This is a genomic window from Pseudarthrobacter sp. PvP004 (assembly GCF_017876035.1).
Taxonomy (GTDB): Bacteria; Actinomycetota; Actinomycetes; order Actinomycetales; family Micrococcaceae; genus Arthrobacter; species Arthrobacter aurescens_A.
This window is the reverse complement of the sequence record NZ_JAGINL010000001.1, coordinates 1031190-1087459: the sequence shown is the minus strand read 5'-3', so window position 1 is coordinate 1087459 and position 56270 is coordinate 1031190. Positions and strand designations below refer to the sequence as shown.

Sequence of the window (56270 nt, the reverse complement as noted above, 5' to 3'; positions counted from 1 at the left end):
GCGGTAATGCGTCACCTTCACCAAGTCCGAAACATCCTTCACAAACGGATTCGCCGCCAGATACTGGGGCTCCGAGGCGACATCCGTACGGACGGCAATCTGAGAGTTGTTGGTGTCGTAGGCCAGCGCGTTCTTTTTGTTCAGCGCCGTAGTGAGGAACTGGAAGGCAAGCTCGGGATTCTTGCTCTTCGCCCCCACGGCCAGTGTCCATCCGCCGGACATGCTCACACCCCCGGGCGCCTGCCCCTTCTGCGTGGGGAACATGGCTACAGCCATGTCCTGCTCATAACCTGCCCACTCATACGCGCCACCTTTTTGCCAGAACGACGGCGTATAGGACCCTTCCACGGTGGCTGCCAGTTTTCCTTGGGGGAACCATTCGCCAAAGACCTTCTTCCAGACGTTCGCGTCCAAGGCTTCGGCTGGACTGACGGCCAGCTTTTCGTCATAGAGGGTCTTCAGGAACGCCAGTGAGTCGGTGAAACCCAGCGAGCCGACCACCCACTTCTTCTCCTTCTCGTCATACAAGGTGCTGTCCGTACCGTAAAGCAGCTCGTAGAAACTCTGCATCACCGTGCCCTCGCCGGTCCCCTTGCCTGCGTACATGTTGAAAGGGATGACGCTGGGGTCGGACGCTTTGATGGCCCGGGCGGTGGTGAGGATATCGTCCCAGGTCTTCGGCTGCCACGGCACGGGCACCCCGGCCTTCTGGAATACGGCCTTGTTGTACCAAATGGCCCGGGTGTCGGTGCCCAGCGGGACCGCATAGATGCCGCCGTCATCCGCTCGGCCCGCCGCCTTGGCCGCTTCGTTGAACGCAGACCAGTCCTCCCACTTCTCAAGGTAACTGTCCAACCTGAGGAGGTAACCGGCGTCGACGTCTGAACGCACCTTGAAAGTGTCCTCATAGAAGACGTCCGGCGCCGTGTCAGCGGAACGCTGGGCCAGCGAGAGCTTGGTCCCGTAATCGTCGTCGTTGGCCTGGATGGGCTGGAGGTCCACCGTCACCCCGGAGTTCGCGGCTTCAAATTCCTTCTTGGCGTCCTGCATGACGGCATCAAGCGCCGTGAAGGAATCGGTTTTCTGATAAACGATCTTCAGGGTGTTGCTCTCCGCAGCCTCAGGCGTGGGCGAACAGGACGTCGCCGCCACAAGGACGGCGGCGAAAAAAGCAATGGCGGCGGAAAACTTCACTGGGACATACTTCATTGGCACATTTTTCACTGGGCGGCGCATGGTGCTCCATTCAGTCGAACGTGGCTACAGCCCCCATACTTCACCGTGAACGGACATGCGACGTGGCCGAGCCTTATGGTTATTCAGTTATCCTGCGTCGAACTAGCCTTCCAACAGGAGCCTTTGTGCGCGCGGTGCCAGCATGTGCTCCAAAACCAAGCAAGCAGCACCGATGGCGCCAACGTCTTCGCCCACACCGGTCCCCACAACCTCAAGGCCGTGGATCATGCGGGCGGCGTTGTTCTTGTCCAGCAAATCCGGAACGCGATCCAGGAAGTACGGGGACATGCGCCCCCAGAATGGACCGCCGAAGACGACCCGCTCCACGTCCAGGGTGTTGGTCACGATGGAAACGGCACGTGCCACCAGTGTGGCGGACTTATCCAGAATGGCAATGGCCTTGGAATCACCCGCATCGGCTTTGTCGCACAACTCGGCATAGCGTTCCTGGACCTCAGGACCGTCCGCCCCTTCCCGGTGCCCTTCAAGCACACCGGCGGCTACGGCCTCGGCCACCAGCACCTGCGGGATGCAGGAAGACTTGACGCAGCCATGCAATCCGCAATCACACTGCGGGCCGTTGGGGTCCACCACAATGTGGCCGATTTCGCCGGCATTGCCCGAAGTCCCCCGGACTACTTCGTCATTGAGCACAATGCCGCAGCCGATGCCGGTTCCCATGTACATGAACACGAAGCTGCCGGCCCCGCTGGCGCCACCAGCCCACGTTTCGGCCACCGCCGCGCTCGTGACGTCTTTATCCACCAGCGTTTCCATGCCGGTGGCCTCGGCCAGGGCCTCGCGGATGCGCACGCGGTTCCATCGCGTCAGGAGCGGCGGCTCCACCACGGAGCCTTCGTCGAGGTCGATCGGGCCGGGGACAGCAACGCCGAGTCCGGCGATCTTTGAAGAATCGACGCCTGACTCTTCGATGAGGACATTGATCTGTTCGGCGATGCTGGTGATCACGCCGGCCGGGTCACCGCCCGGAGTAGCCATGCGCGAATGCCTGACGACGTCGCCCAGCAGGTCAAGAACAACAAAAGTGATGACGGCCGGATCCAGATGCACGCCCACCGCGTACATGCCTGCGGGGTTCAGGCGCAGGATGGTCCTGGGCTTGCCCGGACCCGAGCCTTCCTTGCCGGCCTCCACAATCAGCTGCTGATCCAGGAGGCGGCGGGAAATATTGGAAATCGTCTGCGGGGAAAGACCCACAATCTGAGCCAACTCAACTCGGCTGAGTCCGCCCGACGACCGCCGGATCGCCTCCAGAATGACGGTCAGATTGAAGTCCCCCATGCGGGGAAGGTTAGTTCCGCGCCTTGGTGTCGGCTGCCGGATCTCAGTCACTGATGCCCCTCGTCATTGGGATTAACGTAGTTAAAGTCGGTCTTTGTCTGAATCGTACGATACCTCCGCCGCTACGGATACGAGCACACGCTGACACCGGCATCAGGGCTTGGTAACGATGACACTGAATTGTATGCGACCACCATTCGGGCAGCCGCTTGATGACGCCGCCTAGGCCTTCCGGCTGCGCGTTACCGTAAATTTCGGGTTCCGGCCTTCCTCCACCGTCGGCCCGATAAGCCGTTCAAGCGCGGGCCGATACTGCAGGTGGCTGTTGTAGACGGTCCACAGCTCTCCTCCAGGGGCAAGGACACGGGCGGCGGCCTGGAACATCTTCAGCGCAGCGCCGGCGTGCACACTTGCACCCAGATGGAACGGCGGGTTAAGAAGGATGAGGTCGGCGCTGTCCGGCTCCAGCGTGGACATGGCATCATCGTGGATCACTTCCACCCGCTCCCCCAGCCCGTTTGCGGCCCCCGTGGCCCTGGCTGAAGCAACGGCCGCCGCGGACTGGTCGGTGGCGATCACCCGGGCATCCGTGTGGCGAAGTGCATACATCGTGGCGAGAATCCCTGTTCCGCAGCCGAGGTCCACGGCGTACCGGGATGCTGGCATGCGGTCCAAAAACGTCAGCAAGTAGCGTGTGCCTATGTCCAGGCGGGCCCCGGAGAAAGCAGCCCCATGCGCGCACACAGTGATTCCCAGTTCCGGCACGGACTCCACCACCGGGAACGGGCGCTCGTCAGGCGTTGTCTTGGGGTCCCGTGCCATCAGGACCCGGGACTTTTGCCGGGCAAGTTGCGGCTGCACTGATGAGAAGAACCGTCCCAGGACCTCGTTCATGCCAAGAGACATGTGCTTAACGCGACCTCCGGCGAGCAGGACCGCATGCGGCGGCGCAAACCTGGCTACGGCGTCGGCGATTTCCTCCAACTCAGCCAGAGATTTAGGCAACTGCAAAAGCACCACACCGGCGCCGTCCAGCAAATCCCGGTCCAGTTCATGCTCGGTGAAACGTCCGTCCAAGCCGGCAGATACGGCATTGCGTTTCAGCGCGAGCCTACCGGTGAAAAGGTCCTGGCTAACCCTGACATGCCCGACGCCGAGCCCAGCCAAGGCGCCCAGGGTCAGGGCGCCGTAGCGGTCACCAATGACCACCACCTTGGCGTCGGGGCCAACCAGATCCGCCGCTGTCTCCAGAAGCAGCCTGTCTGTGGCATCGAAGGCCTGCAGATTGTCCGCTTCGACGTCAGGAAGCCTGCTCAACGTACCCAAGAGCGCTCCAACATCCATTGCCGTCACGATGCGGTTCTCGCTTTCATGCTCAACTGTCTCGACTTTAAGGTGGCTTGGGAGGAACCTAGTGCTTGCACGACGCAAACACCTGTCAATCCTTCGGTTGGCGACGAACACCGAGGCGGCAGGCACAGGTCACGGCGACCCCTGGAGCCAGGCACCGGGATCCACTCATCATCGGGCTCCCCTTCCTCTGTGAGAAACCATGAGTGTCAATGTTGTCACGAACCTTGAAGTAAAGTCCCACAACTCCCCCGACGAAACGAGGCGCCCCGACAAAACCGTCCTGGACCTCGTCACCGTGGGAGACTACACGATCGGCCGTATGACCTTTGAACCGGGCTGGACCTGGGCCGACTGCATCAAACCAGTGGTTGGCACCGACTCCTGCGAATTGAGCCATGTAGGATTCTGCGTCTCCGGAAGCCTGGAGGTAGAAACCAATGACGGCGGCAAGATCAGCATTTCAGCCGGCGATTCCTACACCATTCCCCCGGGCCACAACGCCCACGTGGTAGGCGATCAACCGTTCCAAGGAGTCGAGTTCGTCAGCGGCGCTGAATTCGCACGTCCTCCTGAGAAGGCCTGACTGACCAACAACGGACAAACAGAAAGACCCCGCTCAATGAGCGGGGTCTTTCTTCCGGAGTGGAGCTGAGGGGACTCGAACCCCTGACCCCCTGCATGCCATGCAGGTGCGCTACCAGCTGCGCCACAGCCCCGAATTTGTTGACTACAAGCGGTTTGATTTCTCTTCCCGTCGAAGCAACTCGTCAATACTAACCACAATCCCACGAGATGCGAAATCGTCGGAACATGAGCTGCATCACAACGTCCTGCGACGATCCGCAGCCGAGGTGCGTTGGATTACTCCACCGCACCTCCCCCCAAAACCGGCTGCGCTGAAGCCACCCAACAAAGAGGCGCGACTCCCCCTGAAGTCTAGAATTTGTTTCGGGCAAAACCAAACCGTTCAGTCGGTTTCAGCCCGGCTAGGTCTTCAGGCTGCCGATGATAGCGTGGTGGAGTCTCGACGGCGGCACGATCCTCCGTCCCTGCCTGACTCGAGAGGCCCCCCACCACCCATGCAGCAACGTGCGAAAGACACCCGGCTTTCCGTCATAGAAGGTGCTGCCCGGGTCTTCGCGGAAATAGGCTACGGAAACGCCAGCCTGACTGACATCACCAAACGAGCAGGCGTGACAAAAGGTGCGCTCTACTTCCATTTCACGTCAAAACGGGACCTGGCCCTGGCCGTCATCGAGGAGCAGCACGCAATCGTCCTGGCGGCGGGATCGGACATAGCTGCCTCAAGCGCCCCCGCTCTGGACAAGCTCATAGGACTCTGCAGGATGTTCGGGCAGCAGTTGCTGGATGAACCCGTGGTCCAAGGAGGCATCCGGCTCACCTTTGAAGCCTCCGCTTTCGACGCAGACGTCTCAGGTCCCTACCACGACTGGATCACCACGGCCGAGCAACTGCTGCGGCAAGCCGCAACCGACGGCACCGTTCGTTCCGACCTGGACGCGGCGGCCTTCGCCAGGTATCTGGTTGCGTCCTTCACGGGCGTTCAAATGGTCTCGGACGTTCTGACATCACGTGAAGACGTGCTGCTGAGGATCGAACAGATGTGGGAGTTCATGCTGCCGGCGTTACGCCCGGACTCAATCAACTAGCCAGAGCCTGCGGGGTGCGCCGGGGTTTGTTCCTGCACGAAAAAGGTCCTGCCGGCTCCATGGAATTCATGAAGCAGACAGGACCTTGATGGTGGAGCTGAGGGGACTCGAACCCCTGACCCCCTGCATGCCATGCAGGTGCGCTACCAGCTGCGCCACAGCCCCGTATTCTTGCTGCTTCGCGTTCAGCTTTTCGATCATCCGCGCCGAAGCAACTCAAATATCTTAGAACAGCATTTCCGAAAATTCCAAATCGGACATATTTCGGTTTCCGGCAGTTCCTAGCGCTCGGTATCCTCTGCGGAAACAGCCTTGGCGGAAGCGTCGTCACCCAGTTCAAGGTCCACCACGGGGCAGTCCTTCCACAGGCGCTCCAAGGCATAAAAGACCCGGTCTTCAGAGTGCTGGACGTGGATAACGATGTCAGCGTAGTCCAAGAGAACCCAACGGCCTTCCGAGCGGCCCTCGCGGCGTACAGGACGAAGGTCCTGCTTCATCAGCTCTTCCTCGATACCGTCAACGATGGCGTTTACCTGACGCTCGGTGGGAGCGGAGGCAATCAGGAAGACGTCAGTGAGCGCCAAACGCTCGCTGACGTCCAGGGCGACAATGTCTTCAGCAAGCTTGTCTGCCGCGGCACGCGCAGCGTGACGGGCGAGGGTGATGGATTGTTCATGTGCAGACACGGGTACTCCTTGTTGTGGCCAGTGGCCTATGTTTGGCGTTTGCCATTGTTCAGCGAAAACTAACTGTTCAGCGGAATTAGCTGCTGGTGATCATGATGATGCCGACAATAAGTACAACGATGCCCAACGCCAGGACACCGAACTGCAGCAACCTGTTGCGTTGCGCTCGGGCCAGGCCGGCGGTGTTGGCATCCAGAGGTTCAAGGCCGTACGCCGCACTGGCGGAAACCGGAGGCCGCTGCGATTCTTCGCTTGCCTCCGCCGCCGCAACAGGACGCTTCCCGGCGGACTTCGCAACCGCTTCAGCACGGGCAAGAACCCCGGCGCGGCCACGCGACCCCGGTTTCTTGACCTGAACTTGTTCGGAGTCGAGCTTGGGCCCCGCCGAAGTGATCAACGGTACAAACGTGGTACTGGGGCGCTTCATGACGGGGCGTTCAACCCCCGGCATCTTGACGAACTCCAGTGGAGTCACCATCGCGAGGTTGTTGGCGGTGGACGGGCCTGCCGTAGCGGCCGGTGACTTGCCGTCCACCTTTGAATCCGAGGTTCCTTTGGCGGATTCCGCCTGCGTCTTCTCCGCGAGCTTCTGCTTGGCGGCGGCACGCTTGCTCAACACGGCAGCACGTTCCGCAAGGGCGATCTGCTGCGCAAGAACCTCAGGGTCTACAGCGGACGGGTCCTGCTCGGCAATGTGTTCCAGCTTGGCCGACTGGTTCTCCGCCTGCGCGGCAATCAACTGCCGGACTGCAAGTGCCTGCTCCACGGACATTTCGGATTCCGCAGGAGAATGGCCGATTCCCGCATTTTCCTTCGTGGGCACGGAAGCGACAGGGGCATTCTCACGGGAGCCCTTGTTGGCGGGCGCCGGCTTGGAACCCGCAGCCTCCTCACGAGCTGTGTCCTTGGTGGCCGCAGGAACAATGGGATTCATGGAAGTGGCGACTTCAGCCTGAAGTTGCTGGAGGCGCAGCTGGCGACGTGTGGGCGGTCCCCCGCCGGCGAGCTGCTCCTCCTTGTCGGCCAGTTCCTTGATAGTGCGCAGTGCCGCACGATCGCGGGCGCGGATTTGGGAGGATCGTTCCTGGGCTGCCGGCCCTACGGCGTCCACCGGAACATCGGCGGCGCGACGATTGCGGCCGTTAGGGCGGTCTGCGTCAGGAAGGTTTTCTACGTCGTCAGGCGCGGACGTTTCCGCCCGCTGGGCCTCGGGGTGCTCTTCCCGGGCACGACGAAGCTCACGCCTGCTGCGGATGGGTCGCTGGTCCTGGCTGCTCATTCAAAACTCATTCAGTACGTGCTTGGTCGTCTGATCCGGACAGTGCGGGTGTCAGATCCGCTGCGTTGGCAGGCGCGGCGTACAGTCCATACTTGGCGATGTACTGCACCACTCCGTCAGGTACGAGGTACCAGACGGGATTTCCGGCACCCACCCGGGTCCTGCAATCCGTGGAGGAGATGGCCATGGCAGGGACTTCCAACAGGCTGACATCGTCCCTGCCCATATCGTGCAGTTCATGTCCGGGACGCGTGACGCCGACGAAGTGGGCCAAAGACCACAACTCGTCTACGTCCTTCCATGAAAGGATCTGCGCCAAGGCATCTGCGCCCGTGATGAAGAAAAGATCGGCGTCAGGCCGCTCTGCACGGAGATCGCGGAGGGTGTCAATGGTGAACGTCGGCCCCGGACGATCAACGTCCACCCGGCTCACCGTGAACCTGGGGTTGGATGCCGTGGCGATGACCGTCATCAGGTAGCGGTGCTCAGGCCTGCTGACCAGCTTGTGCGACTTCTGCCAAGGCTGGCCGGTTGGAACGAAAACCACTTCGTCAAGGCCGAACTTGGCTGCGACTTCACTGGCAGCCACAAGGTGGCCGTGATGAATGGGATCAAATGTTCCACCCATCACGCCCAGCCGGAGCCTGCGCCCCGTCTCCCCACGCGGTGTTGCGGCGATAATGTTAGTGGCCTTGGCCGTGCGTGTGCTTGTTCGGGTGCTGGCGGTGCGGATCGGAGTGCTCTTCAACGGCCTCGTGACGGTTGCCAAGGTTGGTGTAGGAGAGGGTGACGAACAAGAGAACCAGCATGAGGGCGAACATCACGACGCCGAAGACCCACGGCTCGGCCCACAACGGAGCGAGTTCCTCGTGGCCGCCTTCCGTTTGGGCGGCAATGGACGTGGCGATCTGCTGAAACAGCATCTTCTCCCCTAGTTGGTTCTCAAAGGATTTTCGACGGCGGGACTCCCCGCCGTTCCGGACTTCTGTTCTATGTTACCGCGTTGCTAGCCGCGGATCTGGCCCTCACCCTGGACGATCCACTTGGTGGTGGTCAACTCCGTGAGGCCCATGGGACCCCGGGCGTGCAACTTCTGGGTGGAAATGCCCACTTCGGCTCCGAGGCCTAGCTCGCCTCCGTCAGTGAACCTGGTGGAGGCATTGACGATGACGGCAGCAGAATCGATGTCGGCGATGAACTTCTCGGCGTTGGCCAGGTTGTTGGTGAGGATCGCTTCCGTGTGGCCCGTGGTCCATGTACGGATGTGGTCCACTGCCTCATCCAGGCTGTCCACCATGGCGACGGCGAGATCGAGATCCATATACTCGGTGGCCCAATCGTCATCGTCAGCGGGAACGGTTTCCACGTCCTTGCCCAAAGCAGCAGCGATCCGATCATCAACGTGGAGGGTGACTCCGGCCGAACGCAGTGCTTTGGCAACGGCAGGCAGCACCGTAGCACCGGAATGCACCAGCAGTGTCTCTACGGTGTTGCAGACACTGGGCCTCTGAGTTTTGGCGTTGAGAAGGATCTCCACGGCCATCTCTTCACCCGCGGACTCATCGATGAAGATATGGACATTTCCTTCGCCGGTTTCAATGACAGGCACGGAAGAGTTGGTCACAACTGTCTGGATGAGATCGCGTCCACCGCGGGGAATGAGGACATCCACACGGCCACGGGCGCGCATCAGGACGTTTGCTCCTTCGCGGCCGTACTGATCCACTGTCTGCACGGCGTCCGCAGGCAAACCAACGGAATCCAGCGCCTCGCGGAGAATCCGCACCAGTGCCTCATTGGTGTGGGCCGCAGCGGATCCGCCACGCAGGATCACAGCGTTGCCGCTCTTGAGCGCCAGGCCGGCGATGTCCACCGTGACGTTCGGGCGTGCCTCATAAATCGCGGCCACAACGCCCATGGGAACGTTCACCTGGCGCAAGCGGAGTCCATTGGGCAGCGTCTGTCCACGGACCACGTTGCCCACGGGATCGGGCAAGCCGGCCAGGTTCTCCAAAGCTGCAACCAAGCCGTCGATGCGGGCGGCAGTCAGCGTCAAACGGTCCAGGAGCGCCGCTGAGGTGCCGTTGGCCCGGCCCACCGCAACATCCTTGGCATTGGCTTCCAATACGTGTTTCCGGTTCTCCACCAAGGCAGCTCCGATGGCACGCAGCGCGCGGTCTTTCCATGCGCGGTTTGCCTGTCCCATGCGGCGGGCAGCCTTACGGGAGCGGTCCGCTATGGCGTGAACGGCAGCCTGGACATCTTCTGGTGACACCGGGGCGCCGCCTGCCGCAGGGTTCTCCGGCGTCTGGCCGGAGGTACCGGAAACGTCGGAGATCACAGGGGCGTCAGGGGTCAGCGCTTCAGTCATGCTCCAAGTTTAGATGAGCGCGACGCCCTCAGGAGCACCAGATCGTCAACATGAACAACTTCGCGGTCGTAACCGCGGCCCATGGCCTGGCCCAGCTCCTGGGTGGTGCGTCCCAGCATTCGCGGGAGTTCCTCGGAAGAGTAGTTCACCAAACCGCGCGCCACCACCGTTCCGTCGTGGGCAACCATCTCAATGGGGTCGCCGGCTTCGAAATCACCACTGATGTCCGAAATGCCCGCGGGAAGGAGTGACCTGTGCCGGTCGCGCACTGCTTTCACTGCGCCGTCGTCGAGCATTAAACGGCCATGGACGGTCGCCAGGTGCGCCAGCCAGAGGAGACGAACCGGCTTGCGATTGCCGTTCACGGCGAACCACGTTCCCACGTCCTGGCCCGCCAAGGCCGCGGCGGCATTGGCCGTTGACGTGACCAAAGCGTGGATACCCGAGCCGGCAGCAATGGACGCCGCTTCCACTTTGGTCATCATGCCGCCCGTTCCGACGCCGGCCTTGCCTGCCTTGCCAATGGTCACGTCTTCCAGGTCCTGCGGACCGCGGACCAAAGGAATTCGTTGGGCGCCTTGGGACGGCGGGCCGTCGTAGAGGGCATCGACGTCGGACAGCAGCACGAGCGCGTCGGCACGAACCAAGTGTGCCACCAAGGCAGCGAGGCGATCATTGTCGCCAAAGCGGATCTCGTGCGTGGCCACGGTGTCGTTCTCGTTGACTACGGGCACCACGCCGAGATTAAGCAGCCTGTCCAACGCCCGGAAGGCGTTGGTGTGTTGCGTCCGGCGCATGAGGTCATCGGCGGTCAGCAGCACTTGGCTGACTGTCACGCCGTGTGCATTGAAAGCCTGCGTGTAGCGGGCCATCAGCAATCCCTGCCCAACGCTCGCCGCTGCCTGCTGGGTGGCCAGGTCCTTGGGTCGCTTGGCCAGACCCAAGGGGGCAAGCCCGGCAGCGATGGCGCCCGAGGACACCAGGATGATCTCCGTACCAGCATTGCGCTTTTCAGCGAGGGCATTGACCAGCCCGGTGAGGGACTTCTCGGAGATGCCACCCTTGATGCTGGTCAGCGAGGATGACCCCACTTTGACCACAATCCGCTTGGCGGTGGCCAGAGCTTGACGCTCGAGTCCCTCAGCGGTGTCCAGGGCGTCGACGGTCTTAGTCGTCATCACCGGAATCCAGGTGGCTTTCCTTCACTGCCTGGGCTCGGCGACCACTGACAGACTCAGTCCAGATGCCTGCCTTGCGTTCAGCTTCAAGCTCGGCACGCGCGGCGGCCTTGGCTTCGCGTCGTTCGATCTGCTCGTCGCGCTTCTGTGAACGCGTGGGGCGGTCGCCAATGTCCGCAACGCGGATGTCGGTCCCGCGAGGCGTCGCGAGGAGTTCGGCGCCGGCCATCATGGTGGGCTCCCAGTCGAACACCACGCCATCGTCTTCACCGATGACCACGGTGTCGCCGGGCTTGGCGCCAACCTTGAACAGTTCAGTTTCCACACCAAGCTTGGCAAGGCGGTCGGCAAGGTAGCCGATGGCTTCCTCGTTGGTGAAGTCAGTCTGCTTGACCCAGCGCACGGGCTTTTCGCCCAAGACGCGGAACAGCGGCTCGAGGTTCTTCTCCTCGCGGCGGATCTTGAAGCCGGACTCGTTGACGGCGCGCGGACGCAGGACGGGAGGTGCCACCGTGGGAGGCGCGGCCTGAACGGCGTTACGTGCTGCCTGGACGATCTCAGCCATGGCAAAGCCGAGCTGACGCAAACCTTCGTGGCTTGTTGCCGATACTTCAAATACACGGTATCCGCGGGCTTCGAGGTCCGGACGGACGAACTCGGCCATATCCTTGCCGTCGGGAAGATCCACCTTGTTGAGGACTACCAACTTGGGGCGTTCATTCAACGGCACTACTTCACCGTCAACGCCGGCGTAGCTCATGTCCACGGCGTACTTCTCCAGTTCCGCCTCAATGATGGCGAGGTCGGAGAGAGGATCGCGGTCTGATTCAAGGGTTCCGCAATCAAGGACGTGAACCAGCGCAGCGCAGCGCTCTACGTGCCGCAGGAAGTTGTGGCCCAGGCCCTTGCCTTCGCTGGCGCCTTCGATCAGGCCGGGGACATCGGCAATGGTGAAGCGGACGTCGCCGGCCTGCACCACGCCAAGGTTGGGAATGAGCGTGGTGAAGGGGTAGTCGGCAATCTTGGGCCGGGCAGCAGACATGGCTGCGATGAGGCTGGACTTACCGGCGGACGGGAAACCAACCAATGCGATGTCTGCGATGGACTTCAGTTCCAGGACGATGTCACTGGATTCACCTTCGATGCCCAGCAGGGCAAAGCCCGGAGCCCGACGCTTCTGCGATGAAAGGGATGCGTTGCCGAGGCCGCCCTGGCCGCCTGCGGCTGCAATGTACTCAGTACCCTCGCCAACGAGGTCAGCCAGGACTTCGCCGTCCTTGGTCTTGACCACGGTGCCATCAGGCACGGGAAGAATCAGGGTCTCGCCGTTCTTGCCGCCGCGCCAGTCGCCCATGCCAGGGCCGCCGTTGGTGGCGTGGCGGTGGGGAGCGTGATGGTAATCAAGCAGCGTGGTGGTCTGGGCGGACACGCGAAGGATGACATCGCCGCCGTTGCCGCCGTTGCCGCCATCGGGGCCGCCGAGCGGCTTGAACTTTTCCCGCTTTACGGAGACACAGCCGTGGCCGCCGGTTCCGCCGGATACGTGCAGGACTACCCGGTCTACAAAGCTCGCCACGTGGATCTCCTCAGTTGCTGTCTTACAGCGTTTGTTGCTGTTGCCAGCGCTGTTGCAAAAACCAGTGCGCCTGAGGCGCCCTAGTCGATTGTAATGCGGTTAAAAGAACGGTGGAGCGGGCCGCTTGGCCCGCTCCACCGGTTCAGAACTTGTTGTTACTCTGCAGCTGCAGCAGCAACGATGTTCACTACGCGACGGCCGCGGCGAGTGCCAAACTCAACCGCACCGGCCTGAAGAGCGAACAGGGTGTCGTCGCCACCGCGACCTACGCCTGCACCGGGGTGGAAGTGGGTTCCACGCTGGCGAACGATGATTTCGCCGGCGGAAACTACCTGACCACCGAAGCGCTTGACGCCCAGGTACTGTGCGTTGGAGTCACGCCCGTTGCGAGTGGAACTCGCGCCTTTTTTGTGTGCCATGTGAAATGCCTGCCTCTAAATTTCTGGGGAAACTGAAAAACCTGAACAGCGGGTAACGGAAGTTACGCGATGCTGGTGATCTTGATCTTGGTCAGTTCCTGACGGTGACCCTGACGCTTCCGGTAGCCGGTCTTGTTCTTGAACTTCTGGATGACGATCTTCGGACCACGGAGGTCCTCGAGGATCTCAGCCGTGACCTTGACGTTGGCCAGTTCCGCAGCTGCGGAGGTGACCTTCTCGCCGTCAACCAGGAGCAATGCGGGCAGCTCAAGCGTGCTACCGGCTCCACCGGGGACGCGGTTCAGCGTTACGTAGTCTCCAACGGAAACTTTTTCTTGGCGGCCGCCTGCGCGGACAATCGCGTACACCACTTGGGTACTCACTTCTCTCGACGTTTATTACAAAATTTGCGTGCGGAACCTTCAACCGGAATCAGGCCTGGTTCGCGCTGTGCCTCAACGCCGTGGACTTCTGATCGAAGTCCGCGAGTCATCCCATGAACAATTCCAAGGGGCATAACCCAAGTGTTGGCGTAAGCACCGAAGATCAAGATTACGCTAGTTTGACCTTCAGCTGCAAATGAGGCCGGGTCCGGAGGCTACCTCGTGACTTGCGTCACGAGTTGTAACGGACTCTCCCGGCACCGTGCCCATACAGCCTACAGGTTTTCGGCGAGATTAACGCGATTCAGGCAGCGACGCGCTGACGTGTCTCCGCAGTTGCCCGCAAATGCATCCGAGGTAGCGGGCTAGCCGCGGCCGATGGAAGGCTGCGCAAACAACCGCGGAGCATCAAAAAACGCGGTCTCATAACGGCAGGACTGGATGAAAGCGTCCATCATGGCGGCCCGCTCCATCTCCGAACCCGCAATGGCCGCAGCATCCGTGAAATTGATCGCTTTCCGGGTTGCGGCAGCGAAGTCCTCGTCGGCGTAGGTCTTCAGCCACTCGGCATAGGCGTGATCTGCGGGGGCTCCGGCGTCTACATACGATGCATGAAGCTGCCGACCCACCTCCGCGTACAACCAGTAACAGGGCAGGATCGCCGCGAGCACCACCGCGTAGCTGCCGGAAGCCGACGTTGCCAGTAGATGATCCACATAGGACTTGGTGACCGGGCCGGTGGCCGTGGGGGCCTCCCTGGTGCTCAGCCAGTTCCTGTGCAGCTCCGATTCAACTTCCAGGCACTGCTGTGATGCCTTGGCCCAGAACAACTGCTCTTCCTCCGTGGGGGCCAGGGCCCCCGCACGCGCCAACACCCTGGAGTACCCATTGAGGTAGATCGCATCTTGGGCGAGGTAGTAGTTGAAGTCACGTTCCGGGAGTTCGCCCGATTGAAGTCCTTGAATGAACGGAAGCCCGTAAATGGATTCGAGCTCTGGACCGGCTTCCTTCCACAAGGTCGCAGCGAAGGCGCCCGGCTTGGATGCCTGCTGGAGGTGGTGGAAGTGATGCACGGGCCCGTTCCCCTGCCCCACCTCGAGGGCCTCAGAGGTTGTCAAAGCCCCCAGTAACCAAGACTTCGCTTCCTGCAGTGAAACTTCCCAGTCACCCGTGCGTGCCTGGACTGTAGCCAAGGCGGACGACAAGGAGCACCCGGTTCCGTGGCTGTTCCGCGTTTCGACCCGGGGACCTGTTATCTCGATCACGTCCCGTGACAGCATCCCACTGGTGTTCACCAGTGCATCAGGACATACCGGACCAGGCAGGTGGCCACCCTTGACCAGGACCGTGTTTCCGTACTCCGCTGCCAGCCGTTTGCCTTGGTCCAGCGCCGATTCCCATTCTGTTGCCTCCGGCTCCCCCAGCAACATGGCAAGTTCCGGAAGGTTCGGGGTGATCAGGTCGGCCAGAGGCAGCAGCGAACGCAAAGCCTTCTCCGCTGACTCGCGCAGGAGCCGGTCGCCACTGGTGGCCACCATCACCGGGTCCAGGACCACGACGGCGGGACGCACCTCTTCGATCCAGCCGCGGACCTCGTCTATGACGGCCGCATCGCCGAGCATTCCGATCTTGACGGCATCAATGGTGATGTCGCTGCTGATGGCGTCCAGTTGCTGTCGGAGGAACTGCGCGGGAGGGACATGGACGGCGATGACCCCCATGGTGTTTTGTGCGGTGAGAGCCGTGATGGCAGCCATTCCGTAACCGCCGAGTGCTGCGATGCTCTTCAGGTCCGCCTGAATTCCCGCGCCGCCGGAAGGGTCCGAGCCGGCAATACTCAGTACGCGTGGGGTTGCCCGGCCCGGGTTCGGAGCGTCGAGTGGGTACACAGCTGAATATGGTGATGCAGTCATGAGGACATCCCTTCGCCGGTGCTAACCGGACAGGTTCAACGGGTCTGGATCTCAGCCTGGCCCAACGCCCGGCACCCCGTGTCAGTCCCCAAGCCTAGCCGGGAAGCGACGTGGCGCGGGAACCGGACCACGTCGCGACCGGGATGTGACCACGGATGCATGGAATGCGTGGCCTGCGCGGACAAGAAAGGCCCTGCACAGCCCGCCGTTGGCAGATTGTGCAGGGCCCTCTCAGCTGGTGCTGTCCGGATTTAGAGCTCGGAGGCAGGAACTCCAACTCCGAGGATGATGGGCTCGTCGGTTGATGCCTTCTTGGCTTGTTCCGCGGGCACCTTGGCCTCATGGGCCGAGCCTCGGGGGGCCGAGGCCGTCACCTCATGGTGCTCGACGCTGGTTTCATTGGCCGCGCCTTGGGCCCGGCTGGCACTCCGGTTGCGGCGGCCACGACGACTACTCGAAGCCTGAACAGCCTCGGGAGCTTTTTCGGCACGGGCCGGCACATCAGCCTTCGGGGCATCAGCAGGCTCCGGCACGACCACCGGCGCGGCTTCTTCCGCAGGTGCCGGAGCAGCGCCGAGGTGCGAGAACGCCTCGGCCAGGAGGTCCAGGCTCATGGCAGGCTTGGCGGCCTGCGGTTCCTCGTGGTGCTCAACGAACGGCAGTGCTACTTCTTCGCCGCCGAAACGCAGGACCGGAGTAGACCTTGCTTCCTGGACTGCTGCTTCCCTTTTTTCTGCTTCGCGGGCAGTTGCTCCGGCTTCGCCGCTGGCGGCGGTACCGGATGCGGGGCTAACGGCCGGCTCGTGGCCCGCCGCCCTTGCCTGCTCCTCTGCGCGGTGAACTTCGTCGTCGTGCAGGTGGGCGGCGTGCGCTGCAGCGGCAATCGTCGCCAGGGCAGCCCGGGTTGCCTCAGCCTTGGCTTGCCGGGCGGGATCCTGCGCTTCGACCGGAGCCGAAGGTGCAGCCGGGGCGGACGTCGTCGTATGGACCTGCGCGGGGGCTTCGGCGATGGCCTGTCCCCCACCCTTGCCGCGGCGGCGCTTGCGTTCCGTCCGCGCTGCAGGCTGCTGTGCCTCGGCGTGCGGGCGGTGGTGCTCGGCGGCAACCACGTTGGCGCGGCGGTGTTCAACGGGCTCGTCGTGGGTGACAACGCCCCTGCCGGCGCAATGCTCGCACTGCTCACCGAAGACCTCAAGGAGGCCGGTACCCATACGCTTGCGTGTCATCTGGACCAAGCCCAGCGACGTCACTTCGGCCACCTGGTGCTTGGTACGGTCGCGGCCAAGGCACTCGACCATGCGTCGCAGGACGAGATCGCGGTTGGATTCCAGGACCATGTCGATGAAGTCGATGACGATAATGCCGCCGATGTCGCGCAGACGGAGCTGGCGAACCACTTCCTCAGCCGCTTCAAGGTTGTTCTTGGTCACCGTTTCTTCGAGGTTTCCGCCGCTGCCGGTGAACTTACCGGTGTTGACGTCCACCACGGTCATGGCCTCGGTGCGGTCGATGACCAACGAACCACCGGACGGCAGGAAGACCTTACGCTCCAGCGCCTTGTGGATCTGCTCGTCGATGCGCCAGGCAGCGAAAATGTCCTGGTCCTTGGTCCACTTTTCAAGGCGGCCCACCAGATCAGGGGCAACGTACGTGACGTAGGCCTCGATGGTGTCCCAGGCGTCGTCACCGGAGACGATCAGCTTGGAGAAGTCCTCATTGAAGACGTCACGGACCACCTTGATGGTGAGGTCGGGTTCGCCGTAAAGCAGTTCAGGGGCCAGGACCTTGGTGGACGAGGCCTGTCCTTCGATGCCTTCCCACTGGGCGCGCAGACGGTTGATGTCGTGCGTCAGCTCTTCCTCCGACGCCCCCTCAGCGGCTGTGCGGACAATGACACCGGCGTTTTCCGGCAAGCGGTCCTTCAGGATGCGCTTGAGGCGGTTGCGTTCGACGTCGGGAAGCTTGCGGGAGATGCCGGTCATGGAACCACCGGGTACGTAGACCAAGTAGCGGCCCGGCAAGGAGATCTGGCTGGTGAGCCGGGCCCCCTTGTGCCCCACGGGGTCTTTGGTCACCTGCACCAGGACGGAGTCGCCGGACTTCAGGGCGTTCTCGATCCGGCGTGGCTGGCCTTCAAGATTGACTGCGTCCCAGTTGACTTCACCGGCGTACAGGACCGCGTTGCGGCCACGTCCGATGTCCACGAAGGCAGCTTCCATGGAAGGCAGAACATTCTGGACCTTGCCCAGGTAAACGTTGCCGATCAGGGAATCCTGCTGGGTCTTGGAGACGAAGTGCTCAGCCAGAACACCGTCTTCCAGGACGCCGATCTGAATTCTGTCGTCGCGCTGGCGGACGATCATCTGGCGGTCCACCGACTCGCGGCGGGCAAGGAACTCGGCCTCGGTGATGACTTGGCGGTGGCGTCCGGTTTCGCGGGATTCGCGGCGACGCTGCTTTTTGGCCTCAAGCCTGGTGGAACCTTTGACGCCGGTAACGCGGTTGGACGGGGCTGTTTCCGTGATGGGGCGCGGTGCGCGGACACGGGTGACGGTGTTGGGCGGATCATCGTCCGAGCCGCCGGTCAGTTCAAGATCCTGGTCTCCGCGGCGGCGGCGGCGCCGGCGACGCGACGTGACGCCTTCTTCAAGGGCTTCGGCTGCCGGAGCTTCTTCGTCTTCGGACTCGGTGCCGTCCTCGGCCTCGTTCTCATCGCGTTCGGTTCCGCGGCGTCCACGACGGCCACGGCTCCTGCGACGACGACGGCTACCGGCGTCCTCCAGCTCGCCCTCAGCGGCGGCTTCGCTTTCTTCTTCTTCGGGCTCCTCGGCCTTCTCCTCCACCGGTGCAACGCGGGGAACAGTGGTGAGGTCCGGGGCCTGGAAGATCATGGAAGTGATGGAAACCGGCTCCATGAACAGCGAGGTGGACGCAGCAGGAGCGGCGTCTTGGGCAGCTGCCTCTTCGGACGCTGCCTCTTCGGATGCGGACTCCTCGGATGCTACATCGGCGGCAGGTGCCTCCGGCTGGGAGCCCTTTTCCGGCGTCGTGCTTTCCTCTACGGCTTCCGCAGCTGCGGGCGCCTCGACTGCCTCAGCCTTGGGCTTGGTAGTACGACGACGGCGGACCGGCTTTTCGGGGGCAGGCTCAGCAATCGCTTCGGGCGCGGCTTCTGCGGCGGCTTCGGGCGCGGCAGTGGTGTCGTCCCCCAAACCGGGCAAAGGCTCTGCAGGCTCTGCCTTCTTGCGGGAACGGGTGCGGCGCACCGGCGCCTTGGTGGCCTCAGGGGCCGCTTCCGGCGCGGGCGTGTCAGCCGCAGGCGCCTCTACGTCAGCAGCGACCTTCGGCGCCGCCTTGCGCCGGGTCCTGGTGGCTTTCTTGGGCGCTTCCGCAGTTTCCGCGGGAGCTGCCTCGTCATTAACGGCTACAACCTGGTCATTATCCATATGTGGCAACACTCCTGCCCCAGCGACGCCGCCACATCCGGCGCCCAGTGGGGCAAATATTGTCAAAACCCGCAGGCGTTGACAGAAGTCGGCAGTATGCCTTCCGGTTCGCACCATCATTGGGGTGCGGCAGCCCTGGAAGGCCGGCGGCTCTATTCTGAAACCCGTTGTTCTGCTGCCACAACCAGGTGCCGTCCATTGTCATGGCGGGCCTACCGAGGATCACGTGATCCGGGCATGCCCAGCTCATACTGGCGGTCTTGGGAACAAAGTCACCGGACCGAAATTCGAATGTGGATCGACTTCCGGCCATGTTCATTCTCTCACACCCCCGCACATTCGCAGGGAAGGCCGCTGTGTCGTGGAGCTCGCGCGCAAGCTGGGGCCGGCGCCCAGCCTTCGGAGTTACAATCCTCCCAAGAGCCCTTCCCGGCTTGCCGGGCCGATCGTTGAAAAGGACCACATCCGCGATGCCAAGCACCGCCAGGGAAAACCTGGCCAAACAAGCCGCAAACCCTATGGAGGACGTGTCCACGCAGCCGGACTCCCTCCCCAGTACGGTGCGTGACAAGCCTTTCGCGTGGTTGCTGCTGATCACAGGAGTGGTTGGCTGGTTGGCGTCCGGCGCCCTCGTTCTGGAGAAACTTGAGGTGCTCAAGGACCCCAATCACGTGACAGTGTGCGATGTAAATCCGTTTATCTCGTGCGGCGAAGTGATGCAGACACCGCAAAGTTCCGTGTTCGGGTTCCCCAACATGTTCATCGGCATCGTTGCCTTCGCGGTCATCATCACTACAGCCATGGGTATCCTCGCGGGAGCCAAGTATTCACGGGGTTACTGGCTGGGCCTCCAAACCGGTGTGACCCTCGGCTTTGCCTTCGTTGTGTGGCTGTGGTCGCAGGCCCTCTACGTCATCCACGTGCTGTGCCCGTTCTGCATGGTGGTGTGGGCGGCCATGATCCCGTTGTTTGTCTGGGTGACCATCCGCAACATCACCAGCGGGGTCATCAAATCGCCTCCCGCACTGGTCAAGCTTCTGTCCGGGTCGGGCTGGATCATCGTGGCGCTGCTGTACGTGGCCGTGATCACCACGATCTTCTTCTCCTTCATGCACCTCTTCGTGCCGTCGACAGCGTAGAACCACCACTCGCGAGATAACAGTTAAGGCCAATGTTCACGAAGAACATTGGCCTTAACTGTTATCTCGGTGGGGTTTGCTTAGCCCTCGAACCAGATCTTGATTTCACGTTCGGCAGAGTCGACGGAATCCGAGCCGTGCACGAGGTTCTGCTGCACTGCCAAGCCCCAGTCGCGGCCGAAGTCGCCGCGGATGGTGCCCGGTGCCGCCGTCGTCGGATCCGTGGTTCCGGCCAGCGAGCGGAAGCCTTCGATCACGCGGTGGCCTTCGAAGACGGCCGCAATGACCGGCCCGCTGAGCATGAACTCAACCAGAGGCTCGTAGAACGGCTTGCCCACGTGTTCCTCGTAGTGCTGCTCCAGCAGCTCGCGGGTGGCGTTGACCTTCTTCAGCTCAGCCAGGGTGTAGCCCTTGGCTTCGATCCGGGCGAGGATGCTCCCACCCAGGTTGCGGGCTACGCCGTCGGGCTTGACCAGGACAAGGGTCCGTTCAATGCTCACAGATGCTCCAATGCGGTTGTTCGGTGGTTTTCCCAGCCAGTTTACGGGGTTTGCGGGCCGGCTTGGTCCCCGTGAGCCGCGTTCCATTCCGCCTGCTCGCGGTCGCGTTGGGCTACCTCGCGGTCAATCCGTATTCCTGCCCTGATCCCGTACCACCAGCAGATGGCAAACAGAATGCCCACAATGAACATGGTGGGCTCGGCGAAGCCCGTCAGGATCAGAACCAGCTGCAGCCCCCAGCCAACTGCGATGCCCCACGGCTTGGAAAGTACGGCGCACGCCAGAACAAGCACAACGCTCAGGGCAATGCCCACTCCCAGGATGATGCCGGGGTCAACTTCCCCGCGCCTCAGGCCGAAGACTGCCAGCGTGCCGAAAAACGCGACGAACGCTTCCAGCAGGAGCACGGTGGAAGCGAACATCACTTTGGTGGACCGGCGCTTTTTAGGCATGCCCGGGCGCCATTCGCGCTGCGCTTTAGTCATTTTCGCCATGCTAGGCACTTGCCTTTCCGAGCAGGATCCGGGCCTCGGCCACCACCGTGATGGAACCCGTCACCAGGACACCGCCAGCGAGGTCGTCGTTGGATTCGGCACGTTCGATAGCCCATTCCAGGGCATCGTCCAGCTTCTCGGCGATGTGAACATTGTCCTCGCCGAAACCGAGGTCGACAGCGAGCTCGGCCAATTCCGCTGCAGGAACGGCGCGGGCGGAGTTGGATTGCGTAAAGCAAAATTCCTCGGCGAGGCCCCCCAGTGATTCCTTGAGCGTCTTCAGGATTTCCTCGGCATCCTTTTCCCGCAGAACGCCAACCACAACCACCAGCTTGCTGAAACTGAAGGCCTCCTGGATCGCTTCTGACGAGACGCGAATGCCGTCGGGGTTATGCGCAGCGTCCACCACGACGGTGGGGGCAGTCCGCACAACTTCGAGTCGGCCAGGTGACGTCACGGTGCCAAAGGCTTCCTTGAGTACCTCGGCGTCGAGTTCTTTCTCTCCTCCGCCGAAGAAGGCTTCCAAGGCCGCAACGGCTACAGCCGCGTTTTCAGCCTGATGGGCGCCATGCAGCGGCAGCAGGAGGTCTTCGTAGCGGCCAGCGAGTCCCTGAATGGTCAGGACCTGACCACCCACAGCAACGCTGCGGGACTCGACACCAAATTCAACGCCCTCGAAGCGGAACGGCACGTCCACTTCGCGGGCTTTCTCCAACAGGACCTGCGCAGCCTCCACTGGCTGAGCGGCACTCACCAGGAAGCCACCTGGCTTGATGATGCCGGACTTCTCGTAAGCGATGTCCTCGGTGGTGTCGCCCAGAAGATCCGTGTGATCCAAGGAAATCGGAGTGATGACTGAGACTTGGCCGTCGCCGACGTTCGTGGCATCGGTGATGCCCCCAAGGCCAACTTCCATGACGGCGACATCAACAGGCTGATCGGCGAACACCGCGAAGCCCAGGATGGTCAGGCATTCGAAGTAGGTCAGCCGCGGCTGGTTATCGGCAACAAGCTCGCTGTCCACGATTTCCAGGTAAGGGCGGATCTCGTCCCAGATGCGCACGAACGTAGCGTCCGGCACCGGCTCGCCGTCAATGCTGATGCGCTCAGTTACCTTGGACAGGTGCGGGCTGGTGTAGCGGCCTGTACTCAGCCCGTGGGCACGAAGTCCGGCTTCGATCATGCGGGCCGTGGACGTTTTGCCGTTGGTGCCGGTGATGTGGATGATCGGATAAGCCTTGTTCGGCTCCCCCAGCACGTCCATGGCGCGGAACAACGGAGCAAGACGCGGTTCCATCTTGTTCTCCGGAGCGCGGCCCAAAAGTTCGGCGTAGACGCTTTCAACTGAGAATTCGTCAGTCATGATCATGCACCTGCCTTTGCGACCGTGACCTGCGGTTCGTCGACACTGGCCAACAGGACCTCCAGTTCCAGCGTCAACGTTTCGGTCTTGACGAGCTCCGAGTTGGCTTCCAAGGCATCCACCACATCCTGTGCGGCTTCCACGGAGGTCCGGATACGGTCGCTCACGTTGAGTCCGGCGTCCTTGCGGGCTTGCTGGATGGCGCGGACCATGTCACGGGCCAGCCCCTCGGCCGCAAGTTCGGCAGTAACCTCGGTATTCAGGACGACGAAACCGCCACCTGGGAGAACAGCGACTGCGGAACTGCCGCCGTCGGCCGTTTCTGCCACGACAGTCTCCAGCGTGTATTCCTGGGGCTCGAGCTCCAAGCCGCCTGCCACCACAACTCCGGCGTCGTTGACTGACCAGTCGCCGGACTTGGATCCCTTGATTGCTTGCTGCACGTTTTTGCCGAGGCGCGGGCCAGCGGCACGGGCGTTCACCACAAGCTTCTGCTCGATGCCGAACTCCTCTGGCGAAGCCGTGGCGGCGTCCAGCAAGCGGACCGAACGCAGGTTCAGTTCATCAGCGACGACGGCGGCAAAGCCTTCCAGCGCGTCTGCACCCGGTGCCACCACCGTCAGTTCCTGCAACGGCAGGCGGACCCGCAGGTTCGCGGCCTTGCGCAGGCTGGAGCCGGTGGAGCAGATCTGCTGGACGCGGTCCATGGCTTCGACCAGTCCGGGGTTGGACGGGAACAGCGAAGCGTCAGGCCAGTCAGCCAGGTGAACGGAACGGCCACCCGTCAGTCCGCGCCAGATCTCTTCCGTCACCAGTGGCAGCAACGAAGCTGATACACGGCACACCGCTTCGAGGGCTGTGTAGAGCGCGTCAAAAGCGTCCACATTCTCGTCGAAGAAACGCTGGCGGCTGCGGCGGACGTACCAGTTGGTGAGCATATCCAGGTAGCTGCGCAGTTCATCGCAGGCACCGGAGATGTCGTAGCTGTCCAGGCTGGTGGTCACGTTTCGGACCAGGTCCCCCGTGTTCGCCAGAAGGTACTGGTCCAAGGTGTCGGCGTAACCGTCGTAGCGCAGCTTCGCCTCGTAGCCGGAAGCTGTCCCGTCCACTGCGTTAGCGGCGTTGGTGTACAGCGTGAAGAAGCTGTACACGTTCCACAACGGCAGGATGACCTGGCGCACGCCGTCGCGGATGCCCTGTTCGGTAACCACAAGGTTGCCGCCGCGCAGGATGGGGCTGGACATGAGGAACCAGCGCATGGCGTCGGAACCGTCGCGGTCCAGGACCTCTGACACATCCGGGTAGTTGCGCAGGCTCTTGGACATTTTCTGCCCATCGGAGCCCAGCACGATGCCGTGGCTGATGACGTTGCGGAACGCCGGACGGTCGAACAGCGCCGTGGACAGGATGTGGAGCATGTAGAACCATCCACGGGTCTGGCCGATGTACTCCACGATGAAGTCCGCGGGGTTGTGGGTGTCGAACCATTCCTCGTTCTGGAACGGGTAGTGCACCTGTCCATACGGCATCGATCCGGAGTCGAACCAGACGTCCAGGACGTCCTCGACTCGGCGCATGGTGGACTTACCTGTGGGGTCGTCCGGGTTGGGACGGGTCAGTTCGTCGATGAACGGGCGGTGCAGGTCCACCTGGCCTTCGTTGTTGACCGGCAGGCGGCCGAAGTCGGCTTCCATCTCGGCGAGCGATCCGTACACGTCAGTGCGCGGGTACTCGGGGTCGTCGGACTGCCACACCGGGATCGGCGAACCCCAGTAGCGGTTACGGCTGATGGACCAGTCGCGGGCGTTGTCCAGCCACTTGCCGAACTGGCCGTCCTTGACGTTGCCCGGGATCCAGTTGATCTCCTGGTTCAGCTCGGACATACGGTCCTTGAACTTGGTGACCTCCACGTACCAGGAGGACACGGCACGGTAGATCAGCGGGTTCCGGCAACGCCAGCAGTGCGGGTAGCTGTGCTCGTAGCTGGCCTGGCGGACAAGGCGGCCATCGGCGCGCAGCACCTGGGTGATGGGCTTGTTCGCTTCGAAGACCTGCAAGCCGACGATCGAGGCGAGCTCACCGTGTGCGAACAGCGGCAGGAACTTGGCGCCTTCATCGACGGACAGGACCACGGGGATGCCGGCGTCTTCACAGACCTTCTGGTCATCCTCGCCATAGGCCGGAGCCTGGTGGACGATGCCCGTACCGTCAGTGGTGGTGACGTAGTCGGCTACCAGGAAGCGCCAGGCATTCTGCGTGCCGTACTTCTCAGTGTCGCCAAAGTCGTTCCACAGCGGTTCGTATTCAAGGCCTGCCAAGTCGGCGCCTGTGTGCGTGGATACAACAGCGGCTGCTGCGGCAGCGGCGTCGTCGTACCCCAGATCCTTGGCGTATGACCCCACAAGGTCAGCCGCGAGCAGGAAGCTGCCCGTTACCGGCGCCTCAGCGGACGCAGCCTTGACGCCGTTGGGTCCTTCGGGCAGGACGGCATAGGAGATGTCAGGCCCGACGGCGAGCGCCAGGTTGGTGGGCAACGTCCAGGGCGTGGTGGTCCAGGCGAGCGCCTGCACACCTTCCAAAGCCTTGGAGAGTTCGGACTCCCCTGCCTTGACGGGGAACGTTACCGTGACCGTCTGGTCCTGGCGGTTCTTGTAGACGTCATCGTCCATGCGAAGTTCGTGGTTGGACAGGGGTGTCTCGTCCTTCCAGCAGTACGGAAGGACGCGGTAACCGTTGTAGGTCAGGCCCTTCTCATGCAGTTGCTTGAAGGCCCAGAGGACCGATTCCATGTATTCGACGTTGAGGGTCTTGTAGTCGTTCTCGAAGTCCACCCAGCGGGCCTGGCGCGTGACGTAGGCCTTCCACTCGTTGGCGTACTTCATCACGGAGGCGCGGCAGGCGTCGTTGAATTTGTCGATGCCCATGGCTTCGATCTGGGTCTTGTCCGTCATGCCCAGCTGCTTCATGGCTTCGAGCTCAGCAGGAAGTCCGTGCGTGTCCCAGCCGAAGCGGCGCTCTACACGCTTGCCGCGCTGGGTTTGGTAGCGGCCCACGAGGTCCTTGGCGTAGCCGGTGAGCAGGTGGCCGTAGTGAGGGAGGCCGTTGGCGAAGGGAGGGCCGTCATAGAAGACGAACTCGTTGCTGCCGGCTGCCCCGCCGGGAAGGTCGCTGTCGCGCTGGTCGATGCTGGCTTGGAAGGTGCCGTCTTCATCCCAGTATTTGAGGATGCGCTCTTCGATTTCCGGGAACTTCACGGAAGCGGACACGCCAGGTGTGCCGGACGAAGACGCTGAGGCCTTGGGGTAGTGGGTCATCTCATATCCTGTGATAGCTGGTTGACTGTCAGGATGCGAGGACGGCTTCGGCGGTGATCTGCATCACCACCGGTACCGCGGTACCACCTCACTTACCGGAACCTTGGCCTCCCCGGGTAAGGAAGGACTGCCGGTGCCGGCCTCTCATTACTGCTGTGACGGGCTTACCCGTCCGGTTCTACCGGGCGCTTGCCACTTTGCAGGTGGTCAGTGCCGTTCTTCCGGAAGCTCACCGGTGATGGCCGGGTCAAAGCTGGTCCTCCAAGTCTAGCGGCAGCTGAGTGCCCGGCTCTACTTGCGGTTCATCCTTTGGGTGGAGTCCGTCGCACGTGGCGGTGCATAGACTCGAGCCCATGACACACCCCGCACCTTCCATGATGGAAACCCGCCGTGCGCCGCGCCGTGCTTCAGTTGTGTGTTCGGTATTGGCGTTGCTTGCGGTGCTGCCCGTGGCCGGGGTGTCCATGTTCCGGGCGATCCCTGCGGAATGGCCCTTGGTGGTGGTGCAGTTGTTGTCCTTCACCCCGTGGATGGTGCTTCCTGCTGCGTTTGCCTTGATGCTGGCTGTGGTGGGGCGGCGGCGTTGGGTCATCATCGCGACGTCGGCCCTGCTGGCTGTCCAGTTGTTCTGGCTGTTTCCGATGGACGCCGGAAAGCCGGAGGCACTGCCTGCCGGTACACCAACCGTGGCGCTGAAGGTGATGAGCCTCAACTCTGAGTACGGGGAGGCCGACGCCGCGGCAATCGTGAAGTTGGTCCGGGACAACGGCGTCCAGCTCCTGGCCATTCAGGAACATACGCAGGGACTGGAGGATCGCCTGGAATACGAGGGCTTGGATCGGATGCTGCCGAACCGGGTCAGCGAACCACATGACGATGCCTCCGGTGGCGCCGTATATTCGGTGTTTCCGCTCGAGCCCAACGGGCTCCTGCCTGATACGCCCTTCCGGAATGATGTCACCCGCGTACTCGTCTCGAACCCGGGTTCCGGGTCCAAGGCCACGCTGAACCTCACCAACGTTCACGCCCTCCCGCCGGTGGATGAGCGGATTGACCAGTGGCGGAGCGACCTCGTCAAGATCGCCCGCCAGGCGTCAAGCCCGGGGAATCACCTGCTGATGGGTGACTACAACTCCACCTATGATCACTCCGAGTTCCGGGCGTTGCTCGCTGATGGCCCGCAAGGCACCAAGCTCGTGGACGTCGGGACAGCCTCCGGTGCACGGTTCTCTCCCACGTGGCCCATGGAGGGACCCCCGCTTCCGGGCATCGTGATCGACCATATGGTCACCTCATCCCGCATCAGCAGCAGCGGCTATGCCGTCCACCGGGTACCCGGTTCGGACCATGCGGCGATCATGGCCACGCTCGCAGTCCCGGCCGGCTGACGGGCCTTAGCCCTCTTTGCGAATCAGCTTGTGGTTGGCTGCCTGGGCCACAGGGCGGACAACAATCTGGTCAAGGTTGATGTGATGAGGCAGCGAAACGGAGTACGCCACCACGCCGGCCACGTCCTCTGCGGTCAGCGGCTTCTCCACCCCGGCGTAGACCTTGGCCGCGGCGTCTTTGTCGCCGAGCCGGTTGAGCGCGAACTCCTCTGTCTGCACCAGCCCCGGGGCAACCTCAATGACCCGGACATTGTTGCCCACCTCTTCGAGGCGAAGCGCGTTGGTCATGGCGTGCTGGGCGAACTTGGCAGCGTTGTAGCCTGCGCCGCCCTCGTAGGCGGACAGTCCGGCTGTAGAGGTGAGGTTAAGAACAGTTCCTTCGCCGTTTTCCCGCAGCATCGGCAGGAAGGCCCGGGTGATCTTCATGGTGCCCAGGACGTTGACCTGGTACATCCAATCCCAATCTTCCGTGTCAGCGTTGGCGATGGTGTCCGCACCCCGTGCACCGCCGGCGATGTTGATGAGGGTGTCAGCACCTCCGGCCTTGGTGACGGCCGCGAGCAAGGCCGAGACGTCGTCGTCGAGCGTGATGTCAGCCGGGAACGGCACCGCACCGGTTTCGGCGCCCAAGGCGCCGAGCCTGTCCGCCCGGCGAGCAACGGCGAAGACCTTCCATCCGGCGGAAACCAGCGCCTTCACTGTGGCCTCGCCGATCCCAGTGCTTGCACCGGTGACGACTGCCGTCTTGTTGTTTCCTGCATTCTGTCCGGAAGGCGTGTTGTGCGCTGCCAAAGTCATGGCACTACCTTATCCGGGGCGCAGCTCCTCCAACGGGCGGGCTGTAACGCCAGGCCATGAAACAATTGATCCATGGCTGAATCAACGCAGGGTACAGACACGCCCGCCACCGCCCCCATCAACGTTCCCGACAAGCCGGCCCTGGAGGGCCTTGAGGCTGCCCTGACGCAGCGCTGGCTGAGTGAAGGAACCTACAAGTTCAACCCGGACACCACCCGGGAGCAGGTCTACTCGATCGACACTCCCCCGCCCACGGCATCCGGCTCGCTCCACGTGGGCCACATGTTCTCCTTCACCCAGACTGACGTCCAGGCCCGCTACATGCGCATGACCGGCAAGAACGTCTTCTACCCCATGGGCTGGGACGACAATGGACTGCCCACCGAGCGCCGCGTCCAGAACTACTACGGTGTGCGTTGCGATCCCGCCATCCCCTACAAGGCCGACTACACGCCCCCGGCACAACCGGCCAAGAACCAGCGCGATTTCGACGTCGTTTCGCGCCAGAACTTCATCGAACTGTGTGAAGAACTCGCCGTTGAGGACGAAAAGGTCTTCGAGAACCTGTTCCAGACCCTTGGTCTGTCGGTGGACTGGGACCTCACTTACCGCACCATTGACGACACTTCGCGTGCGGTGTCCCAGCGCGCCTTCCTCGCGAACCTCTCGGCCGGTGACGCCTACATGGCCGAAGCACCCACACTCTGGGATGTAACGTTCCGCACCGCCGTTGCCCAGGCCGAGCTAGAGGACCGGGAAGTTGCCGGCGCCTACTACCGCTACCCCTTCTTCACCGAAGACGGCGACAAGATCTTCATCGAGACCACCCGCCCCGAACTTCTGGCTGCCTGCGCGGCCCTGGTGGCAAACCCCGACGACGAGCGGTACCAGCCGCTCTTCGGCAAAACCGTGAAGTCGCCCCTGTTCGACGTCGAGCTCGAGGTCAAAGCGCACCCCCTCGCCAAAGCGGACAAGGGCTCCGGCATCGCCATGGTCTGTACCTTCGGTGACCTGACCGACGTCACCTGGTGGCGCGAGCTGCAGCTGCCCACGCGCGCCATCATGGGCCGCGATGGCCGCATCATTGCAGACACCCCTGAATGGATCACCACGGACGCCGGCAAGGAAGCCTACGCTGCGATCGCCGGCAAGACCGCTTTCTCCGCCAAGGAAGCAGTGGTTGAACTGCTCAAAGCAGCGGACCTGCTGGACGGCGAACCCAAGAAGATCACCCACCCGGTGAACTTCTTCGAGAAGGGTGACAAGCCCCTTGAGGTTGTTACCTCCCGTCAGTGGTACATCCGTAATGGTGGCCGCGATGAGGAACGCCGCGAACGCCTGATCGGCCGTGGCCAGGAAATTACCTTCCACCCGGCCTTCATGCGTTCACGTTACGAGAACTGGATCGCCGGCCTGAACGGTGACTGGCTCGTATCCCGCCAGCGCTTCTTCGGCGTGCCCATCCCCGTCTGGTACCCGCTGGACGCCCAGGGCAACCCGGACTACGACAACCCCATCCTGCCTTCGGACGAGATGCTTCCCGTGGATCCTGCCGCGGACGCTGCTCCCGGTTTCGAGGAATCCCAGCGTGACCAGGCCAATGGCTTCACAGGTGACGCCGATGTACTTGACACCTGGGCTACGTCCTCCCTGACCCCGCAGATTGTGGGCGGCTGGAGCCGTGACGAGGACCTGTTCTCCAAGGTCTACCCCTTCGACCTCCGTCCGCAGGGACACGACATCATCCGCACCTGGCTCTTCTCCTCCGCCGTCCGCGCGGATGCCCTGCAGAAGAACGCTCCGTGGAAGCACGCGGCCATCTCCGGCTGGATCCTTGACCCGGACCGGAAGAAAATGTCCAAATCCAAGGGCAACGTTGTTGTGCCCACGGATGTTTTGAACGAGTACGGTTCGGACGCCGTGCGCTACTGGGCAGCGTCAGCAAAGCTCGGTGCAGACACGGCCTACGAGATCGCCCAGATGAAGATCGGCCGCCGCCTCGCCATTAAATTGCTGAACGCTTCGAAGTTCGTGCTGAACCTCGGCGCCACCGAGAACTCAGTGGTGACCTCCGACCTTTCGGTGCTCACCAATCCTTTGGACCGTGCACTGTTGGCGCAGCTTTCCGACGTCGTGGCCCAATCCACCAAGGCCTTCGAGAACTACGACTACGCCCGCGCACTCCAGACCACTGAGTCGTTCTTCTGGCAGTTCACGGACGACTACGTGGAGCTCATCAAGGACCGTGCCTACGGTGCCGCCGGCGAAGCCGAGCAGGCATCCGTACTTGCCGCGCTGGCGACAACGCTGGACTCCCTCCTGCGCCTGTTCGCACCGTTCCTGCCCTTCGCCACCGAAGAGGTCTGGGGCTGGTGGCGCACCGGATCAGTTCACCGTGCTGAGTGGCCGGCAGCCTTGGAGATCACCGATGGTGACACCACCATGCTCGGCACCGTGGGCGTAGCACTCAGCGGCATCCGCAAGGCAAAGTCCGAGGCCAAGGTGAAGCAGCGTACCGAGGTGCTCTCGGCATCCATTACTGCTTCGGAAGTGCTGGTAGCCCAGTTGAAGGCCGGCCTGGGTGACTTGAAGGCAGCCGCGAACGCGCAGGAGATCACTCTTCAGTCCGGCGAAGGCGAACTGACGGTCAGCGATGTTGTCCTGGCACCTGCCGAGGAGCAGCCCGCGTCGTAGCCAGAGTCCTCCCAGTCAGGGATTTTGGGCAAAGGGGAAGCCCCATCAGCGTTTTGCCGTTGGTGGGGCTTCGACTTTTCGGCTGTCTGGTGATGTCTTGACAGTCTGGCGGAATCCTTGGAATTTCAGGTCTTCCTACCTCATCACTGGTAAGTTGCTTCCAACTTTGCCAAAGGCTGCGTTGGTTGCAATCACTGAATCTTTGGTTTCCGTGTCCCTCTTCTTTCGAAGTGGGTAAGAACTATTGTTGTCCCGCCGAGGACGATGCACAAGGGCTTTGAAAGAACTACAAACCTGTAGTTCTCCTGCGGTGGAAGAGCATCCTGTGGCAGAGTATTGACCATGCCGGAACTCCCCGAAGTGCACGGCCTGTGCATGTACTTGGACACCCAACTCCACGGAGCTGTGCTGACCGAGGTCCGAATCAACTCCTTCTCTGCACTCAAGACGGCGGATCCCCCCTACACAGCCCTTGAAGGTAGGACCATTCTTGGTGCCAAGCGCATCGGAAAATTCGTGTGCATCGACGCTGACGGCCTGTTCTTCGTGTTCCATCTGGCCAAGGCCGGGTGGGTCAGGTATACCGAACACCCGTCCTCAGCCGGTTTGCGCATGGGCAAGAGCAACATCTCAGCACGGCTCCTGCTCCACCGGCCTGCCGACGACGCCCATATCGGCGTGGATCTGACGGAAGCGGGAACCAAGAAAAGCCTCGCCATCTACGTAGTGAAGGATCCTCAGGACGTTCCGGGAATAGCCACGCTGGGACCGGAGCCCCTCAGCCCCGATTTTGACCTGGACGCGCTGGCAGGAATCCTCGGATCGAGCTCACAGCAGATCAAGGGCCTGCTGCGCAGCCAGAGCGTGATCGCTGGCATCGGCAACGCTTACAGCGACGAGATTCTCCACGCCGCCAGGATTTCCCCCTTTGCCACCGCCAAGTCTTTGGACCAGGCGACGGTGGCCAGGCTATATGCGGCCATGCAGGAGGTCCTGGTGGGTGCCGTCAACGCGGCAGCCGGCAAGCCGTCCAGCGAGCTTAAGGACACCAAGCGCAGCAATTTCCGGGTGCATGCCAGGACCGGCCAGCCTTGTCCGGTGTGTGGAGATACCGTCCGTGAGGTGTCCTTTGCGGACACCTCACTTCAGTATTGCCCTACATGCCAGACCAACGGGAAGATCCTCGCCGACCGAAGAACCTCAAGGTTCCTGAAGTAGAAGCTAACCGCTAGTTGAATTCAGGGCTTTCAGTTCGGCTGCGCTTCAGCTCGAAGAAGTGGGGGTAAGCAGCCAAAGTCACCGTGGCGTCCCAGAGCTTTCCTGCTTCTTCACCCCGGGGAATCCGGGTAAGGACAGGACCGAAGAACGCCGTGCCGTTAACGGCTACCACGGGAGTTCCAACATCCTGGCCCACCAGTGAAATACCGGCGTCGTGGCTGGCGCGCAGCTGGGCATCGTATTCATCTGAGCCTGCAAAGCGTGCCAGGTCAGCGGGCAGCCCGGTCTCGGCGAGGGCCTTCTGGATCACCGAAGCGCGGTCCTTGTTACCCTCGTGGTGGATCTGCTCCCCCATGGCGTCATACAAGGGCTTGACGTAGCTGCTGCCGTGGAGCTCCTGGGCGGCAATGATGACCCGAACGGGACCCCAGCTGTCGTCCATCATGGCCCGGTAATTTTCGGGGAGGTCGCGGCCCTCATTGAGTACTGAAAGGCTCATGACGTGCCATTCGGTCTCGATGCCGCGCACCTGCTCCACCTCACCGATCCAGCGGGACGTGATCCACGCGAAGGGGCATACGGGGTCGAACCAGAAGTCAGCCTTGTTGACGTTCTCTTCGGACGCAAGCTGTTCTGGCGCAGTCTGTTCGGGCACAGGGAACTCCTCTGAGGGGTGTGTAATGGCACGACGTCGGCCCCTTGAGAACTACATCCTGGGAACCACGTCTCGTTTAGGCCAACAGGAGGTTAAGCCGACTTATTCCGGCGCTTCGCGACGACGTCGTGGGCGATCATGGTGGGCTGGGCCTTCTTGGCGACCACGTCTGCCGTGATCACCACGGTTGCGATGTCGTCCCTGCTGGGAAGATCGAACATGACAGGCAGCAGCACGTCTTCCATGATGGCCCGGAGGCCACGAGCACCTGTGCCACGCTCAAGCGCCTGGTCCGCTATGGCATCCAAGGCGTCGTCATCGAATTGCAGCTCCACGCCGTCCAACTGGAACATCTTCTGGTATTGCTTCACCAGGGCGTTCTTTGGCGTGGAGAGAATTTGGATCAGTGCCGGCCGGTCCAGGCTGGACACGGTGGTGATTACAGGCAGACGCCCAATGAATTCCGGAATGAGGCCGAACTTGAGCAGATCTTCCGGCATAACTTCGCCATAGGTATCCACGTTGTCCCGGGCCTCGTTGAGCGGTGCACCGAATCCGATGCCCTTGCGCCCGGATCGCGAACCAATGATGTCTTCCAGCCCGGCAAAGGCACCGGCCACAATGAAGAGGACGTTGGTGGTGTCGATCTGGATGAACTCCTGATGCGGATGCTTCCTGCCGCCCTGAGGGGGAACGGAAGCCACAGTGCCCTCAAGAATCTTCAGGAGAGCCTGCTGTACACCTTCGCCGGATACGTCTCGGGTGATCGACGGGTTCTCGCTCTTCCGGGAGATCTTGTCGATTTCGTCGATGTAGATGATGCCTTGCTCGGCCTTCTTGACGTCGTAGTCAGCAGCCTGGATGAGCTTGAGCAGGATGTTCTCTACGTCCTCGCCAACGTAGCCGGCTTCCGTCAACGCAGTGGCATCAGCAACGGCGAACGGCACGTTGAGGCGACGGGCCAGTGTCTGGGCCAGGTAGGTCTTACCGCAGCCTGTTGGGCCGATCAGGAGGATGTTTGATTTAGCGATCTCCACGTCCTCGTGGTGGGAGCCTTCGCCGAGGCTTCCGGCCTTTGGGGCATGGCCGGCCTGAATGCGCTTGTAGTGGTTATAGACCGCTACTGCCAGCGAGCGTTTGGCGGGCTCCTGGCCGATGACGTATTCCTGCAGGAAGTCGAAGATCTCACGCGGCTTGGGCAGTTCGAAGCTACCGAGATCGGAAACTTCAGCAAGTTCCTCTTCGATGATCTCGTTGCAAAGCTCGATGCACTCATCGCAGATGTAGACACCGGGCCCGGCAATCAGCTTGCGTACCTGCTTCTGGCTCTTTCCGCAGAAAGAACACTTCAGCAGATCCGTGCTCTCGCCAATCCGAGCCATGTGGGAATCCCTTCGTTGCATGCGGGTAATGCGGCTCCGCGCCGTACTCAAGTGTGCGGCCACGCCGCGGTTGGCACCACCGTGACAACATCCACTCTAGGTCACAATGGGCTGCTTGGGTGGAAACAGAACGCCGGTGCGGTCCATATTTCGTGAACCGCACCGGCGTCGTAATCCGTGCGCTACCGGGCGATTGCCTGGGGCTTGATCTTACGGGAGTCCAGAACCTGGTCAATAAGACCGTAGCTCAGGGCGTCCGCAGCGGTCAGGATCTTGTCTCGCTCGATGTCGTTGTTGACCTGCTCGGACGTACGGCCCGAGTGGTGCGCCAACGTGTCCTCAAGCCAGGTGCGCATGCGCATGACTTCCGCGGCCTGGATCTCGAGGTCCGAAGCCTGGCCGCCCTGGCCACCCGAGAGAGCCGGCTGGTGGATCAGCACGCGGGCGTTCGGCAGGGCCAGACGCTTGCCGGGCGTACCAGCGGCGAGCAGCACGGCAGCCGCGCTGGCCGCCTGCCCCAGGCACACCGTCTGGATCTCCGGTCGGATGTACTGCATGGTGTCGTAGATGGCCGTCATTGCAGTGAACGAGCCACCCGGAGAGTTGATGTACAGGGTGATGTCCCGGTCCGGGTCAGTCGATTCCAAGACCAGCAGCTGGGCCATGATGTCGTCGGCGGACGCGTCGTCAACCTGGACGCCAAGGAAGATGATGCGGTCCTCGAACAGCTTGGTGTACGGGTCCTGGCGCTTGAAGCCGTAGGGCGTGCGCTCCTCGAACTGGGGCAGGACGTAACGGCTGGACGGGAGATTACCGGCAGACCATCCGAAGTTGTAGTTCATGTTCTTTACTCCTGGGGTTTCAGTGGTTCTTTGTGCCGGTTAGTTTTCGGAGTTCGACTGGTTGGCCGTTCCGCCGCCGCCTGCAACAGAACCGGCGTGCGCCGAGATCTTGTCGAAGAAGCCGTATTCCAGGGCTTCAGTGGCCGTGAACCACTTGTCGCGGTCGTTGTCCTTGAGGATGGTTTCCACGGACTGCCCGGTCTGCTCCGCAGTGAGCTCAGCCATGACCTTCTTCATGTGCAGGATGAGTTCCGCCTGGATCTTGATGTCCGAGGCCGTGCCGCCGATGCCGCCCGAGGGCTGGTGCATCAGGATGCGGGCGTTGGGTGTGGCGTAACGCTTTCCCTTGGTTCCGGAGGAAAGGAGGAACTGACCCATGGACGCTGCAAGACCGGTTGCCACGGTGACCACATCGTTCGGGATGAACTGCATGGTGTCGTAGATAGCCATGCCGGCCGTCACGGAACCACCCGGGGAGTTGATGTACAGGTAGATGTCCTTCTCCGGGTCCTCGGCCGAGAGGAGGAGGAGCTGCGAGCAGATGGCGTTGGCGTTCTCGTCACGGACTTCAGAGCCGAGCCAGATGATGCGCTCTTTCAGCAGGCGGTTGTAGATGTAGTTGTCCTGGGCTGCGGGATCGACAGTTGCCATCCGGGGAGCCTCTGATTGCTGTGACATAAGTACTTACCTCTCGCTGGTGCCAGTGACCTCACTGAACTTCACTACTTGGACACTAACCGTTTTCACGGGCGATTTGTTCGCCGAAATCGCACTGTTCGCTGACGGCGCACGTCTGCGTTCAACGTCGAAGTTCAGCCTTAAAGCAAACCGGCCCCGGATCAGAGATCCGGGGCCGGTTTGAAGTCGTGAACTAGAACTTCACTGCTGCGGGGTCGTCGCTTGCGACAACGTCAGCTTCTTCGTTCGCTTCACCAGCTGCAGCCTCTTCGGCTGCTGCTTCGCCTGCGGGGCGGACGAAGTCGGTGAGGTCAACCTTGTTGCCCTCGGAGTCGACTACCTCTGCCTGACCCAGCACAACGGCCAGGGCCTTGCGGCGGCGAACCTCGGAAACCATCATGGGAACCTGGCCGCTCTGATCAATGATCTGTGCGAACTGGTTGGGGTCCATGCCGTACTGGCTTGCGGTGGTGACGATGTAGTCGATCAGCTCGTTCTGGCTGACGTCTACTTCTTCCTTGTCCGCAATGGCGTCGAGGATGATCTCGTTCTGGAAGGCGCGCTCGGTGTTGGCCTTGACCTCGGCGCGGTGCTCCTCGGTGTCGTGGTCACCTTCGCCGTGTGCGTTCTCCGGGTTGAAGTGAGCTTCGATCTGCTCTTCAACCACGGAGTCCGGAACCGGAACCTCAACCAGCTCAACGAGCTTGTCAAGAACCTTGTCGCGAGCTTCAACACCCTGCTCGACGACCTTGGAGTCGGCAGCCTGCTTGGCGAGATCCTCACGGAGTTCGGCAAGGGTGTCGAACTCGGAGGCGAGCTGAGCAAAGTCGTCGTTCGCTTCGGGGAGCTCGCGCTCCTTGACAGCCTTGACAACAACCTTCACCTGCGCGGATTCGCCGGCATGGTCGCCGCCAACCAGTGTGGTCTCGAAGATTGCTTCTTCGTCGGCAGAGAGGCCGGTCACGGCTTCGTCGAGGCCTTCGAGCATGGTGCCGGCGCCGACCTGGTAAGAAAGGCCGGCAGCGGAATCGATGTCTTCGCCATCGATGGTGGCGGTGATGTCGATGGTCAGGAAGTCATCGTTCTTGGCAGGACGTTCAACGGACTTCAGCGTGCCGAAGCGGCCGCGCAGCTCGTCCAGGGACTTGTCCACGTCAGCTTCGGAGGACTCAGCAGCGGCAACCTCAACCTTGATGCCGGCGTAGTCGGGCAGCTCGATCTCAGGGCGGACATCGATCTCAACCTGGAACTTGAGCTCGCCATCGGTTGCGGACGGGTCCGGAACCTCGGTGATTTCAACCTCGGGACGGCTCAGGGGGCGTACGCCGGTTTCCTGAACTGCAGCCTGGTACCAGCCGTTGAGGCCATCGTTGATGGCGGTCTCCAGAACGTAGCCACGGCCAACGCGCTGGTCGATCAGCTTGGAGGGAACTTTGCCCTTGCGGAATCCGGGAACCTGGATCTGCGAAGCAACGGTCTTGTACGCGGCATCGATGCTCGGCTTCAGTTCCTCAAAGGGAACCTCAACGTTGAGCTTGACCCGCGTTGCGGTGAGGTTCTCGACAGCGCTCTTCACAGTCTAAGTACTCCTGAATTTGTGGGTATGGGGTTCTGTCGTGTCCCTGAAGCGGACACAAACACAGAGTCGGGGTGACAGGATTTGAACCTGCGACTTCCTGCTCCCAAAGCAGGCGCTCTAGCCAAGCTGAGCTACACCCCGAATGCACAGGACAGTCTACGGGGAAGTAAGCCAAGAATGCACATTTGACACTGCCGCCGGAATTAGGTTTAGTTGTACCCGGCTTCAACAGCCACCGGGAAGATGTCCTGAACAAGGATATCCGTCCTGGGGACGTAGCTTAATGGTAAAGCCTCAGTCTTCCAAACTGATTACGCGGGTTCGATTCCCGTCGTCCCCTCCACGAAGAAGGGCCCCGATCCATGGATCGGGGCGCTTCTTGCTTCATCGCAACGTTCGGAAAAAGCCTATATTTGGCAGCCGGGACACCAGTACAGCTTGCGTGCACCGATTTCCGTCATCCCCACCAGCGTTCCGCAGGCCCGGCAGGGCATGCCGTCACGCTTATACACAAAGTGGGCATCGGCGTCGGGCGCTGCAGCACCGCCGCCGGTCCACAGAGTGGATGGCGTCGTAACAATCCGTCCGTCACGGACGCCGTCGGACATGGTGTCCACAGTGTCGTCCCAGAGGCGGCCAGCGGTTTCCACATCGATGCTGCTCCCCGGCGTCCACGGATCGACCGCTTGCCGGAACAGCACCTCGGCCCGATAGATGTTGCCGACACCGGCCAGTACCGACTGGTCCATCATCAGCAGTGCTACGGCCGTTTTGCGTCGACGCAGGCGTCGAATGAACTCATCCCGGTCCCCCGGGCGGTTGTGTAGCGGATCGGGCCCCAAACGGTCCAGCACGGCCGCGGCCTCGGCAGAGGTGATTGCCGCGCACGTCGTGGCACCACGGAGATCAGCCCAGCCATGGTCTGAGACCAAGCGGACACGGACGGCGCCTACCGGCGCGGGCGGCCCTGAGTACTCGCCGTCGTCGGCAGCTGAGCCGCTTTCCCGTTCGCCGATACGACGCGGAGCCCCGATGCTGGAAGCTCCCGTAAAGGAGCTGTCACCGCCAAAGCTCCATGCACCGTAGAGGCCCAGATGGACGTGAAGGAATAGCTGGTGGTCGAACCTGAGAAAGAGCTGCTTTCCATGGGCAGCAGCATCCACCATGATGTGCCCGGTGAGTAGCTCCGCGCCGGCAGCGAACCTGCCTTGCGGGCTGGAAACGTCCAACGGCCGGCCGCCAAAAACATCCTGGAATTGGCGGGCCAGCCTATGGACCGAATGCCCCTCGGGCACTACTCGACGATCTCGCCGGTGGTTTCGTACACCGCGATTTTTCCGATTCGGCGAACGTGGCGTTCGTCGTTGCTGAACGGTTCCTGCAGGAAGGCTTCAATGAGCTCAGTGGCTTCTTCAACGGTGTGCTGGCGTCCGCCAACAGCTACGACGTTGGCGTCATTGTGCTCGCGGGCCAACTTAGCTGTGGAGAGGTTCCAAGCCAGCGCAGCGCGGACGCCGTTGACCTTGTTGGCAGCAATTTGTTCCCCGTTGCCTGAGCCGCCCAGCACGATGCCAAGAGCGTGCACACCGGCTTTCTGGTCCGCCACCACCGCAAGGCCGGCATTGATGCAGAACGAGGGGTAGTCGTCCAGGGCGTCGTACTCCTTGGGCCCGTGATCCACCACTTCGTAGCCTTTGGCCGTGAGGTGGCTGACCAGGTGGGCACTGAGTTCCATGCCGGCGTGGTCGGTAGCAATGTGGACGCGGGGTGTTGTCACAGGAAGTCCATTCTTTCTGGCGCGCCGGTACGGCATATGGCCGGGGCGCGGCGATAAGGGATGCGCTACCTAGGGTACCGCTACCCGGGTTGTTGGGCCGGTCCGTCGCCGTGGGCCCGGTGCGCGGCCCTGTTGAGAACCCCGGCGAGTTTGTCCGCGGACGCGTGGGTCCCTGCACTGAGTGCCACCCGGCCTCCGTTAAGTTTCCTTACGACGACGGCCGGGCCGCTGCTGACCAGCATTGCGGTTGCGTCGTCGTGATGCCGCCACCCCCACCCGCCATAATCTGCGGCCTTTACGTCAGCGGGGGCTGCCGCAGCGATGTCGACGGCGGGTACCGTCAGGACGCGCACGATCCCGCCGGCGAACACCTGCAGCCCTCCCCTGTCCGCCCGCACGCGCGCGAACAGGAACCCTGCACCAATCAGCGCTGCCACTGCCACCAAGGCACCGAGCCATGGGACCGCCACCGCTATCAGCGCAGCGGGGAACAGCGCCGACACGATGATCATGACGAACACAGAGCTCCGGGCATGCACCCACAAGCGGAGGGTGTCGCGGGCAAGATCGGGGTCTTCCAGAAGGCGCAGCTCTTCTTGGAGGGCGACATCATCTTCCCGTGTCCATCGCGGGTCCGGTTTGAAAGCGAACATCATGACGACACCCAAGGCCACGGCGGCACCACTGCCCATGGCCAGCACGATCGGGTCAACGTGGGACTCTCGGGCATCCGCCAGCCCGGATTGGCCCACCAGGCCGGCCGCCAACACCGTGGTGATGAACAGGCTCACCATGAGGCCCACGCCCATCATGACGCGCCGCATCACCACCGGCCGGGAAATCGAAACCGCTTGAAGGAAGACCGCCCAACCGCAGAAAATGATGAGGGCGGCGCCGCCGGTTACATAGGCACCGAAAGGCGCGAAGGACGTCCCGCCGTCGGCGTTCCACATCACGGCTACCGGGTTGGGGAGATCGTTGCGCAGCATCTGGGCGCACACCACGAACCCGATGGCAAGCAGCAGCGGAAAGGCAACCGCAAACCTCAGTGCGCGGAAATCGAGAGTGTCCCGGAACGATGCCATAATCCAACGCTACTCCGTGGGGCGACACTGTGGTGCTCACTCCTTGCCTTCCCGGCCTGGAGTGAAAGAATGGCTTCACACCAGCGACCGGCCATGACGGACCGGCCATCCCAAAATCTCCGGAGGCACCACTTGCCAGGCCTGAATCTCACGCGCGAAGAAGCCGCTAACCGCGCCGAACTGCTCAACGTCGAGTCGTACAACGTCACCTTGGACCTGACCCAGGGAGCAGAGACCTTCGGCTCCACCACCGTCGTAAAGTTCTCCGCGGCACCGGGATCGTCAACGTTCATCGACGCCATCACGGCAGCGGTCCACAGCGTTACGTTGAACGGCACCGACCTGGACCCCGCCGAAGTCTCTGACGGCGTCCGAATCCAGCTCCCGGACCTGGCCGCGGACAACGAACTCGTGGTGGTGGCAGATGCTCCCTATATGAACACCGGCGAGGGCCTCCACCGCTTCGTTGACCCTGTTGACGGTGAGGTTTACCTCTACACGCAGTTCGAGGTTCCGGACTCCCGGCGCATGTTCGCCGTCTTTGAGCAGCCCGACCTGAAAGCAAGCTTCACGTTCACGGTCACTGCGCCGTCGCACTGGGACGTTATCTCCAACTCGCCCACTCCGCTTCCGTCCGAGACCGCGCCCGGTGAGGACGGCGGCGCCCGCTCCGTGTGGGAATTCACGCCCACCCCGCGCCTGTCCTCCTACGTCACGGCTTTGATCGCCGGACCTTACCAATCAGTTCGCGCCGAGGTCACCAGCTCCGACGGCCGGGTGATCCCGTTGGGAGTATTTGCCCGTAAGTCCCTCATGCAGTACCTCGATGCGGACAACATCTTCGAGCTGACCCGCCAAGGCTTCGAGTTCTTCGAGGCACAGTTCGGCTTCCCGTACCCCTTCGAGAAATACGACCAGCTCTTCGTGCCGGAGTTCAACGCCGGAGCCATGGAAAATGCCGGTGCAGTGACCATCCTGGAAGGCTATGTCTTCCGCGGAAAGGTCACAGGCGCTCAGATTGAGCGCCGTGCCATCACCGTCCTGCACGAACTGGCGCACATGTGGTTCGGGGACCTGGTGACCATGCGCTGGTGGAACGACCTCTGGCTCAACGAGTCCTTTGCTGAATACATGTCTCACTTGGCCGCTGTTGAGAACACGGAATTCGACCGGGCCTGGACAACGTTCGCCTCCGTGGAAAAGTCCTGGGCCTACAAGCAGGACCAGCTGCCCACCACGCACCCGATCTTCGCCGAGATCAACAACCTTGAAGACGTCGAGGTTAACTTCGACGGCATCACCTATGCCAAAGGCGCTTCCGTACTGCGGCAATTGGTGGCGTGGGTGGGCCCGGAACAGTTCATGGCCGGTGTCCGCACATACTTCGCCAAGCACGCGTGGAAGAACACCGAGCTCGCGGATCTCATGGTTGAGCTCGAAGCCGCCAGTGGCCGCGACCTGGACGCCTGGGGCAAGCTGTGGCTTGAAACCGCCGGAGTGAACACCCTCGCCCCGGAGCTGACCGTCGACGCCGATGGCACCATCACCGATTTCGCGATCCTGCAAACCGCAATCGACGAACAGCCCACTCTCCGCCCGCACCGCCTCGCTGTCGGCTTCTACACGCTCTCCGGGGAAGGCAAGCTGGAGCGCACCCACCGCGAGGAACTCGACGTCGACGGGCCCCGCACCGAAGTCCCCGCCCTTGCCGGACTCTCCCGGCCGGACCTGATCCTGTTGAACGATGACGACCTCGCCTACGCTAAGGTCCGCCTCGACGAGCACTCCCTCGCCACAGCCAAGGCCCACCTGAAGGACTTCGCCGCCAGCCTGCCCCGCACCTTGGTCTGGGGTTCGGCCTGGGACGCTGCCCGCGACGGCGAAACCCCCGCCCGCGGCTACGTGGAACTGATCCTGGCGAACATCGCCTCGGAAACGGACTCCTCGGTGATCCTGGTCCAGCTGCGCCAACTCGCCACCACGTTGACGTATTACGTGGCAGCCGAGCACAAGCTTGCCTCGACGATCGCGGCCGCAGACACACTGTGGGAGCTCGCTTCGTCCGCTGCGGCGGGATCGGATGCCCAGCTGCAGTTCGCCAAGTCATTCGCTCAGCTGGCACGCAGCGCCGGACAGTTTGACCGTATCCAGGCCCTCTTGGAGGGTACGGAGACCCTCCAAGGCCTCACTATTGACCAGGACATGCGCTGGGAACTCCTCACGGCCCTCGTGGCCGGCGGACGGCAGGATCAGGCGCGGATCGACGAAGAACTCGCCCGCGACAACACCTCCAACGGCCAGAACGCCGCAGCCCTAGCCACAGCGGCCATCCCCACCCCGGAGGCCAAGGCAGCAGCTTGGGATTCCATCGTGGTCAAGGGAGACCTCTCCAACGCCTTGCAAGCCTCAGCTGTGGCCGGCTTCATGCGTGTGGCGGACACTGCCTTGTTGGAGCCTTTCGCGGAGAAGTATTTCGAAGCAGTGCCCGGAATCGTCGAGGAACGAACACACGCCTTGGCCCAGCAGATCGTGGTGGGTCTTTACCCTGCACAGCTCACTATGCAGGCCACGGTAGACCGTACCGACGAGTTCCTGGCAGGACTCCCGGAGGAGAGTGCAGCTCTGCGCCGCATGATGCTGGAAAACCGCGACGGCGTGGCCCGTGCCCTGCGTGCACGGGCATCGGACGTCTAAGCCCTGCGGTTCCATCGGGCCCATGCGGACAGTTTTCGCTCCATGGCTAAACTGTCCGCATGGGCCTCAACGAACACCACTACGCTCTTACCGTCCGCTGGACTGGAAACCTCGGCGAAGGTACGGCCAGCTATCGGGGATACTCACGGGACCACGACGTTGAGATCAGCGGGTTGCCCACGTTAAAGGGATCAGCCGACCCCACGTTCCACGGCGACCGGGCACGCTACAACCCGGAGCAACTACTACTTGCCGCGCTCTCGCAATGCCACATGTTGTCCTTCCTGCACGTGGCGGTCAAACACGGCGTGGTTGTCACCGGCTATGAGGACAACGCCGAAGGCCTCATGATGCTCAACCGGGACGGCAGCGGCCAATTCGATAGTGTCACCCTGAAGCCGCACGTCACCATTGCCGATCCCGCCCACGCAAGCCTTGTACCGCAGCTACATCATGAAGCCAACCAGGTCTGCTTCATCGCCCGCAGCGTCAACTTCCCGGTACTCCACGAGCCAACCACGACGGCGGCAGCAGCCTAACGCTCCTCAAGCCGCCACAGTGCCACGAGCCTTTGTTCGGTGTCACGGCTCAGACCTGCTTTGCGTACCCTTTCCAGACCCCGCTGTTTCTCGTCCTCGAGCGTTGCCATGAGCGTTTCCTGCCACGGCCGCAAGACCATGCCCCGCTCACGTGCCGCTTGGTTTGTCCGCGCCTGGAAGCCATCGTGGTCCGCCGGCAACCACAGTGGCAGAGAATCCGGGCCCGCCCAGTAGTCGACGCCGTGGCGCACGAGCCAATCTTCGTCAGGCCGGATAACATCCTGAGCCGCTCCATCACCCACTGCGGTTTCAGCAGCACGCCTCGACTCGGCGATGTAGTCCTCGAACCGCACCACGTCTCCCAGGGCGTTGTAGGTCCCCGTCAATCCTTCCTCAGCGGATTGCAGGATCCACGCCGCCAAGTCCCGGACATCAATGATCTGCGTAGCGTCATCCGGGATGTCCGGTACCAGCACCGTGTCAGTGTTCGCAGCGAATCGGGCCGGCCAGTAACCGTATCTGTCAGTACCGTCCCCCGGTCCGCCAATGAGACCCGATCGAACGATATGCGCCTTCGCTCCCACCGTGGCCAGCGTCATCTGCTCGATCGCTGATTTGGACTCGCCGTACGTGTCCGGGGTGCCTGCCTGACCTTCCGGCAAGGGCTCCAGAAGTGCCGCGGTCTCATCTGCGCCAGGAACCGAGGCATCCGCGTACACGGAGCAACTTGAGACGAACGTCCAATGAGCGGCGGCCGGACCCAGCACGTCCAGTGCCACACGGGCCTGCACGGGATCCCGTGAGACGTCCACCACTTCATCCCAGCCGCCCCCAACCCCCGCGAAGGCCGCGGCACCAGCGGCGCGGTCGCCCCTGACCCAGGTGACGCCGTCGGGCGGGTTTGCTGAACTTCCGCGCGCTAAACAGGTGACGTCATGCCCGGCAGCTACAGCCTGCCGGGCGATTTCTGCTGAAAGGAAGGCGGTACCGCCCAACACCAGGATGCGCATACCGTCACGCTACGGCGCTAGGGTTGTAGGTGGACAGAGTGTTCCGCGCCCGGCGAACACGGGCCGACGACAAGGAGCTATTCCACCTTGACCTCCATCCCCCTGGCGGAAACCATCAACATCGAACCCGAAAAAATCGATCTCATGTCGATCCTCATCACAGTGGGTGTAGGCCTGGCTGTGTGGATCGTTGCACGGTTCATCATCCTGCGGATCACGAGACGGGTGTCCGCGGGCAGTTCGTTTTTCAAAAAGCCGCACTTCAAATGGGTGCAACCCGCCATCCGTGCGCTGGACCATGAACGACGATCACAGCGGGCCGAGACCATCGGTTCACTGCTGACAAGCTTGGTCAGCGTTGTGGTGGTGGTGATCGTGATCATCTACGTCCTCAAATACATGAACGTAGACGTCGCTCCCCTGCTGACCAGCGTCGGCATCCTGGGTGTTGCCATCGGCTTCGGCGCCCAGCAGTTGATCCGCGACTTCCTCGCGGGGATCTTCATCACCATTGAGGACCAGTACGGGATCGGCGATGTGATCGTCACCAGCGAAGTGATTGGTACCGTTGAATCGGTGGGCCTGCGCATTACGCGGGTCCGCGCTGAGGACGGAGCCATCTGGTACCTGCGCAACGGCGAAATCCTCCGCGTGGGCAACCGCTCACAGGGCGACTACGTACCGTTGGAAACACCGGACACCACCGATGAGCCCGGCGCTGCGGCAGCTGCGCCCGTGACAGCAGGCGCACCGCGCGTCACCAAAGCCGAGGAGAAGTCCAATGAGTAACACCGAAGCCGGGCAAACACCAGCGCCGGGGGCTGGGCCCCGACGCCAGCTGATGCAGAACGACCCCTTTAGCCAGCCCGCCTACACGGACAGCTTCTACGCAGCAGTTGGCGGCCATGAAACGTTCGTCAAGCTCATCGATGTCTTTTACGACGGCGTTGCCACGGATTCGTTGCTCCGGCCCATGTACCCGGAAGAGGACCTGGAGCCGGCAAAGCGCCGCTTCCTCATGTTCCTGGAACAGTACTGGGGTGGTCCCACCACCTACGGCGAAGAACGGGGCCATCCCCGGCTCCGCATGCGCCACATGCCCTTCAGGGTGACTCCGGAAGCCAAGGACCGCTGGTTGTTCCACATGCGGACGGCTGTGGACTCCCTGGAGCTCTCACCGTTGCATGAGGGCACTTTGTGGGACTACATGGAACGGGCAGCGCTGACCATGATCAACAGCCCATCGGCCGGCCCCGAGGCTAGGGCCTAGAAACCGAGTCCCAAACCTGCTCCGGTCCGGACCAGCACATGGCCGCGGGGACCGCTCAGGCGGAACCAGCGGCCATTGCGGAAGACCTTCTGCTCGCCCTCGCCCAGGAAACCCAACGCGAAAGCGGCGAAGGCCGCACCTGCCGGCAGTTCATCCAGGCCGGGCAGCTCCCGGCCCCACACTGCCGCCCTCGCGGTGTTGACCACCGCTGCTCCTGCCAAAGCGGGAACGACACCAGCCACCTCCGCAATGCCGGCTTCCGCGGCTGCCTTGAGGTCGGCGTCGAGAACTGTCCCTTGGGCTTCCCAGCCGTTCCGTGGCGCACCAACGCCCGCCCACGACTCAGAAACGGTGGACGGCGGGATGGGCAGTTCCACATCTTCAGCCCCGGACCGGGCCAACCGGTCCATGACCGACGCGAGAGTCACGGTGACGTCGGCTTGGGCAGGCTCAGCGAGGGCCATGGTTCGCAGGCCAAGGATTGTAGGCGTCGATTCGCCCAGAATGCGGGGCCTCAGGACACACACGTAGGAGGCCAGGACATTGCCCGCGGCCTGAAGCCGGATAGCGCCGTCGTCAATGCTCTTAGCCCGGGTGACGAAAGTACGCAGGTCAGCGAGGTCACGAGGATCGGCGAAGCGGAAGGACTGGGTCAAGACGTCTGTCACATCATCGACTCTACCGGCATGTCTCCGGTTGAGAGGGGTTGGGGTGCCGTCTAAAGTCGAACCATGACTGAGACGAACGCTGGCTTCGACGTGGATGCACCCGCAGAAGACCCCATGGAAGTGCTGATTGGCCTGCTGGATCTTGGTGACTTCGACGGCGCCCGAACCAACGAGGACATTTTTCTGGGGCCGTCCCAAAAGCAGCCACGGCATCGCGTTTTTGGGGGCCAAGTGTTGGCGCAATCCATGATGGCCGGAATGCGGACCGTTGAGCCGGACCGGGTGGCGCACTCCATGCACGGCTACTTCCTGCGTCCCGGTGACGCCAACAAACCGATCACCTTCGGGGTGGAGAGGCTGCGTGACGGCCGATCCTTCTCGGCCCGCCGCGTACATGCCTACCAGGACGGTGTGCCGATTCTCTCGATGATCGCTTCGTTCCAGGTGGAAGACAGCGGCCTGGACCATCAGGCGCAGATGCCCGAAGGCATCCCGGACCCCGAATCCTTGCCCAGCACCGCCGAGCTGCTGTCCCACTACGACCACCCAATGGCACGGCATATGTCCTCGGAGCGGCCCTTCGACGTGCGCCACATCGACCCCGCGCTCTATGTGTCCCCACCAACAGATCACGTAGCTACCAACGCTGTGTGGATGAAGACCATGGGTCCCCTGCCTGATGACCCCAACCTCCACCGGGCAGCCCTGGCCTACGCGAGTGACTACACGCTGCTGGAGCCCATTCTCCGAAAGCATGGCCTTGCCTGGATGACACCGGGGATGAGCGTCGCCAGCCTCGATCACGCCATGTGGTGGCACCGGCCCGTGCGTGTTGACGAGTGGATGCTCTACGTTCAGGAGTCCCCCAGCGCCCAAGGAGCCAGGGGACTCGCCACAGGCCGTATCTTCAACCGTGACGGACAGCATGTGGCTACCGTTGCCCAGGAAGGCATGGTCCGGATTCCGTAGGTGCTGACGAGCCGCATGCCGGCGACGCGGTAAGACGCGTTAAGTAGTAAGGCCGGTCCCTGACGGGACCGGCCTTGCTACGTTCGTGGCTGAGGCGATCAGACTCTAGTCGCGGGTCAGACGACGGTGGGTCACGCGGTGCGGCTTTGCGGCATCGGGACCGAGACGCTCAACCTTGTTCTCCTCATAGGAGTCGAAGTTGCCCTCGAACCAGTACCATTTGGACGGGTTCTCGTCGTCACCTTCGTAAGCCAGGATGTGGGTCGCAACCCGGTCCAGGAACCAACGGTCGTGCGAAACCACTACAGCGCAGCCCGGGAACTCGAGAAGGGCGTTCTCAAGGCTGCTCAGGGTTTCGACGTCGAGGTCGTTGGTAGGTTCGTCAAGGAGGAGGAGGTTGCCACCCTGCTTGAGCGTCAGTGCCAGGTTAAGGCGGTTACGCTCACCACCGGAGAGAACACCCGCCTTCTTCTGCTGGTCCGGGCCCTTGAAACCAAACGCCGAAACATAGGCCCGCGAAGGCATTTCAACCTGACCGACCTGGATGAAGTCGTGGCCCTCGGAGACAACTTCCCAAAGGGACTTGTTGGGATCGATGCCCCCACGGGACTGGTCCACGTAGGAGATCTTCACGGACTCGCCGATCTTGAGCTCACCATCGTCCAAAGGCTCCATGCCGACGATCGTCTTGAACAGTGTGGACTTACCCACACCGTTGGGCCCAATGACGCCGACGATGCCGTTGCGGGGCAGCGAGAAGGAGAGGTCTTCGATCAGTACCCGATCGTCGAAACCCTTCTTCAGGTTCTTGGCTTCAATGACCAAGGAACCCAGGCGCGGTCCCGGCGGAATCTGGATCTCTTCGAAGTCCAGCTTGCGGGTACGCTCGGCCTCTGCAGCCATTTCTTCATAGCGTGCCAGGCGGGCCTTTGACTTGGTCTGGCGGCCCTTGGCGTTGGAGCGCACCCACTCAAGTTCCTCGGTAAGGCGCTTGGAAAGCTTTGCGTCTTTCTTGCCCTGGACCTCGAGGCGGGCTTTCTTCTTCTCCAGGTAGGTGGAGTAGTTGCCTTCGTACGGGTAGAGGTGGCCGCGATCGACTTCTGCAATCCACTCAGCTACGTGGTCCAGGAAGTAACGATCGTGAGTCACGGCAAGTACAGCGCCGGGGTACTGAGCCAGGTGCTGCTCCAGCCAAAGTACGCTCTCGGCGTCCAAGTGGTTGGTGGGCTCGTCAAGAAGCAGGAGGTCAGGCTTCTGCAGGAGAAGCTTGCACAGCGCTACGCGGCGGCGCTCACCGCCGGAGAGGACCGTGACATCGGAATCAGCCGGCGGGCAGCGCAGCGCGTCCATGGCCTGCTCCAGCTGGGAATCGATATCCCAGGCGTCCGCAGCGTCAATGGCTTCCTGCAGCTTGCCCATCTCGTCCAGGAGCGTCTCGTAGTCCGCATCCGGGTTGGCCATTTCTTCGGAGATCTCATTGAAACGCTGGATCTTGCCGTAAATCTCGCCAACGCCCTCCTGGACGTTGCCAAGGACCGTCTTCTCCTCGTTCAGCGGCGGTTCCTGCAGGAGGATGCCCACGGTGTAGCCGGGGCTCAGGCGGGCTTCGCCGTTTGACGGGGTGTCCAGTCCGGCCATGATCTTCAGGATGGTGGACTTACCAGCACCGTTCGGGCCCACGACGCCAATCTTCGCGCCAGGGAAGAACGACATGCTGACATCGTCCAGAATAAGTTTGTCGCCAACGGCCTTGCGAGCCTTGGTCATCGTGTAAATGAATTCCGCCATGCCCTTAAATCTAATGGGTAGGCGTACTTAACTCACATTCGGGCGCTGCGGTGAACTAGCGGGAGTCTCCCACGAAGCATTTTCCGGTGGCCAGTACGGGCAACACCGTAACCACCACTCCGCCGTCGCGGATCTGCCCCATAACGCAGCTCTCCCCCGCCAGTGCTGCAGCTTCCATGGCGTCAACCTCAAGACCAGTGGGCGTACGGCTTACTGAAACCTCCACATTGGCTTCGGGGATGCCTGCTGACACCAGGGCAGCACGCAACGTTTCACGGTCGGGCTTGGGGTTGCCCGCGGCCAAGGTTTTCAGCGTTGACTCCACCGCTGACGTGGTCGCCACGACAGCGGGATCAGCGGGGGCGGTCGCTTGCGGAATGGTGGAAGCGTCCGGGCTGGTTGTGGCCTCCGGACTGGTGGAGTCTTCCGGGCTGGTGGAGTCTTCCGGGCTGGTGGACGGTGACGCGGGCTGACCGGAGGATGACGTGGCCGGTGGTGTGCAGGCCGTCATCGTCAACGCGGCCGCGATGATCAGCGAGAGTCCGGCGACGCGGACTTTCCATGCGTCTGCTGCCCTGCTGTTTGCCTGTGCGGTTCGCCTGCTCATCACGTAGCCATTCTGCCATCCACAGTGGAGTGCCATTCACGTGGCGTGCTGACCGGCGTAGCGTTTCCCAGACGAGGTTCAGCGTGTTCCCAAAGGAAGATCAGCAGGCAGCACAAAAAGGTGGAGCGGCACTATGAGTGGACAAATCCGGGATGCGGTCGCACAGATCACCGTCTCTTCGTCGCGTGAAAAGGTTTGGGAAGCGCTCACTGACCCTGCCCTCATCCGGCAGTACTTCCTGGGAACCAAGATCACCACCACCTGGCGGGTGGGCGATGCGATTACGTACTCCGGCGAATACAACGGCAAGCCGTACCAAGACAAGGGCTCAATCCTTGCTTTCGATCCCCCGGAGTTGCTGAAGACCACGCATTACAGTCCGGCTTCAGGGCTTCCTGACGTTCCCGAAAACCACCACACCGTGGAGTACAGGCTGGCTGAGGAAGCCGACGGAACAACGGTGACCATCAGGCAAGGCAACAATTCGAGCGAGAAAGAAGTGGAGCAATCCACCGCTACTTGGCGGTTGGTTCTCCAAAATCTCAAAGAATTTCTGGATTCAGGGCCATAAGGGACATCCCCCTTGGACATTGCTCCAAGGGGGATGTTCTGTGCCCCAGGAGGGAATCGAACCCCCGACCGGCGGATTAGAAGGCCGCTGCTCTATCCCCTGAGCTACTGGGGCGCACTGGCGCCGTCACCACCATGGGTCGCTGGCGCCACAAAGAGTTTACAGTGCGATCGGCAAGCTGCTTGCCACCTTCACGGGACCCGGCTCTTCTCCTCCACAGCCGTCGCAGAGCCGGGGGTTATTCACATAGGCGTAAATGACACTCCTCTCCCGGACTTCTCTGGATAAAGCTGAAAGAGCCGGACAGGCGCTTCCCTATATCCAGAAGGACCACAATGAATGACATGATCACCGTCCGGGGCTTCGTAGCCTCGGAGGTCAAGAGTTCCACTACTACGCGCGGCACGTCCACCGCATCGTTCCGGCTGGGAACAACGGAGCGGCGCTACGACCGCGCCACCAACACCTGGGTGGACGGAAACACTAACTGGTACACGGTTCAGTCCTTCCGATATCTTGCCGGACACGTTGGATGCAGCGTAAAAAAGGGTCAGCGGGTCCTCGTCGTGGGGAAGCTTCGGTTGCGGCAATGGGAACATGAAGGCCGCGTCTATCACGTTGCCGAAATCGACGCCGAATCAGTGGGGCATGACCTCATGTGGGGTTCTGCAAACTTCACCCGAATGAGCGGCACCGCAGCCCCCGCCGATGCACCGTCAGTGGAGACACCCGGTACCCCCGACCGCAGCAACGAGTGGGACTCCGATGACCACGAGCACGTTCCTCCGGAAGACGAGGCCATTGAAACCGACGTCGACAATCCTGATGGCAGCGGTCCTCTGCTGGTCAACAGCACAACAGGGGAACTGGTGGGTGCCGGCGTTTGACCGTCACACCAGGTATCACGAGTCTGCGGGACCAGCCCCGCGGCTCAGACCTATTCTGGGACCATGGCACACAACCCTGCTGCTTCGAGAATCGAGACAACTCCTGCCACGTGGGCGGCTGTTGAAGAATTGTTCGGAACCAAGGGCGAACCCTCCCGGTGCTGGTGCCGGTGGTTCGCCCTGACTGGAAAAGAGTGGGCCAGCACGTCGCCGGGTGATCGGCGGGAATTGTTGAAATCAGCGTTCCAGTCCGGTCCGGCGCCGGGCGTCATGGCGTTCCGGGATGACCGTCCGGTCGGCTGGTGCGCAGTGGAATCGCGAGCGAATTATCCGCGTCTGAAGCGATCCCAGGTACTCAGGGCAGCGGCAGATCCGGTCATAACGGACCGGCTCGATCTGTGGGCGGTCAGTTGCTTCGTCGTCGCACCGAACCACAGGCGCACGGGCGTGTCCTCCGTGCTGCTCGCTGCGGCGGTGGAACATGCGTTCAACAACGGTGCAGACATCATTGAGGCTTATCCGGTGGACACGGCTCAAAGGACCAAAGCGGCGGCTTCGGACCTGTTTCACGGCTCACTTTCCCTTTTCACGGCTGCGGGCTTCAGCCCAGTGTCCGAGTCAGTTCCGGGCCGACCCGTAGTGCGGCTGGAAAAGGTCGTGCCTAACAAAGGCGGAGCGGCCCGATAAGCGGGGAAACCCCGGCTACGGCAGTGTCAGGATCATCGGCCCCTCAGCCGTGATGGCAACAGTGTGTTCGCTATGGGCGGCGCGTCTCCCGTTTGCCGAACGAAGAGTCCATTCGTCCTCATCGTGGTAGTAATCGTCCTTGCCGCCCAGGATCAACATGGGCTCAATGGCAATAACCAGGCCTTCTTCGAGCTTCATGCCCCGGCCGGGCCGTCCGAGGTTGGGGACGGGAGGTTCGGCATGCATTGTCCGGCCTATGCCATGCCCGCCATGATCAGCCAACAGCCCGTATCCGGCACGTTTCGCTTCTCCACCGATCGCATAGGCAAGGTCGCCCATTTTGCTGCCTACCCGGGCTGCGTCGATACCGCGCGCCAGTGCGGCCTCTGTCGCTTCCACCAGCTCGTGATCCTCCGGCTTTCCCGTCCCTACGACGAAGCTGACCGCCGCATCGCCGCACCAGCCTTCCAGGAAGGCGCCGCAGTCAACACTGAGCAGATCGCCGTCCTCGAGTACGTATCCGTTCGGGATCCCGTGGACCACGGCGTCGTTAACGCTGGTACAGATCACACCGGGGAACGGCACCGCCGCCCAACGTGGGTGGTAGTCAAGGAAGGCTGGCTTTGCGCCGGCATCGGAGATTACGGCGGCGGCGACGTCGTCGAGCGCTTTCAATGAGACACCCACTTCAGCTTGCTCCCGCACGGCGGACAGGGCATTGGCCACCACGCGACCGGCCTCGCGCATCATCGCGATTTGGTCCGGTGATTTCAGCATTGACATCGAGATTCCTCCGTTGTTGCCGACATGAGTGCAGGGATTAATTGACCGTGCAGGGACCTCTGTTTGAATACGCCCACTCTACGGCGGCCGTACAGCAGGAGCGAGGGCCACAATGCAGTACTCGTCCAAAGGATTCCGCCCCTCCTCCGTCCTAGAGTTGTGACATGACCATCAACGACCTCGTGCAGTCGATCCGATCAACGCTCCGCTCGGCCGGTGATGCCGAACGCGGGCTCGGAGCCCAGGCTTATTTGAAATCCGATATGCCTTCTTGGGGTGTCCGGGTCCCGGAGGTACGCAGAATAGTAAAGGAAGCCGCGAAGCAGTTTCCGGTGAAGACGCCGGCTGAGCTGCAGGAGGCCGTCCTCCAGCTGTGGCGCAATGCGGAGGCCCGTGAAGAGCGGTACGCAGCCATCGACCTGACGGGCCTGCGCATGGTCAAGGAAGACCTGCAGATGCTGCCCATATACGAGGAAATCATCCGCACGGGTGCATGGTGGGACCTCGTGGACGGGGTCTCACATCGGATTTGCGCGCTCCTGCTTTCCCACAGAGTCACCATGACCCCGATACTGCTGCAATGGTCCCGGGACGACGACATGTGGATCCGGCGGGCGGCCATCACTGCTCAACTGGGGGCGAAGTCGAAAACTGATCCCGCCCTGTTGGCAACGATCATCTCCTGGAACCTCAGGGACAACGAGTTCTTCATCCGTAAGGCCATCGGATGGGCGCTCCGTGAATACAGCAAAATAGATCCTGAATGGGTCAGGACATTCGCTGCCAACAACGCGACCACCATGAGTCCGTTGTCCACCCGCGAGGCATTGCGGCTGCTGCCGTCAGGCTGAGCTGGAATGCAGCCGGCCTCCGCCTCCGGCGAGCCTCCGCCTCCGGCGAGCCTCCGCCTCCGGCGAACCTCCGCCTCCGGCGAACCTCAGATAGGCGAGCCTCAGATAATGGGGCGAAGACCGGCTTCGTCCCGCACACGGAACAAGCTCTTGGTCTTCGGATCCACAAAGATCAGGTAGATGGCGAACAGGAGCCCAATGAGGGCTGCAGCGCAACGCGCCAGGATGATGGCAAGTCCCAGGTCCTCGCTTTGAAGGTAAGGGAACACGTCCAGCTGGTCTGAGATGGCGTAGACCATGAAGAACGAGACGATGAAGTAGAGGGCCTTCACCTGCCAGTCGTTGCGGATGCCGGTCACGGCGAAAAGCGGTATCAGCCACACCACGTACCAGGACTGAATCATGGGCGCCAGTAGGACGATCGCCGCAAAGGCCAGGGTAAGGCGGCGCATCAGGCGATCGTAGTCGCCCCGAAAAATCAGCCAAGCCACCGCTGCAACCATCAGTACTTTACCGGCGTCGTAAACCAACTTTGCCAAGGCCCAGCCGTCCAAGCCAAAAGCATTGAAGATCACGGCAACAACCATTCCGATGAGACCGACAGGCGCGTACCAGATCCAAACGCTTCCCGGAGCTGAGAGACCGTTGATCCACCCAAATCCGAATCCGTTGACGAGGCTCAAGGCGTAGAGGAGCCCGAAGCTCAGGGCCGCAGTCAGGAACCAGTAGAGGAATTTGCGCGGCCACGAGGCATCCTTGCCGGCCCACAGAAGTCCGATGAAGGGGAGGAATACCACCGTGATCGGCTTGACCGAAATGGAGAGCGTGACCAATACCAGCCCCCGAATGACACGGCGGGTGGCGCAGTAGTACAGGCCCGCCAACGCCAGCCCAATCATCAGGGCGTCGTTATGGACGCTGGCAATGAAGTTCGTGAGGAAAAGCGGGTTGGCCGCCGTCAGCCATAAGGCCCTGTGAGGATTCACGCCGTGCAGTTCCGCCAGCTTCGGCACATAAATTATGCAGAGGATGACACCCGCGGCGGCAACAAGCCGGAAAAGCATGATGCTGGCTTCGGGCTGTACGTTGGTCACCCACACTACAAGCTGCTCGATCCACAGGAACAGCTGACCGTAGGGAACCGGCGCTTCAGTCCACATTTTGTCGGCGCCCAGCTGGAAGTAGTTGGGCAGGGCCGAGATCCCGTTTTCGTAAGGATTGATGCCTTCCACCATCAACCGGCCTTGGCCGATATACGCGTAAACGTCCCTGCTGAAAAGGGGAACGGTAAACATCATGGGCAGGCCCCAGGCCGCTACAGCCTGCAGCGTGGCTTTTCGGGCTTCCAATCCCCACACCCGGACCCGCTGCCCCAGCCTTAGCCAGGCACGGACGAGCAACATGCCACCGATGGCGAGCAAAACTATGGACAGTGCGACGCCAACACCTTCAGTGCGCATCCAGATGAAAAGCGGGAGGCGACGAAGTTCGGAGACCGGAGCAAGCCAACCAACGCCCAATGAGCCGAACACCAGGAACATCGAACCAACGAAACCGGCGATCAATGGCGAACGTGCGTTATCCACCTCGCTGGCAACAGCGCCGGCTGACGGCTTTGCTGTCCCTGCCAACTGGGCGGCGGGTACTGGCACCGTCATGTGGTCGTCATCCAATCGTTCACCCGCTGGTTCGGGTCAAAATTCTGCGTCATGGGGGCGTTCGGCAACAGGATGAAACGACACTGCCGCGCTCAAAAATCGTACCATCGGAGCACTTGGAAGCCACTGAGAGATAGGCTGGGCGCGTGCCTATTACTAATGAACGCATCGTCTGGATCGACTGCGAAATGACCGGCTTGGATCTCACGAACGACGCCTTGATAGAGGTCGCCGCGTTGGTGACGGATTCCGAGCTCAACATTCTGGGCGACGGCGTGGACGTCGTCATCAAGCCGGACGACGCCGCGCTGGAACAAATGAACGACTTCGTGCGGGACATGCACACCCGCTCCAAACTTCTGGACGAGCTTCCCCACGGCAAGACCATGGCCGAGGCAGAAGCGCAGGTCCTTGAATACATCGAGAAGTGGGTCCCGGATCCCCGCAAGGCTCCGCTGGGCGGAAACTCCGTGGGAACAGACCGCATGTTCCTGGCCAGGGACATGCCCAACATCGTGGAGCACCTTCACTACCGTGTGATCGACGTCAGCACCATCAAAGAGCTCTCACGCCGCTGGTTCCCGCGTGCGTACTTCCAGTCCCCCGCCAAGCATGGCGGTCACCGCGCCCTGGGCGACATCAAGGATTCCATCGACGAACTCCGGTACTACCGCCAGGCTGTCTTCGTTCCGGCGCCGGGACCCGACACCGCCACGGCGCAGCGCATTTCCAAGGACATCATCGCCACTGCGGAGGTCTTGGGATCCAGCGAAAAGGTGTGATCTGCGCCATTTTTCAAGGTTTTTTCGCCAAAACCGGCAAAAGTGGACTTTGCACCCCAAAACAGCAGGTAAGCTATTTGTCGTTGCCTTGAAGGAAAGCCGGTCAAACGGTTCAGACCAAAAAGGCACATGGTGGGCTTAGCTCAGTTGGCAGAGCGCCTGGTTGTGGTCCAGGAGGTCGCGGGTTCAACCCCCGTAGCTCACCCCACCGAGATTGGCTCCAGAGCCGGTTTCCACAAAGGCCGCACCGGTTATCCGGTGCGGCCTTTGCTTTTAACCTCAAAGCGGACCAAGGCCGCTCCGGACTACAGCGCTAGACGAAGGAAAAACTGACATGACCGTCCTGCCAGTCACTATTTGGGGCGAACCTGTTTTGCATCGCCGGGCAAGCGAAGTGGAGGTTTTCGACGACGAGCTCCGCGCCTTGATCGCAGACATGTTCGAGACCAATGACGCTGCCAACGGGGTTGGGCTCGCCGCCCCTCAGATCGGCGTGGGAAAGCGCCTCTTTGTCTACAAGTACGCCAACGACGACGACGTCCCGGAGCAGGGCGTGGTGGTCAACCCCGTGCTGACCCTTTCCAAGGTCTCGGGCGCTCTTCCGGATCCCGACGAGCATGTTGAAGGCTGCTTGTCCTTCCCCGGCGAGTATTACCCTTTGCAACGGGCTGAATGGACACGGGTTCAGGGTTTTGACGGCAACGGCAACGCCTTGGATTTCGAAGCGACAGGCTGGTTCGCCAGAATCCTGCAACACGAGTTCGATCATCTGGACGGCAAACTGTACG

The 56270-nt window shown here is 61.9% G+C and carries 50 protein-coding genes, 6 tRNA genes and 1 riboswitch (2 of these 57 cut by a window edge); of the genes, 19 read left to right on the top strand and 37 right to left on the bottom strand.

The genetic code is table 11. The annotated features are described in order from the left end of the window. From J3A64_RS04970 to J3A64_RS04960, 3 genes are all read right to left on the bottom strand, one after another. On the bottom strand, window positions 1-1236 hold the 5' portion of the coding sequence (locus J3A64_RS04970) for an extracellular solute-binding protein (protein WP_210063732.1). Its footprint begins 153 nt before the window's first position; the window shows 1236 of its 1389 coding nt (coding positions 1-1236); it begins with the start codon at window positions 1234-1236; its stop codon lies off the left edge, out of view. A gap of 102 nt (window positions 1237-1338) precedes the next feature. Beyond that, window positions 1339-2538 (bottom strand): ROK family transcriptional regulator, encoded by a 1200-nt coding sequence (locus J3A64_RS04965; protein ID WP_043806132.1) that lies wholly within the window; start codon window positions 2536-2538, stop codon window positions 1339-1341. Window positions 2539-2760: 222 nt separating this feature from the next. Continuing rightward, window positions 2761-3882 (bottom strand): class I SAM-dependent methyltransferase, encoded by a 1122-nt coding sequence (locus J3A64_RS04960; protein WP_286176546.1) that lies wholly within the window; start codon window positions 3880-3882, stop codon window positions 2761-2763. Between the two features lie 208 nt (window positions 3883-4090). On the opposite strand from J3A64_RS04960, the gene J3A64_RS04955 reads away from it, so the two are divergent. After that, the gene (locus tag J3A64_RS04955; RefSeq protein WP_011775036.1) at window positions 4091-4474 is read left to right on the top strand and encodes a cupin domain-containing protein; all 384 of its coding nucleotides are present in this window, start codon (window positions 4091-4093) and stop codon (window positions 4472-4474) included. A 60-nt stretch (window positions 4475-4534) separates the two neighbouring features. On the opposite strand, the gene J3A64_RS04950 is transcribed toward J3A64_RS04955, so the two are convergent. Further along, window positions 4535-4607, bottom strand: a tRNA-Ala gene (locus tag J3A64_RS04950). 363 nt (window positions 4608-4970) lie between these two features. Between J3A64_RS04950 and J3A64_RS04945 the strand changes: the two genes are divergently transcribed. Continuing rightward, on the top strand, window positions 4971-5561 hold the full coding sequence (locus J3A64_RS04945; RefSeq protein WP_210063730.1) for a ScbR family autoregulator-binding transcription factor: 591 nt from the start codon (window positions 4971-4973) through the stop codon (window positions 5559-5561). Between the two features lie 89 nt (window positions 5562-5650). On the opposite strand, the gene J3A64_RS04940 is transcribed toward J3A64_RS04945, so the two are convergent. The 12 genes from J3A64_RS04940 to J3A64_RS04885 form a co-directional block, all read right to left on the bottom strand. Beyond that, a tRNA-Ala gene (locus J3A64_RS04940) sits at window positions 5651-5726 on the bottom strand. A 116-nt stretch (window positions 5727-5842) separates the two neighbouring features. Next, the gene (gene rsfS, locus J3A64_RS04935; protein ID WP_210063729.1) at window positions 5843-6247 is read right to left on the bottom strand and encodes a ribosome silencing factor; all 405 of its coding nucleotides are present in this window, start codon (window positions 6245-6247) and stop codon (window positions 5843-5845) included. A gap of 76 nt (window positions 6248-6323) precedes the next feature. After that, window positions 6324-7526, bottom strand: a complete 1203-nt coding sequence (locus J3A64_RS04930) for a hypothetical protein (protein WP_210063728.1) — start codon at window positions 7524-7526, stop codon at window positions 6324-6326. Window positions 7527-7533: 7 nt separating this feature from the next. Further along, complete coding sequence (gene nadD / locus J3A64_RS04925) at window positions 7534-8154, bottom strand: nicotinate-nucleotide adenylyltransferase (RefSeq protein WP_011775039.1); 621 nt, start codon at window positions 8152-8154, stop codon at window positions 7534-7536. A gap of 55 nt (window positions 8155-8209) precedes the next feature. Then, window positions 8210-8449 (bottom strand): hypothetical protein, encoded by a 240-nt coding sequence (locus tag J3A64_RS04920; RefSeq protein WP_011775040.1) that lies wholly within the window; start codon window positions 8447-8449, stop codon window positions 8210-8212. Between the two features lie 83 nt (window positions 8450-8532). Further along, window positions 8533-9897 carry a glutamate-5-semialdehyde dehydrogenase gene (locus J3A64_RS04915; RefSeq protein WP_011775041.1) on the bottom strand — a complete coding sequence of 455 codons (1365 nt, stop codon included), beginning with the start codon at window positions 9895-9897 and terminating at the stop codon, window positions 8533-8535. Next, the gene (gene proB / locus J3A64_RS04910; RefSeq protein ID WP_014922030.1) at window positions 9894-11075 is read right to left on the bottom strand and encodes a glutamate 5-kinase; all 1182 of its coding nucleotides are present in this window, start codon (window positions 11073-11075) and stop codon (window positions 9894-9896) included. The genes J3A64_RS04915 and proB overlap by 4 nt, the downstream gene beginning before the upstream one ends. Further along, on the bottom strand, window positions 11065-12651 hold the full coding sequence (gene obgE, locus J3A64_RS04905) for a GTPase ObgE (RefSeq protein WP_210063727.1): 1587 nt from the start codon (window positions 12649-12651) through the stop codon (window positions 11065-11067). The genes proB and obgE overlap by 11 nt, the downstream gene beginning before the upstream one ends. 155 nt (window positions 12652-12806) lie before the next feature. Next, complete coding sequence (gene rpmA, locus J3A64_RS04900) at window positions 12807-13070, bottom strand: 50S ribosomal protein L27 (protein WP_003803426.1); 264 nt, start codon at window positions 13068-13070, stop codon at window positions 12807-12809. Window positions 13071-13132: 62 nt separating this feature from the next. Next, window positions 13133-13441 (bottom strand): 50S ribosomal protein L21, encoded by a 309-nt coding sequence (gene rplU, locus J3A64_RS04895; protein ID WP_024816904.1) that lies wholly within the window; start codon window positions 13439-13441, stop codon window positions 13133-13135. Window positions 13442-13818: 377 nt separating this feature from the next. Continuing rightward, window positions 13819-15366 carry a bifunctional hydroxymethylpyrimidine kinase/phosphomethylpyrimidine kinase gene (thiD, locus tag J3A64_RS04890; RefSeq protein WP_286176174.1) on the bottom strand — a complete coding sequence of 516 codons (1548 nt, stop codon included), beginning with the start codon at window positions 15364-15366 and terminating at the stop codon, window positions 13819-13821. Further along, a riboswitch (TPP riboswitch) is annotated at window positions 15357-15455 on the bottom strand. It overlaps the preceding gene by 10 nt. Before the next feature lie 162 nt (window positions 15456-15617). Next, window positions 15618-18812, bottom strand: a complete 3195-nt coding sequence (locus J3A64_RS04885; protein ID WP_210063726.1) for a ribonuclease E/G — start codon at window positions 18810-18812, stop codon at window positions 15618-15620. A 470-nt stretch (window positions 18813-19282) separates the two neighbouring features. Between J3A64_RS04885 and J3A64_RS04880 the strand changes: the two genes are divergently transcribed. Beyond that, window positions 19283-19951 carry a vitamin K epoxide reductase family protein gene (locus J3A64_RS04880; RefSeq protein ID WP_043806142.1) on the top strand — a complete coding sequence of 223 codons (669 nt, stop codon included), beginning with the start codon at window positions 19283-19285 and terminating at the stop codon, window positions 19949-19951. A gap of 80 nt (window positions 19952-20031) precedes the next feature. On the opposite strand, the gene ndk is transcribed toward J3A64_RS04880, so the two are convergent. From ndk to ileS, 4 genes are read right to left on the bottom strand one after another with little or no spacing between them, the layout of a single operon-like run. Beyond that, the gene (gene ndk, locus J3A64_RS04875; protein WP_014922034.1) at window positions 20032-20451 is read right to left on the bottom strand and encodes a nucleoside-diphosphate kinase; all 420 of its coding nucleotides are present in this window, start codon (window positions 20449-20451) and stop codon (window positions 20032-20034) included. Window positions 20452-20492: 41 nt separating this feature from the next. Next, window positions 20493-20945: a DUF4233 domain-containing protein gene (locus J3A64_RS04870; RefSeq protein ID WP_014922035.1), complete on the bottom strand. Its 453-nt coding sequence runs from the start codon at window positions 20943-20945 to the stop codon at window positions 20493-20495. Between the two features lies 1 nt (window position 20946). Beyond that, complete coding sequence (locus J3A64_RS04865; RefSeq protein WP_210063725.1) at window positions 20947-22308, bottom strand: folylpolyglutamate synthase/dihydrofolate synthase family protein; 1362 nt, start codon at window positions 22306-22308, stop codon at window positions 20947-20949. Window positions 22309-22310: 2 nt separating this feature from the next. Next, window positions 22311-25622: an isoleucine--tRNA ligase gene (gene ileS / locus J3A64_RS04860; protein WP_210063724.1), complete on the bottom strand. Its 3312-nt coding sequence runs from the start codon at window positions 25620-25622 to the stop codon at window positions 22311-22313. Between the two features lie 353 nt (window positions 25623-25975). Here ileS and J3A64_RS04855 point away from each other — a divergent pair, with 353 nt between their 5' ends. Continuing rightward, complete coding sequence (locus tag J3A64_RS04855; RefSeq protein WP_210063723.1) at window positions 25976-27010, top strand: endonuclease/exonuclease/phosphatase family protein; 1035 nt, start codon at window positions 25976-25978, stop codon at window positions 27008-27010. 6 nt (window positions 27011-27016) lie between these two features. On the opposite strand, the gene J3A64_RS04850 is transcribed toward J3A64_RS04855, so the two are convergent. After that, the gene (locus tag J3A64_RS04850) at window positions 27017-27808 is read right to left on the bottom strand and encodes an SDR family oxidoreductase (protein WP_011775053.1); all 792 of its coding nucleotides are present in this window, start codon (window positions 27806-27808) and stop codon (window positions 27017-27019) included. A 72-nt stretch (window positions 27809-27880) separates the two neighbouring features. Between J3A64_RS04850 and valS the strand changes: the two genes are divergently transcribed. Both valS and J3A64_RS04840 read left to right on the top strand, forming a co-directional pair. Next, on the top strand, window positions 27881-30502 hold the full coding sequence (valS, locus tag J3A64_RS04845; protein ID WP_210063722.1) for a valine--tRNA ligase: 2622 nt from the start codon (window positions 27881-27883) through the stop codon (window positions 30500-30502). Window positions 30503-30844: 342 nt separating this feature from the next. Then, a complete protein-coding gene (locus J3A64_RS04840) occupies window positions 30845-31720 on the top strand; it encodes an Fpg/Nei family DNA glycosylase (protein WP_043470365.1) in 876 nt (291 codons plus the stop codon). Between the two features lie 10 nt (window positions 31721-31730). Here the strand turns inward: J3A64_RS04840 and J3A64_RS04835 are convergent, their stop codons facing one another. The 6 genes from J3A64_RS04835 to J3A64_RS04810 form a co-directional block, all read right to left on the bottom strand. Beyond that, window positions 31731-32375, bottom strand: a complete 645-nt coding sequence (locus J3A64_RS04835; RefSeq protein ID WP_210063721.1) for a DsbA family protein — start codon at window positions 32373-32375, stop codon at window positions 31731-31733. Window positions 32376-32467: 92 nt separating this feature from the next. Next, window positions 32468-33757, bottom strand: coding sequence for an ATP-dependent Clp protease ATP-binding subunit ClpX (clpX, locus tag J3A64_RS04830; RefSeq protein WP_026005788.1), 1290 nt, complete (start codon window positions 33755-33757; stop codon window positions 32468-32470). Window positions 33758-33939: 182 nt separating this feature from the next. Beyond that, window positions 33940-34599, bottom strand: a complete 660-nt coding sequence (locus tag J3A64_RS04825) for an ATP-dependent Clp protease proteolytic subunit (protein WP_011775058.1) — start codon at window positions 34597-34599, stop codon at window positions 33940-33942. A gap of 39 nt (window positions 34600-34638) precedes the next feature. Beyond that, entirely contained in the window at window positions 34639-35250 is a 612-nt protein-coding gene (locus J3A64_RS04820; RefSeq protein ID WP_014922040.1) for an ATP-dependent Clp protease proteolytic subunit, read from the bottom strand. A 220-nt stretch (window positions 35251-35470) separates the two neighbouring features. Continuing rightward, window positions 35471-36853, bottom strand: a complete 1383-nt coding sequence (gene tig, locus J3A64_RS04815; protein WP_011775060.1) for a trigger factor — start codon at window positions 36851-36853, stop codon at window positions 35471-35473. Between the two features lie 69 nt (window positions 36854-36922). Next, window positions 36923-36997 (bottom strand) — tRNA-Pro (locus J3A64_RS04810). A gap of 128 nt (window positions 36998-37125) precedes the next feature. Here J3A64_RS04810 and J3A64_RS04805 point away from each other — a divergent pair. Then, a tRNA-Gly gene (locus tag J3A64_RS04805) sits at window positions 37126-37199 on the top strand. Between the two features lie 64 nt (window positions 37200-37263). Here J3A64_RS04805 and J3A64_RS04800 read toward each other — a convergent pair. From J3A64_RS04800 to J3A64_RS04790, 3 genes are read right to left on the bottom strand one after another with little or no spacing between them, the layout of a single operon-like run. After that, complete coding sequence (locus tag J3A64_RS04800; protein WP_011775061.1) at window positions 37264-38151, bottom strand: Fpg/Nei family DNA glycosylase; 888 nt, start codon at window positions 38149-38151, stop codon at window positions 37264-37266. Beyond that, window positions 38151-38669, bottom strand: a complete 519-nt coding sequence (locus J3A64_RS04795) for a ribose-5-phosphate isomerase (RefSeq protein WP_210063720.1) — start codon at window positions 38667-38669, stop codon at window positions 38151-38153. The genes J3A64_RS04800 and J3A64_RS04795 overlap by 1 nt, the downstream gene beginning before the upstream one ends. 44 nt (window positions 38670-38713) lie before the next feature. Next, window positions 38714-39718 carry a hypothetical protein gene (locus tag J3A64_RS04790; protein ID WP_210063719.1) on the bottom strand — a complete coding sequence of 335 codons (1005 nt, stop codon included), beginning with the start codon at window positions 39716-39718 and terminating at the stop codon, window positions 38714-38716. 93 nt (window positions 39719-39811) lie between these two features. Between J3A64_RS04790 and pepN the strand changes: the two genes are divergently transcribed. Together pepN and J3A64_RS04780 are read left to right on the top strand one after the other, a co-directional pair. After that, window positions 39812-42412 carry an aminopeptidase N gene (gene pepN, locus J3A64_RS04785; RefSeq protein ID WP_374100558.1) on the top strand — a complete coding sequence of 867 codons (2601 nt, stop codon included), beginning with the start codon at window positions 39812-39814 and terminating at the stop codon, window positions 42410-42412. 59 nt (window positions 42413-42471) lie between these two features. Next, the gene (locus J3A64_RS04780; RefSeq protein WP_011775064.1) at window positions 42472-42951 is read left to right on the top strand and encodes an OsmC family protein; all 480 of its coding nucleotides are present in this window, start codon (window positions 42472-42474) and stop codon (window positions 42949-42951) included. Here the strand turns inward: J3A64_RS04780 and J3A64_RS04775 are convergent. Then, window positions 42948-43961, bottom strand: a complete 1014-nt coding sequence (locus tag J3A64_RS04775) for an NAD-dependent epimerase/dehydratase family protein (protein ID WP_210063718.1) — start codon at window positions 43959-43961, stop codon at window positions 42948-42950. The two genes, J3A64_RS04780 and J3A64_RS04775, sit on opposite strands and share 4 nt — an antisense overlap. 87 nt (window positions 43962-44048) lie before the next feature. Between J3A64_RS04775 and J3A64_RS04770 the strand changes: the two genes are divergently transcribed. Together J3A64_RS04770 and J3A64_RS04765 are read left to right on the top strand one after the other, a co-directional pair. After that, on the top strand, window positions 44049-44750 hold the full coding sequence (locus tag J3A64_RS04770; RefSeq protein WP_011775066.1) for a mechanosensitive ion channel family protein: 702 nt from the start codon (window positions 44049-44051) through the stop codon (window positions 44748-44750). Beyond that, on the top strand, window positions 44743-45231 hold the full coding sequence (locus J3A64_RS04765; protein ID WP_286176172.1) for a globin: 489 nt from the start codon (window positions 44743-44745) through the stop codon (window positions 45229-45231). The genes J3A64_RS04770 and J3A64_RS04765 overlap by 8 nt, the downstream gene beginning before the upstream one ends. On the opposite strand, the gene J3A64_RS04760 is transcribed toward J3A64_RS04765, so the two are convergent. Then, complete coding sequence (locus J3A64_RS04760; protein ID WP_011775068.1) at window positions 45228-45899, bottom strand: hypothetical protein; 672 nt, start codon at window positions 45897-45899, stop codon at window positions 45228-45230. The genes J3A64_RS04765 and J3A64_RS04760 overlap by 4 nt on opposite strands. Before the next feature lie 63 nt (window positions 45900-45962). Between J3A64_RS04760 and J3A64_RS04755 the strand changes: the two genes are divergently transcribed. After that, window positions 45963-46868, top strand: a complete 906-nt coding sequence (locus tag J3A64_RS04755) for an acyl-CoA thioesterase II (RefSeq protein ID WP_011775069.1) — start codon at window positions 45963-45965, stop codon at window positions 46866-46868. Window positions 46869-46973: 105 nt separating this feature from the next. On the opposite strand, the gene ettA is transcribed toward J3A64_RS04755, so the two are convergent. Both ettA and J3A64_RS23595 read right to left on the bottom strand, forming a co-directional pair. Further along, window positions 46974-48656 (bottom strand): energy-dependent translational throttle protein EttA, encoded by a 1683-nt coding sequence (gene ettA / locus J3A64_RS04750; RefSeq protein WP_011775070.1) that lies wholly within the window; start codon window positions 48654-48656, stop codon window positions 46974-46976. A gap of 55 nt (window positions 48657-48711) precedes the next feature. Beyond that, complete coding sequence (locus J3A64_RS23595; protein WP_286139701.1) at window positions 48712-49263, bottom strand: hypothetical protein; 552 nt, start codon at window positions 49261-49263, stop codon at window positions 48712-48714. 133 nt (window positions 49264-49396) lie between these two features. Here J3A64_RS23595 and J3A64_RS04740 point away from each other — a divergent pair, with 133 nt between their 5' ends. Then, window positions 49397-49834 carry an SRPBCC domain-containing protein gene (locus J3A64_RS04740; RefSeq protein ID WP_014922049.1) on the top strand — a complete coding sequence of 146 codons (438 nt, stop codon included), beginning with the start codon at window positions 49397-49399 and terminating at the stop codon, window positions 49832-49834. 41 nt (window positions 49835-49875) lie between these two features. Here the strand turns inward: J3A64_RS04740 and J3A64_RS04735 are convergent. After that, window positions 49876-49948 (bottom strand) — tRNA-Arg (locus J3A64_RS04735). Between the two features lie 221 nt (window positions 49949-50169). Between J3A64_RS04735 and J3A64_RS04730 the strand changes: the two genes are divergently transcribed. Together J3A64_RS04730 and J3A64_RS04725 are read left to right on the top strand one after the other, a co-directional pair. Further along, window positions 50170-50721 carry a single-stranded DNA-binding protein gene (locus J3A64_RS04730; RefSeq protein WP_011775073.1) on the top strand — a complete coding sequence of 184 codons (552 nt, stop codon included), beginning with the start codon at window positions 50170-50172 and terminating at the stop codon, window positions 50719-50721. A gap of 63 nt (window positions 50722-50784) precedes the next feature. Beyond that, window positions 50785-51408, top strand: coding sequence for a GNAT family N-acetyltransferase (locus J3A64_RS04725; protein WP_011775074.1), 624 nt, complete (start codon window positions 50785-50787; stop codon window positions 51406-51408). A gap of 15 nt (window positions 51409-51423) precedes the next feature. On the opposite strand, the gene map is transcribed toward J3A64_RS04725, so the two are convergent. After that, window positions 51424-52191: a type I methionyl aminopeptidase gene (gene map, locus J3A64_RS04720; protein ID WP_011775075.1), complete on the bottom strand. Its 768-nt coding sequence runs from the start codon at window positions 52189-52191 to the stop codon at window positions 51424-51426. A 164-nt stretch (window positions 52192-52355) separates the two neighbouring features. Between map and J3A64_RS04715 the strand changes: the two genes are divergently transcribed. Beyond that, a complete protein-coding gene (locus J3A64_RS04715) occupies window positions 52356-53042 on the top strand; it encodes a DNA alkylation repair protein (protein WP_014922051.1) in 687 nt (228 codons plus the stop codon). A 101-nt stretch (window positions 53043-53143) separates the two neighbouring features. Here the strand turns inward: J3A64_RS04715 and mptB are convergent, their stop codons facing one another. After that, window positions 53144-54700, bottom strand: a complete 1557-nt coding sequence (mptB, locus tag J3A64_RS04710; protein WP_193352619.1) for a polyprenol phosphomannose-dependent alpha 1,6 mannosyltransferase MptB — start codon at window positions 54698-54700, stop codon at window positions 53144-53146. A 146-nt stretch (window positions 54701-54846) separates the two neighbouring features. Here mptB and orn point away from each other — a divergent pair, with 146 nt between their 5' ends. The 3 genes from orn to def all read left to right on the top strand — a co-directional run. Next, a complete protein-coding gene (gene orn / locus J3A64_RS04705) occupies window positions 54847-55482 on the top strand; it encodes an oligoribonuclease (RefSeq protein WP_011775078.1) in 636 nt (211 codons plus the stop codon). A gap of 132 nt (window positions 55483-55614) precedes the next feature. Continuing rightward, window positions 55615-55690 (top strand) — tRNA-His (locus J3A64_RS04700). A gap of 126 nt (window positions 55691-55816) precedes the next feature. Continuing rightward, window positions 55817-56270 carry the 5' portion of a peptide deformylase gene (gene def / locus J3A64_RS04695; protein ID WP_014922054.1) on the top strand. The gene runs 119 nt beyond the window's last position, so only the first 454 of its 573 coding nucleotides appear in the window; the start codon lies at window positions 55817-55819; its stop codon lies off the right edge, out of view.

What these genes read in the sequence shown, in the direction of transcription:
- valS (WP_210063722.1), top strand. Translation starts at nt 27,881, where the DNA reads ATGGCTGAATCAACGCAGGGTACAGACACGCCCGCCACCGCCCCCATC.
- map (WP_011775075.1), bottom strand. Translation starts at nt 52,191, where the DNA reads ATGTCAATGCTGAAATCACCGGACCAAATCGCGATGATGCGCGAGGCC.
- J3A64_RS04965 (WP_043806132.1), bottom strand. Translation starts at nt 2,538, where the DNA reads ATGGGGGACTTCAATCTGACCGTCATTCTGGAGGCGATCCGGCGGTCG.
- J3A64_RS04955 (WP_011775036.1), top strand. Translation starts at nt 4,091, where the DNA reads ATGAGTGTCAATGTTGTCACGAACCTTGAAGTAAAGTCCCACAACTCC.
- J3A64_RS04850 (WP_011775053.1), bottom strand. Translation starts at nt 27,808, where the DNA reads ATGACTTTGGCAGCGCACAACACGCCTTCCGGACAGAATGCAGGAAAC.
- J3A64_RS04865 (WP_210063725.1), bottom strand. Translation starts at nt 22,308, where the DNA reads ATGACTGACGAATTCTCAGTTGAAAGCGTCTACGCCGAACTTTTGGGC.
- J3A64_RS23595 (WP_286139701.1), bottom strand. Translation starts at nt 49,263, where the DNA reads ATGAGCAGGCGAACCGCACAGGCAAACAGCAGGGCAGCAGACGCATGG.
- clpX (WP_026005788.1), bottom strand. Translation starts at nt 33,757, where the DNA reads ATGGCTCGGATTGGCGAGAGCACGGATCTGCTGAAGTGTTCTTTCTGC.
- J3A64_RS04725 (WP_011775074.1), top strand. Translation starts at nt 50,785, where the DNA reads ATGGCACACAACCCTGCTGCTTCGAGAATCGAGACAACTCCTGCCACG.
- J3A64_RS04780 (WP_011775064.1), top strand. Translation starts at nt 42,472, where the DNA reads ATGGGCCTCAACGAACACCACTACGCTCTTACCGTCCGCTGGACTGGA.
- ettA (WP_011775070.1), bottom strand. Translation starts at nt 48,656, where the DNA reads ATGGCGGAATTCATTTACACGATGACCAAGGCTCGCAAGGCCGTTGGC.
- pepN (WP_374100558.1), top strand. Translation starts at nt 39,812, where the DNA reads ATGACGGACCGGCCATCCCAAAATCTCCGGAGGCACCACTTGCCAGGC.
- J3A64_RS04775 (WP_210063718.1), bottom strand. Translation starts at nt 43,961, where the DNA reads ATGCGCATCCTGGTGTTGGGCGGTACCGCCTTCCTTTCAGCAGAAATC.
- J3A64_RS04790 (WP_210063719.1), bottom strand. Translation starts at nt 39,718, where the DNA reads ATGGCATCGTTCCGGGACACTCTCGATTTCCGCGCACTGAGGTTTGCG.
- J3A64_RS04795 (WP_210063720.1), bottom strand. Translation starts at nt 38,669, where the DNA reads ATGCCGTACCGGCGCGCCAGAAAGAATGGACTTCCTGTGACAACACCC.
- J3A64_RS04945 (WP_210063730.1), top strand. Translation starts at nt 4,971, where the DNA reads ATGCAGCAACGTGCGAAAGACACCCGGCTTTCCGTCATAGAAGGTGCT.
- proB (WP_014922030.1), bottom strand. Translation starts at nt 11,075, where the DNA reads ATGACGACTAAGACCGTCGACGCCCTGGACACCGCTGAGGGACTCGAG.
- J3A64_RS04820 (WP_014922040.1), bottom strand. Translation starts at nt 35,250, where the DNA reads ATGGCAACTGTCGATCCCGCAGCCCAGGACAACTACATCTACAACCGC.
- J3A64_RS04715 (WP_014922051.1), top strand. Translation starts at nt 52,356, where the DNA reads ATGACCATCAACGACCTCGTGCAGTCGATCCGATCAACGCTCCGCTCG.
- mptB (WP_193352619.1), bottom strand. Translation starts at nt 54,700, where the DNA reads ATGACGGTGCCAGTACCCGCCGCCCAGTTGGCAGGGACAGCAAAGCCG.
- J3A64_RS04870 (WP_014922035.1), bottom strand. Translation starts at nt 20,945, where the DNA reads ATGGCGAAAATGACTAAAGCGCAGCGCGAATGGCGCCCGGGCATGCCT.
- J3A64_RS04930 (WP_210063728.1), bottom strand. Translation starts at nt 7,526, where the DNA reads ATGAGCAGCCAGGACCAGCGACCCATCCGCAGCAGGCGTGAGCTTCGT.
- J3A64_RS04880 (WP_043806142.1), top strand. Translation starts at nt 19,283, where the DNA reads ATGCCAAGCACCGCCAGGGAAAACCTGGCCAAACAAGCCGCAAACCCT.
- thiD (WP_286176174.1), bottom strand. Translation starts at nt 15,366, where the DNA reads ATGACTGCATCACCATATTCAGCTGTGTACCCACTCGACGCTCCGAAC.
- J3A64_RS04920 (WP_011775040.1), bottom strand. Translation starts at nt 8,449, where the DNA reads ATGCTGTTTCAGCAGATCGCCACGTCCATTGCCGCCCAAACGGAAGGC.
- J3A64_RS04960 (WP_286176546.1), bottom strand. Translation starts at nt 3,882, where the DNA reads ATGGATGTTGGAGCGCTCTTGGGTACGTTGAGCAGGCTTCCTGACGTC.
- J3A64_RS04885 (WP_210063726.1), bottom strand. Translation starts at nt 18,812, where the DNA reads ATGGATAATGACCAGGTTGTAGCCGTTAATGACGAGGCAGCTCCCGCG.
- J3A64_RS04765 (WP_286176172.1), top strand. Translation starts at nt 44,743, where the DNA reads ATGAGTAACACCGAAGCCGGGCAAACACCAGCGCCGGGGGCTGGGCCC.
- J3A64_RS04915 (WP_011775041.1), bottom strand. Translation starts at nt 9,897, where the DNA reads ATGACTGAAGCGCTGACCCCTGACGCCCCTGTGATCTCCGACGTTTCC.
- J3A64_RS04730 (WP_011775073.1), top strand. Translation starts at nt 50,170, where the DNA reads ATGAATGACATGATCACCGTCCGGGGCTTCGTAGCCTCGGAGGTCAAG.
- J3A64_RS04755 (WP_011775069.1), top strand. Translation starts at nt 45,963, where the DNA reads ATGACTGAGACGAACGCTGGCTTCGACGTGGATGCACCCGCAGAAGAC.
- J3A64_RS04825 (WP_011775058.1), bottom strand. Translation starts at nt 34,599, where the DNA reads ATGAACTACAACTTCGGATGGTCTGCCGGTAATCTCCCGTCCAGCCGT.
- J3A64_RS04740 (WP_014922049.1), top strand. Translation starts at nt 49,397, where the DNA reads ATGAGTGGACAAATCCGGGATGCGGTCGCACAGATCACCGTCTCTTCG.
- ileS (WP_210063724.1), bottom strand. Translation starts at nt 25,622, where the DNA reads ATGACCCACTACCCCAAGGCCTCAGCGTCTTCGTCCGGCACACCTGGC.
- nadD (WP_011775039.1), bottom strand. Translation starts at nt 8,154, where the DNA reads ATGGGTGGAACATTTGATCCCATTCATCACGGCCACCTTGTGGCTGCC.
- rpmA (WP_003803426.1), bottom strand. Translation starts at nt 13,070, where the DNA reads ATGGCACACAAAAAAGGCGCGAGTTCCACTCGCAACGGGCGTGACTCC.
- J3A64_RS04840 (WP_043470365.1), top strand. Translation starts at nt 30,845, where the DNA reads ATGCCGGAACTCCCCGAAGTGCACGGCCTGTGCATGTACTTGGACACC.
- J3A64_RS04855 (WP_210063723.1), top strand. Translation starts at nt 25,976, where the DNA reads ATGACACACCCCGCACCTTCCATGATGGAAACCCGCCGTGCGCCGCGC.